Raw genomic sequence first — 45,359 nt, 5'->3', positions numbered from 1 at the left:
CCACCGGTCTGCTGGAGCCCGACGTCGACGGCTATCCATCACCACAGTTCGCGCGCGCTGCATGCAGCCTGTGCGGCGACTGCGCCACTGCGTGCGCACCGCGCGCGCTGGATCGCAGCGACGGGCGGGTCGCCTTCGCGCATGTGGCACAGATCGAAGCGGGCTGTCTTGCGCTGCAAGGCATCGAATGCCGGGTGTGTGGCGAGGCGTGCGAGACGAGCGCGATTACGTTCCGGCCACAGTTGCGCGTAGTGGCGCAGCCGGCGATCGATGCGTCGCGCTGCAGTGGTTGCGGCGCATGTGTAGCGATATGCCCAAGTCATGCGGTAGCCTTGCGCTCACCGTCCGAAACAGCAGTGGAGAGTGAATAGCATGCGAATCGTCGGACTCGTGGTACGCGCCAAGCCGGAACACCTCGATTCAGTCAGCGCCGCGCTGACTGCCCTGCCGGGCGTGGAGCTGCATGCACGCGATGATGACGCTGGAAAGCTCGTCGTCACCGTGGAGGATGTGCCCGGTGCAGCGACCACCGAAACCCTGACCCAAGTCCAGCTTGTCGAGCACATCGTCTGCCTCACGCTGGCCTACGAATATTCCGACCACGAACCGGACGGTGCTGCCGCCACGGCCACCCCCGCCCCGACGCAACCCGACACATGCGAGGCTGCAGCCCACGCGGGCTGAGGCTTCACAAGAACAAGACGAAACCCTTTCCGGAGGCAGCATGTCACTGAACAGACGCGATTTCATCAAGGCCAACGCCGCGGCTGCGGCCGCTGCATCCGCAGGCGTAAGCCTCGCGGCCCCCAAGGCTGCACCGGCTGCGGCCGAGCCGGTCGACAACACGCTGCGCTGGGACAAGGCGCCGTGCCGTTTCTGCGGTACCGGCTGCTCGGTGCTGGTCGGCGTGCAGGGCGGTCGCGTGGTCGCAACGCAGGGTGACCCGGACGCCGAAGTGAACCGGGGCCTGAACTGCATCAAGGGCTACTTCCTGTCGAAGATCATGTACGGCGCCGACCGCCTGACGACGCCGCTGCTGCGCAAGAAGAACGGCGCGTACGACAAGAACGGCGAGTTCGTGCCGGTGTCGTGGGACGAAGCATTCGACATCATGGCCGCCAAGTGGAAGGCAGCCCTGAAGGAAAAAGGCCCCACGTCGATCGCGATGTTCGGCTCCGGCCAGTGGACCATCTTCGAAGGCTACGCCGCCTCGAAGCTGATGAAGGCAGGCTTCCGCTCGAACAACCTCGACCCCAACGCGCGCCACTGCATGGCCAGCGCGGTGACCGGCTTCATGCGCACCTTCGGCATGGACGAGCCGATGGGCTGCTACGACGACATCGAGAACGCCGACGCCTTCGTGCTGTGGGGCTCGAACATGGCCGAGATGCACCCGATCCTGTGGACCCGCATCACCGACCGCCGCCTCTCGCACCCGAACTGCCAGGTGCATGTGCTCTCGACCTTCGAGCACCGCAGTTTCGAACTGTCGGACAACGGCATGATCTTCACGCCGCAGACCGATCTGGCGATCCTCAACTACATCTGCAACCACATCATCCAGTCGGGCAAGGTCAACAAGGCCTTCGTGCAGAAGAACGTGAACTTCAAGCGCGGTGAGACCGACATCGGTTACGGCCTGCGCCCGAACCACGCGCTGGAAAAGGATGCCAAGTTCAACGGCTACCCCGGTGCCGACGGCAAGCCGAAGAACAATCCGAACGACGCCACGCCGATCACGTACGACGAGTTCGCGAAGTTCGTTTCCGAGTACACGCTGGAGAAGGTCAGCAAGCTTTCCGGCGTGCCGGCCGAGCGCCTGAAGAAGCTCGCCGAGCTGTACGCCGATCCGAAGACCAAGGTCGTGTCGTTCTGGACCATGGGCTTCAACCAGCACACGCGCGGCACCTGGGTCAATAACATGATCTACAACGTGCATCTGCTGGTCGGCAAGATCTCGGAGCCGGGCAACGGCCCCTTCTCGCTGACCGGCCAGCCCTCGGCCTGCGGCACCGCACGGGAAGTCGGCACCTTCGCGCACCGCCTGCCGGCCGACATGCTGGTGACCAACCCGGATCACCGCAAGCACGCGGAAGAGATCTGGCAGCTGCCGGAAGGCACGATCCCCGACAAGATCGGCCTGCACGCCGTGGCACAAAGCCGCGCGCTGAAAGACAGCAAGATCAAGTGCTACTGGACCAGCACCACCAACAACATGCAGGCCGGCCCCAACGTCAACGGCGAGATCTATCCCGGCTGGCGCAACCCAGAGGCCTTCGTCGTCGTATCCGACGCCTACCCGACGGTGTCCGCGCTTGCGGCCGACCTGATCCTGCCTGCTGCGATGTGGACCGAGAAGGAAGGCGCCTTCGGCAACGCTGAGCGTCGCACGCAGTTCTGGCGCCAGCAAGTGCAGGCACCCGGTGATGCGCGCTCCGACCTGTGGCAGTACGTCGAGTTCTCGAAGCGCTTCAAGGTCGAAGAAGTGTGGCCGGCCGAGCTGATCGCGAAGAAGCCTGAGTACAAGGGCAAAACCCTGTACGACGTGCTGTACGCGAACAAGGTCGTCAACAAGTTCCCGGTCAGTGAGCTCGAGAAAGTAAACGGCCACGCGATCAAGGGCTACACCAACAACGAAGCGAAGGCCTTCGGCTTCTATCTGCAGAAGGGCTTGTTCGAGGAATACGCAGCCTTCGGCCGCGGCCATGGCCACGACTTGGCCCCGTTCGATGCCTATCACAAGGCCCGCGGCCTGCGCTGGCCGGTGGTGGACGGCAAGGAAACCTTGTGGCGCTATCGCGAGGGCTACGACCCCTACGTCAAGAAGGGCGAGGGCATCAAGTTCTACGGCCAGAAAGATGGCAAGGCGGTGGTGTTCGCGCTGCCCTACCAAGAGCCGCCCGAGAAGCCGGACGCCGAGTACGACATGTGGCTGTGCACCGGCCGCGTGCTGGAACACTGGCACACCGGCACGATGACGCGCCGCGTCGCCGAGCTGCACAAGGCGGTGCCGGAGGCGACGATCTTCATGCACCCGGATGATGCGAAGAAGCGTGGCCTGCAGCGCGGCATGCGCTGCAAGGTGATCTCGCGCCGCGGCGACATCGTCGCGCTGCTGGAGACGCGCGGCCGCAACAAGCCACCGATGGGGCTGATCTTCATTCCGTTCTTCGATGAAGGTCGGCTGGTCAACAAGCTCACGCTGGACGCCACCTGCCCGATCTCGAAACAAACGGACTTCAAGAAGTGCGCCGTGAAGGTGGTGAAAGCCTGAATCGGCACGAGCCGATGAAACGCACTGCTCGCCACTGAAACCATGACGGCCCGCCGCAACACAGCGCGGCGGCACCGCACGGACCGGTGCGAGCAAGGCGCCCATCACCCACCTGACTGATTGCCCGCATCGTGAGCCCTAGCCCGCGTACCGCCTTCGACCGCCGCCGCTTCCTGCAGACTGCTGCAGGTGCGGCCGGAGGCGCTTGTGTGCTCGGTCTGGGTCTCGGGCTGTACGCACGGCAGGCCCGCGCATTGCCTGCCACCGCGCTGCGGCCACCCGGCGCGCTGACAGAGGCCGATTTCCTTGCAAGCTGCGTGCGCTGCGGCCTGTGCGTGCGCGACTGCCCCTTCGACACGCTCAAGCTCGCCACGCCGGGCGACAGGGTTGCCAGCGGTACGCCCTACTTCGAAGCACGCAAGGTGCCCTGCGAGATGTGCGACGACATCCCGTGCGTAAAAGCCTGCCCCACCGGCGCGCTGGATCATGGGCTGAGTGACATCAGCAAGGCACAGATGGGGCTGGCGGTGCTGATTGATCAGGAGCACTGCCTCAACTTCCTCGGCCTGCGTTGCGACGTGTGCTATCGCGTGTGCCCCGCGATCGACAAGGCGATCACGCTGGAAACACGGCACAACCCGCGCAGCGACCGCCATGCGATGCTGCTGCCGACCGTGCATTCCGATGCCTGTACCGGTTGTGGCAAGTGCGAGAAATCCTGCGTGCTGCCTGAAGCGGCGATCAAGGTGCTGCCGCGCAAGCTGGCGCAGGGCGCGCCCGCAGCGCACTACCGCAAGGGTTGGGAAGAGCGCGAGAAGGCGGGCCACTCGCTGATCGGCGAACAACTCAAATTGCCGGTGCGCGGTCGCGACGACCTTGCCGCGCCGGCCGCGGGTAGCGATGCGGCTGCGGGCCAATCCCTGCCCGCGAGGTGGGCACCATGAACAACACGGCCACCCCGACAAGCAACAGACGCCTCGGCGCCGAAGCGATCGCCGACAAGGGCTGGTGGGCCGCGCACAAGTGGTTGCTGCTGCGTCGTGCTTCGCAGTTCGGCCTGCTCGCGCTGTTCCTGCTCGGCCCGCTGGCAGGCATCTGGATCGTCAAGGGCAACCTCGCGTCCAGCCTCACGCTGGGCGTGCTGCCACTCACCGACCCCCTGATCCTCGCGCAGTCGGCTGCGGCCGGCCATATGCCATTCCGCACGGCGTTGATCGGCGCGGCGATCGTGCTCGCCTTCTACCTCGCCGTCGGCGGACGCCTCTATTGCAGCTGGGTCTGCCCGGTCAACCTCGTTACCGACGCGGCCGCCGCGCTGCGCCGCCGTCTCGGGCTCAAGGGTGGGCGCGTGCCCCCGGAGGCAACACGCCGCTGGTTGCTGGCCGCCGTGCTCATCGTGTCGGCCCTGACCGGCACAATCGCCTGGGAATGGGTCAACCCGGTCACGATGCTGCACCGCGCGCTGGTTTTCGGCGGCGGGCTCGCCTGGGGCATCGTCGCCGCGGTGTTCGTGTACGACCTGCTGGTCGCGCCGCGCGGCTGGTGTGGGCATCTGTGCCCGGTCGGCGCCTTCTATGCCTTGCTGGGGCGCACGGCGCTGCTGCGCGTCAGCGCCCCGAAACGCCGCGCCTGCGACGACTGCATGGACTGCTTTGCCGTGTGCCCCGAACCCCAAGTAATCCGGCCTGCGCTCAAGGGCGAAGGCCAAACCCATCCACTCATCCTGGCGCCTGCCTGCACCAGCTGCGGCCGCTGCATCGACATCTGCAGCAAGGACGTTTTCGCGATGACGACCCGATTCAACAGGAGCGAATCATGACAATCAGAAAAGTAGCCTCTCTTTGCCTCGCGCTGGCCGCCACGCTCGCCTTCGCCCTGCCGATCCAGGCCGCCGATACGCCGGTTGCCGTAAAGAGCCTGCGCGGCACCGACGTGATCGGCCCGTCGCTGGAGCCCGATGTTCCCAAGGTGCCGAACGACCGCGGTGCGCTGCCGCGCGACTTCGTGCAGCAACCCCCGCTGATCCCGCACGACATCCGCGGCTACCAGATCACGAAGAACTTCAACAAGTGCCTCGACTGCCACGCATGGAACCGTGCGCAGGAGACCGGTGCAACGAAGATCTCCGTCACCCACTTCCGCGATCGCGATGGCCACGAATTGGCCGGCGTTTCGACGCGGCGCTACTTCTGCGTACAGTGCCATGTGGCGCAGACCGATGCGAAGCCGCTGGTGGCCAACACCTTCCAGAAATCGACTGGCCTGAAGTAAGCCCACCCACACCACAGGAGGACGCATGAGCGAACAACAACAAAGCGTGCCGCGTCGCGTCTGGACCCGCATGCGCGCGGCCGGGCTGGGCCTCGTCGCGATGATCTTCATCGCCGGTATCGTGTTCTGGGGCGGCTTCAACACCGCAATGGAGTGGACCAACCGCGAACAGTTCTGCATCTCATGCCACGAGATGCAGGAGAACGTGTATCAGGAGTACCGCAACACGATCCACTACCAGAACCGCACCGGCGTGCGGGCAACCTGCCCCGATTGCCATGTGCCGAAGGAATGGGTGCCGAAGATCATTCGCAAGATCCAGGCGTCCAACGAAGTGCTGCACAAGATCCTCGGCTCGATCGACACGCCGGAAAAGTTCAACGCCAAGCGCCTGACACTCGCGCAGCACGAATGGGCGCGGATGAAAAAGAACGACTCGCAGGAATGCCGCAACTGCCACAACTTCGCCTACATGGACTACGCCGAACAGGGTCGCCGCTCCTCACGCATGCACCAGGACGCGTTCAGCAAGGGCATGACCTGTATCGACTGCCACAAGGGCATCGCGCATACGCTGCCGCCGGTGGAACAGGCGATCGGCGCTGACAAGAACGGCGCGGCGCCAGAGGTGTTCCACCCGCCGGTCGAGGCGTCGTCCGTGAGCGCAGCGCCGGCGCAGGGAAGCGCGCCGGCAGCCGAAAGCGCGCCAACAAACTGAAGCAACCGTCAACTGCGGCCGGACACGGGGGTGCTTTCGCACCCCCGTTTTGTCTTTTGCAAACCGTCGCGCGGATCGAGCACGCCGCCGCCTGCCGCCACGCTCCGACGCCGGGAACACTTGGTCATCTCTGTAGCAGTGGGCATTAGTCGGTGCGGCGCGCAATCAGGCACACTACGCCGCTTCGCACCACGACGTCATAGCACCCCGACATGGCAACAACCCAGCCCGAGCGTTCGTCCGCCCATCATCAAGCAGCACCGGAGGGGCGACTCACGCTCAAGCGTGTGCTGAGCATGCTCAAGGCCGACGGCCACATCGGCGCTGAAGAGCTGGAGCAGATACCGGCCGAGCACAGCGGGCGGCATGGGCCGCAGCATCCGCTGGTGGTGGTGGCGGAGATGAACTGGAAGTCGCATCAGCCGCCGCACCGGACGCTGGATCTGGAGTCGCTGACCGAGTGGCTCGCGGGCGCGCTGGGCATGGCCTACATGCACATCGACCCGTTGAAGATCGACTTCTCGGCCATCACGAGCGTGATGTCGAACGCCTACGCGACGCGACGGCGGGTGCTGCCGGTGGCGGTAACCGCGCGCGAGGTGGTGATCGCTACCGCCGAACCCTTCCAGCGCGAGTGGGAAAAGGAGCTGCAGCCGATCCTGCGCAAGGAGATCCGCTGTGTGCTGGCGAACCCGCTCGACATCGAACGCTACCAGGTGGAGTTCTACAACCTCGCGCGCTCGGTGAAGAACGCGACCACCACAGGTGGTGCGGCGGGCATCGCGAACCTGGAGCAGCTGGTCGAGCTCGGGCGCACCAACCGCCAGTTCGATGCGAACGAGCAGCACATCGTGCACATCGTCGACTGGCTGTGGCAGTACGCCTTCGAGCAGCGCGCATCGGACATCCACATCGAACCGCGGCGGGAAGTGGGTACGGTGCGCTTCCGCATCGACGGCGTGCTGCATCAGGTTTACCAGCTGCCGATGTCGGTGCTCAGCGCGATGACGAGCCGCATCAAGCTGCTCGGCCGCATGGATGTGATCGAGAAGCGCCGGCCGCAGGATGGCCGCGTGAAGACGCGCACGCCGCAGGGCAGCGAGATCGAGCTGCGGCTATCGACACTGCCGACCGCTTTTGGCGAAAAGCTCGTGATGCGGGTCTTCGACCCGGAAGTGCTGGTGCGCAATTTCGCCGAACTGGGCTTCGGCGACGAGGACAACGCGCGCTGGAATGCGATGGTGCGGCAGCCGAACGGCATCATCCTCGTCACCGGCCCGACCGGATCGGGCAAGACCACGACGCTTTACTCGACGCTGAAACACCTCGCGACGCCGGAAGTGAACGTGTGCACGATCGAAGATCCGATCGAAATGGTCGAACCGGCGTTCAACCAGATGCAGGTGCAGCAGTCGATCGACCTAGGCTTTGCCGATGGCGTGCGGGCGCTGCTGCGGCAGGACCCGGACATCATCATGATCGGTGAGATCCGCGATCTGGAAACCGCCGAGATGGCGATCCAGGCCGCGCTGACCGGCCACCTAGTGCTTTCGACACTGCACACCAACGATGCGCCGGCCGCGATCACGCGCATGCTGGACCTCGGCGTACCGCCCTACCTGCTGAGCGCAACCCTGCTTGGCGTGATGGCACAGCGGCTCGCACGTACGCTGTGCCCGCACTGCAAACAACCGGCGCCGCCGCAGGACGACGAAGCCGCGCTGTGGGATGCGCTGGTCGCACCCTTCCGCGCCAATCGGCCGGCGCAAATCCATCGCCCGGTCGGCTGCCTCGAATGCCGCATGACCGGCTACTCCGGCCGTATCGGGCTGTACGAGATCCTGCTGATGAATCCGACGCTGCGCGCACTGGTCACGCGCGACGCCGACATCGCCGCACTGCGCACGCAGGCCTACCGCGACGGCATGAAACCGCTGCGAGTGTCAGGCGCGATGAAGGTGGCGAGCGGCATCACGACGCTCGATGAAGTGCTGAAGGTCGTGCCGCCAGCCACCGACGGCTAAGCGGCAACACGAAGACGGCCGGCGTTGTTGCGAGGGCTTGCCGTGCGACTTGTCGCGGCTGCGCAGCCCTCCCCGGCCAGCACCGCGGCGTGGCCCTTCACGAAACGTATCGCAGGCCCGCAGCGATACATGACGTGACAAAGCAGGCTGCGCACCGCGCCACGCGATCTAGATTGAGGGCAAGGACGCGGCACACACAGCCCGCGCCACCTTGCCGCCTGACTGTCAGCCCCCGACGGCGAAGCGGCTCACCCGATGCTGGAGACCCGCCATGTCACGACACGCCCGATTCCCACGGCGCCACGCCCGCCGCGCCGATCTGCCCGAGTGGCTGCTGAAACCAGGCAAGCTCGCCAGCGCATTGACGATGCTGCTGATCGCCGCATTCGGCCTCGGCCAGGTGGCGATACTCGGCGCGCTGTAACCCCGATAGCGGCTGCGCATCGTTGCATCAATCGCAGGCGACGTCGTCCTCTGCCGCGGGCAGTAGCGCGGCTGCGCTGTCGAAGTCGTAAGCCTGCAGGCGCTCCAGCAGCGTGTCGTAGCGCGGCCCAAGCGCTGGCCGCAGCAGATCACCGCTGCGCCGGCACACCATCAGCGCCTGAGCATCGCTCTCGTGCAGCAGTTGCCGCAGCTCGCTGAGTACGGCCGAAACGGCCGCAGGGTCGGCCACTGCAGCAACCGCATCGGTGCCCGCGGCGCTGTCCAGCGTTGCGCCGAATACCGCAGCGACGAGAGCCGCGAGGCGGCGCTCAAACTCGGGCACGGCCTGCCGCGTTGCGTCACCGATGCGCTCGCCATCCTGTTTCAGCGCGACTTCCACCGCGCGGGCGCTCTCGGCCAGGGCCGAAGCACCGAGCGTGGCCGCGAGCCCCTTGAGCGTGTGCACCACACGTCGCGCCTCGTCGCTCACGCCACGCGTGAGCATGTCGGTCAGCAGGCGGCCATCGTCGCGGTGGGCGGCGACGAATCGCTGCATCAGGTCGGCATAGCGTTCGGCGCGCCCGCGCATGGCCGCCACGCCCTGCGCAACATCAACGCCCGGCACGCCCCCCAGGCGCGCCAGCAACGCGGCCGTTTCCGCCGACAAGTCGCTCGTCGGCGTGGCGACGGGTGGCGGCGCGACCGCACCCGCAGGCAACCAGCGGCGCAGCGTGGCAATCAATGCCTCCGGGGCGACAGGCTTGGCGATGAAGTCGTTCATGCCGGCCTGCAGGCAGGCATGGCGGTCTTCGTCGAACGCGTTGGCGGTCATCGCGATGATCGGTAGCGACTGCCCGCCCGGCAGCGCACGGATGGCGGCGGTCGCCTCGATGCCGTCCATCTCGGGCATCTGTATATCCATCAGCACCAGGTCGAAACGCTGTGTGCGTACGCGCTCGAGCGCGACCCGCCCGTTCTCCGCCGTTTCCACCAGCACGCCAATCTCGTTGAGCATGTCGAGCGCGACTTCACGATTGAGCGCGCTGTCTTCGACCAGCAGCACCGTGCCCTGCAGTGCGACGTCGGGCAATACCACCACGGCAGTCGCATCGTTCGCCGCTTCGAACTGACCGACGCGACGCAGGCGAACCGAGAACCAGAAGGTACTGCCACGCCCAGGCTCGCTCTCGACACCGGACTCGCCCCCCATCAACGCGGCCAGCCGCCGTGTAATCGCAAGGCCAAGCCCGGTACCGCCGTGGCGCCGGGTAGTCGAGGCATCGGCCTGCTCGAAGGCGGTAAACAAACGGCGCTGCGTCGCAGGGTCGATGCCGATGCCGGTATCGCTCACTTCGAAACGCACCCTCACATGCTCAGCGTCCGCATCGAGCAGGCGCGCGCGCAACACCACACCGCCGTGCTCGGTGAACTTGATCGCGTTGCCGGCGTAGTTGAGCAGCGCCTGGCGCAAACGCATCGCATCACCGCGCAGGGCGGCCGGCATCGAGTGCAGCTCGGTCTCCAGCGTCAGGCCCTTGGCGGCGGCCGCTTCCGAGACCATCGTGCGCACCTGGTCGAGCAATTCGCCGGTGGAGAAGTCCTGCTCTTCCAGCACCATACGGCCCGCTTCGATCTTGGAGAGATCGAGGATGTCGTTGATGATCGCCAGCAAGTGCTTCGCCGCCCCGTTGACCTTGTCGAGGCGATCCGCCGCGCGGGGCGTGCTGGCCTCGTTGCGCATCAGGTAGGTCAGCCCGAGGATCGCGTTCATCGGCGTGCGGATCTCATGGCTCATGTTCGCGAGGAAGGCGCTCTTCGCGAGGCTCGCTGCCTCCGCTGCCGCACGGGCCTGCTCCAGTTCGGCGGTGCGGGTCGCGACGAGCGCTTCGAGGTGGTGGCGATAGGCGTCGAGCTCTTCACCCATACGCTTCTTCTGCGTCACGTCTTCCTGCACGCTGACGTAGTGGCTGATGTGGCCGTCGGCGCCGCGCAGCGGTGTGATGACGGCAAACTGCACCAACTCGCTGCCGTCCTTGCGCCGGTTGATCAGCTCGCCTTTCCAGCTCTGCCCGCTAGCCAGCGCTTTGCGTATCGCCTGATACACCGCCGGTGGCGTGCGGCCGGATCGCAGCAGCCGCGGGGTCTGCCCCAGCGCCTCTTCGCGCGCGTAGCCGGTGGTCGCAACGAAGGCATCGTTCACATACTCGATGCGCTGCGCGAGGTCCGTGATCAGGATGGATTCCGGGCTCTGATCAACGGCCAATGCCAACTGGCGCAACTGCGCCTGCACCGCCTCCCTGGCGCTGACATCCTGCATCGTGCCGACCGAACGCATGGGTTTCCCGCCCGCGGCATAGCGGGTCTCACAACGCACATGCAGATGCTTGACGCGGCCGTCGTCCATACGGATACGGTGGATCAGATCGTAGGGGCTACGGTCTGCCAGCGCACGCGCGTAAGCATCCTCGACCCGGGCGCGATCATCGGGGTGAATGCGGGCAAGGTAGTCCGCATGGGTGATCGGCCTTGCGCGATCAGCCTCGAAGATGCGGTAGGTCTCGTCGGACCACCACAGTTCGCCACTCAGCAGATCGAGTTCCCAGCCGCCGATGTGCGCCACCCGCTGCGCTTCGGAGAGGCGCGCCTCGCTCTCGCGCAGCGCCCCGGCAGCGCGCACGCGTTCGGTGATGTCTTCACTGAAGATCATGATGCCGCCGATCGCGCCATCGGGGCCGCGCCAGGGCCGCACCACCCACTTGAGCCACTGCACCGAACCGTCTTGATGCTCGTAGCGGTCTTCGTCGGCCTGCACCACTTCACCGGCCAGCGCGCGGCGGTGGATCTCGCGCCAGTGCTCGGGCATGTCCGGGAACAAGCTGTAGTGAGAGCGCCCGGCCAGGTCGGCGCCGTTGAGCTTGTAGTCGTTGATCCAACGGCGGCTCGCGGCGAGGTAGCGCATCTCGCGGTCGAACATCGCGAGCGCTGCCGGTGCGTGCTCGACGAACAGCAACAAGCGCGACTCGCTCTCGCGCAGCGCCGCTTCGGTCTGCTTGCGTTCGCTCACGTCAAGATTGATGCCGGCGAGCCGCACGGCGCGGCCGTTCTCGTCGAACTGCGCGCTGCCCTTGGTGAACATCCAGCGTTCGGCCCCGTCACCACGCCGGATGCGGAACTCCACCTCGTAGGGCGTGCCCTGCTCCAGATGTGCTTGCCGGCGTGCGTCGACCAGGGGCAGATCCTCCGCATGGACGTAGGTGCGCCATTCGGGTTCGCTGTGTTCGCTGCCCGGTGCCACGCCGTAAAGGCGCTCGAACTCGGGCGACCAGTACATGCGGTCGCTTGCGAGTTCCCATTCCCACAAGCCGACGTGTGCGCCCTCCTGCGCCAGCAGCAGCCGTTGCTCGCTGGCACGCAGGGCCGCCGCGGCGCCTTCGGCGCGCGCGCGCGCGGCGAGCGCATCTTCCATCAGGTTGAGCGCTGCAATCCGCGCATCCTGCTGCTCGACCAGCGTGGCCGCCTGCATGTCGCGCAGCGCGCGCGCAGCCTGCTCACGCTCGGTGATGTCATCGAAGGCCGCGAGTACGCCGTCGGCCAGCGACACGGCGTGTATCCGCACCACACGCTCGGACCCATCGGCGCAGGTGACGCGGTACTCGTCATCGTCCGGATCGCGCTGCCCGGCCATCACCGCCGTCCAGCGCGCGATCGCGTCGGCCCGGTAGACCGGATCGGGGTAAGCAAGGCGATACCAGTCATCAAGCGTCGGCAGCTGGTCGCGGGTGTAGCCGAAACTCCGGATGAAGGTGGTGTTGAGGGCGCGCATGGTGCCGCCGCTGTCGGCGAAACCAAGTGGCAAGGGCGCCTGATCGAACAGGCGGCGGAAGCGTGTTTCGCTGGCGATCTGCGCCGCTTCGGCCTGCTTGCGATCGGTGATGTCCTGCAGCGTGCCTTGCAGCGCGACAATGGTGCCAGCCTCGTCGCGCACGGGCTCGCCGCGCGCAATGACCCAGCCGCGGCGGCCATCAGCCCGCACGATTTCGGCGTCGAGTTCCCACGGCACCCCTTCGCTGGCGCCGCGGGCAATCGCCACCGATACGCGCGACCAGCTCTCCGGCGCAAACAGCGTCGCCAGTTCCTGCATGCTCGCCGGCGGTGCGTCGACAGGGCGCGCGAAGATGCGATTCATCTGCTCGCACCATTCAGCGCCCTCGGCAGCCAACTCGCGCCGCCAGCTCCCGATGCCGGCCACCCGCTTTGCATCCTTGAGCGCCTGCTCGCTGCGCTGCAGCGCCAACGCGGCCAGCTTGGCAGCGTGGATGTCCTCCACCACCGAGACGAAGTAGTCCGGCCTGGCGTCACGCCACACCAGCGCGACGCTCAAACGCACCCACACCACGCTGCCGTTCTTGCGCACGTAGCGCTTTTCGATGCTGTAGTGGTCGATCTCCTGCGCGAGCATCCGCTTCGCGGCCGCAAGATCGACGGCGAGATCATCCGGATGAGTGATGGCCTGAAAGTCCAGCGCCATCAGCTCGTGTTCGGTGTAGCCAACGATGTCGCACAGCTTGCGGTTAACCCGCAGCCAGCGGCCATCCGGCGCGACCAGCGCGAAACCCACCGCCGCCTGGAGGAAGCTGGCTTCAAAACGGGTGTCGGCGCCATCGCGCAGGCGCAGGATCCGCCCGCTCAGCGCCCCGATCAGCAGCGCAACCAGCAGGAAGCCTGCCGACGTTGCGAAGCTCATACCCGGAGGCAGGAAGGCCGCATGGACGATCGCAATGCTCAACACGGCCGCGACGACGGCACCGGCCATGCCGGCCACGCAGACACTGACGCATACCGCGGGGAAGAACAGGAACCAGCTGTGCGGCGCGAGCCACGGCCACAGCAAGGACTGCAGCCCGAAGGCAAGGGCCGGCGGCAGCGCGGCAAGCAGCAGGCGGCGGACGGGCGGCATCGTCAATCGACCTCCTGCCGCACGATCTCGACGAAGCGCACATCGAAGGGGGGCGCCTCGCCCAAGCGTGCCGACAGTGCGTTGATGCGTCGCTTGAGTTCGATCATGTCGAGCTCGCGGCCGATCATCACGCGGTTGAAGCGTTCGAGTTCCTCGTTGCGCGCACGCAGCGTCTCCGCTTGCTGGCGCAGCGCTTCGGCCTGCTGCTGAAGGACTCCTTCGCCACGTTTGCGTTCGGTGATGTCGGAGATGGTGCCCACCATCCGCAGTGGCGCGCCCCTGGCGTCGCGCGCCACGACGCGCCCCTTGCCATTCACCCAACGTATGCCGCCGGATTTAGTCACCATGCGGTAGTCGAAGTCGCTGCTGCCCCGCTCACCGCGCAAGTGGGCGCTCATCACTTCGTTGATCCGCACCCAGTCGTCCGGATGCACCAGGCGCTGAAAGAAGGCGAGATCCGGTGTCACTTCATCCGGTGCGTAACCGCACATCTCGTAATAGCGCGGTGACAGTGAGGCCACGCCGCTCACGAGATCCCAGTCCCACACGCCGTCGTGCGTGGCATCGAGCACCAGGCGCAGACGTTCGCTCGCTGCATGGGCGGCGTCCTCCGCCAGCTTGCGTGCCGTGATGTCGCGCGCGATGCCGCAGATGCCGACCACCGCGCCGGTCTCGTCGCGCAGCGGCGTCTTCACGGTGAGGAAGGTGCGCGTCTGCCCGCCGACCGGCACTGTTTCCTCGACCGATTCGCTGCGCCCGCTCTCCATCACGCGCCGGTTCTCCGCAATCTGGCGGGCGGCAATGTCGGGCGGGAAGATCGCATGCTCGTCGCGTTCGAGCACCTGCTCGGCTGGCTTGCCGAACAGGCGTGCCGCGGCGTGGTTGAAGAGCGTGAAGTGCCCGTTGCGATCGAGCGCAAAGATGCAGTCTTCGGAATGCTCGGCGATGGTGCCGAGCAAGCCCAGCGCGGCAAGCCGTTCATGCTGCGCCTGTTGTGCGGCTGCGGCCACCAGCAGTTGCTGACGCTGGCGCTGCAGCGCGAGGAATGCTGCCGCCACGGCCAGCGCGAACAGGCCGGTCAGCACGATCCACACGGCCTCTTTCATCGCATCGCGGTACAGCTCGCTTTTGTCGAGCTTGGCGAGGAGGAACCAGTCCGTGCCAGGCACCGGCCGCACCACGCCGACCGCCGCCATGCCGTTGTAGTCCAGCCCTTCCTGCACGGTGCCCGCGGCGCCGATCAAGGCCAGATCGGGCAGGCGCCCGGCACCGGCGGCAACACGCAGATTGCCGGCGCCGCCACTGCGGTGGCGCAGTTCGCTTAGGAATAGCACGTCCTTGCCTTCGCGGCGGAACAGCAAGGTTTCGCCGCTCTCGCTCGGCACCGGCCAGCTCTGCAACGTGGGCAGCAACCAGGTTTCGGGCTTGAGGTGCAACACGATCAGCGGCGTGTTGCGATCGGGCTGGCTCGATCCGGCCAGGGGCGCGACGAAGTCCAGCCGGAGCTTGCCGGCAACGCCGCGGTAGGGGCCGACGTGCTCGATCTTGCCACGCTCACGCACGCCGGCGACCGCGCGCGCGAGCACGTCGGCGATCTGGGTCGGCGCTTCGGCTGACCCCCACACGCGCCGCCCGTCTGCGTCGAGCAGCGTGACGGCCGCAAAGCCCCGACTATCGGCGAGCCAGCTCAGACGCCGCTTGAGCATGTCGCCAGCCTGCACGTCCTGCTTCTGTTGCCAGCGTTGGTAGAGCTCGGCGAAGAACTGGCTGCTCTGCACCAGCGCGGCGTCGCCGGTAACGCGTTCATGCACCCAGTCTGAGATCTGCCGTGTGCGGAAGTCGGCAATCGCCTGCAGGCGATCGAGTTCCCGCGCCTTGTGCTGCTGCACTGCAACCGTCACGGCGACGGCGGTGACGGCGAGGATGAAGGCGGCAATGAACAGCAGCGGGCGAATCGGCTTTGAGACACGCGCCTCGTCTTCGCGCACGGCCGGATCGGGCGCTGCCATCCAGCGCCGCAGCAGCGCCCACAGCATCAGCGAAGTGACGATGACGAACACCCAGCCCTTCACCGCACTGATCAGGGCGAGCGCGCCGGGGTCGCGCACCAGCAGCGCCAGCACGCCATCCGACAGCAGGATCCAGAGCCCCGCGACCACTGCATAGCTCAACACCACGCCAAGGATGTCGAACTGCGAGAGCGCGCGGGGGCCGGTCATGCGGTGCCTCAGTCGCTATCGTGGTGCTGCTCAGCGATAGCTACGAACTCGTCGAAGCCGGCGCTGAAGGCATCGACGACGTCCGGATCGAAATGCGCAGCGCGGCCACCGACGATGATCTCCCGCGCCTCCTCGAAGCTGAACGGCGGTTTGTACACCCGCCGCGTGATCAAGGCGTCAAACACGTCGGCCAGTGCCATCAGGCGCGCCGACACCGGAGTCGCGTCGCCGGCGAGGCCACCCGGGTAGCCGCTGCCGTCCCACTTTTCGTGGTGTCCGCCGGCAATTTCCTTCGCTACCGACAGGAAGGCGACCGGCTGATCGACATCGCGCTCGGCCAGTTCGATCGCTTCGACCCCTAGCCGCGCGTGGGTCTTCATGATCAACCACTCATCCGGCGACAGCGGCCCCGGTTTGCGCAGGATCGCATCGGGAATGCCGACCTTGCCGATGTCGTGCAACGGCGCCGAGCGAGTCAGCAGATCGATGTAGCGGGCGTCCAGCGTGTCGCAGAAACGCGGGTGATCCCGCAGCCGCGTCGCGAGCGAATGCACATAGGCCTGCGTGCGCAGGATGTGGTTGCCGGTTTCCGGGTCGCGGGTTTCCGCCAGATGCGCAAGCGCGCGGATGCTGACGAGCTGGGTCAGATCGTTCTCGTGCATGCGGCGCGCCACTTCCGCTTCCAGCCAGGCGTTCTGGCCTGCGAGGCGATCACGCGCCTGCTTGAGTTCGAGCTGCGTGCGCACCCGCGCCAGCAGCAGCGGCGGCACGATGGGTTTGGCGATGTAATCGACGGCGCCGGCCTCGAAACCACGCAGTTCGTCTTCCACCTCGCCCATCGCGGTCACGAAGATCACCGGGATGGCCGCCGTCGCCGGATCAGCGCGCAGGCGTGCGAACACCTCGTGGCCATCCATGCCGGGCATCATCACATCGAGCAAGACCAGGTCGGGCCGGGGCGCACTCGCCGCCACCGCCAGCGCACGCGCGCCCGACGTCGCAGCACGCACCCGGTAATGGGGCTGCAGCAGCTCGGCGAGCAGGTCGAGGTTCTCGGCTGCGTCGTCGACGATCAGGATGGTTGCACCGGGTGGTTTCAGCATCGCAGCCACGGAGAAGTTGCCACTGCGGCGCTGCCGCGCCGCGGTCCATCATTCGATTACGGCCGCGGCTTGGATTCCTTGACCGCGGGCAGGCCAACTTCGGTATAGCCCGCGCAGCAACGCCCCGATAGCAGGACGTCACCGCCACGAGGCGCCCCGGCCGATCGACAGACGGCAAGCGGGCCTGCGGTTCGTGCAACGAACCAACGTATTGAACCCTGTTCAGCGGGTGATGCGTTCCTATACTCCAAGCGCCCCATAAGGACGACCCAGGCGGCCCCCGCGGCCCCCCATCCGGCATGCCCTTGCCCGCGCTGCCTGCTTCATTTCTGGTACAGGAGGATCACCCACACTCAACCTGAGGCTTGAGCGGCGGTCACTTTGCCGCCGCGCTTCGGCCCCGAATCGGAGGTAAGCGACATGGATACGCTAAACCTGGTTCAACACGAACTCGCGCGCTCGGATCTCCCTGCCTGGATGCTAAAGCCAGGTAAGGCCGAAACCTGGGTCACGGCGCTGCTCGTCGCGGGCTGGAGCCTGACCGCGGCGGGCATGCTTCTCGCCGCACTGATCCCGTGAAAGAACAAGGGCCGCGCCCGGCATCACAGCCGGGCGCGGCCCTTGTCGCTGCGTACGTCGACGCAGCGCTTGCTGCAGGGGCGCCATGCTTGCAGCCCTTTATACCGGCCCGAGGTTGCGACGAGCGCTCGATACTGCCTGGCGCGCGCGTGCCGCAAAATGAACCGCACACACTCAGCTCAATCTCACCCTCGAGTCCAAGCCGCAAATCCGTTTCACTTCATCGGCGGTCGTCTGCGCACTGATGTGAGTGGTATCCACGACCTGCGCGAAGTGCGGCCGCGCCATGCCCTCCGCGTGCATCCAGCGGATCCGCTCGCGCTCCCAGTCCGACAAGACCCGCGAGCCGCGGAACTCGGCGTTCACGTCGGGCGCACACCACAAGGCAACACTGACAATGTCTTGCTCGGGTGCGAAGCGCGGCCGGATGAACGCATAGTCGGCATCGGACAGCGGATACACGAACAGCACGTCCAGCCCGTGTGCCAGAAAGTTGTTCGAGATGTCGCACGCGTTGATCAGGTTGAGCGGTACCGCTTCGGCAAGCGGCATCCATGCAATGCAGTCGCGCAGGTCATCGACCTCGATGACCGCGAGCCGCTCACATTGCGCCTTCAGCAGGACTGCTACGGTCGTCTTGCCGGCATTCGGCGCGCCGGTCAGGATGATCAGGCGCGCCATGGCGGTCAGTTCATGCTGCTCGGCTTCACCTTCGGCGCGATCGCACTGCCCTTGCGGGCGCGCTTGCCGAGGCAGGCCTGCAGCGCCACGCCCTTCACTTCCACCGCGATCTCCTTGCCACCACGGCCGATGCCACTGACGGTGACAACCGGCTCGCCCGGGCAGGCCACTGCGTTGAGCGTTTCCTTGTCGTCCAGCCCCATGACGATCACGCCGCGGCCGCGCGGCATCACCTTCATCTCGGCGCGCGGGAACCACAGCAGGCGGCCATTGGCAGACGCCGCGGCAATCCACTCGCCTTCGCAAGGCATCGGGCGCAGCACTTCTTCGCCGGCTTCCAGCGTCATGAAGGCCTTGCCGGCACGGTTGCGGCCCGCGAGCTCAGACAGCGTGGTGATGAAGCCGTAGCTGCCGGAGTTGGCAAAGAGGTATTCCTTCGCCGGGTCGCCCGAGAGCGCCTGCGCCACGCGAGCGCCGTTCTGCAGCTCGATCAGTGTGGTGAGCGGTACGCCGTCGCCACGCCCGCCGGGCAGATCCTGGATGCGCACCGAGTAGGCGCGGCCCTGGGTGTCGATGATCAGCAGCGGCCAGGGCGTGCGGGTTTCGATCACCGCAAACTCGCCGTCGCCGGATTTGTAGGTCAGTGCTGCGCGGTCGACGCCGTGGCCCTGGCGCGCGCGCACCCAGCCGTTGCGCGACAGGATCACCGTGACTGGCTCGTCGAGCACCGGCGCTTCGCCTGCCACGATGGCCTGCGCGGCTTCGATCAGCGTACGGCGGTCGTCGCCGAACTTCTTCGTATCCTCGACGATTTCCTTGAGGATCAGGCGCGTCATCGCGCCGCGGTCTTCCAGCAGCTCGACCAGCTTGGCGCGTTCGACGCGCAGCTCGGCCAGCTCGGATTCGATCTTGATGTACTCCAGCCGCGCCAACTGGCGCAGGCGGATCTCGAGGATGTCCTCGGCCTGGATCTCGCTGAGCTTGAAGCGCGCCATCAGCTCAGCCTTGGGCTCCTCGGCCTCGCGGATCACGCGGATCACTTCGTCGATGTGCAGCCAGACGATGGCGCGGCCTTCGAGGATGTGGATGCGGCGGTCGACTTCACCAAGGCGGTAGCGTGTGCGGCGCTCGACGGTGTCGAAGCGGAACGCGATCCACTCGTGCAGCACGGCGAGCAAGCCCTTCTGCGCCGGGCGGCCATCGCGGCCGATGACGGTGAGGTTCACCGACACCGAGGATTCGAGCGAGGTGTGCACCAGCAGCACCCGCATCAGTTCTTCGGGGTCTTGCGTGCGGCTCTTGGGTTCGAGCACCAGGCGCACCGCTTCCTTGTCGGAGGACTCGTCGCGCGCGGTGTCGAGCACGCCCAGCACCAGCGCCTTGGTCGCCTTCTCCTCGGCGGAGACTTCCTTCTTGCCGGTCTTCGGCTGCGGGTTGGTCAGCGCCTCGATTTCGGAGAGCACCTTAGAGACCGACACGCCATGCGGCATCTCGTTGACGATGATGCGCCAGGCGCCGCGCGCGAGCGGTTCGACACGCCAGCGCGCGCGCATCCGCAGGCTGCCGCGACCACCGGCGTAGGCATCGCGCAACGCCTGCGGCGGCGAGATCAGCTGGCCGCCGCCGGGGAAGTCCGGCCCCGGCAGCAGCGCCATCACTTCGTCCAGCGTCGATTCCGGCTTCTTGATCAGCAACTGCGCGGCGGCCGAGACCTCGCGCAGGTTGTGCGGCGGGCACTCGGTGGCCATGCCGACCGCGATGCCGGAGGCGCCGTTCAGCAACAGCATCGGCAAGCGCGCCGGGAAGAGCTTGGGCTCCTGCCAGGCACCGTCGTAGTTCGGCACGAAATCCACCGTGCCGCGATCGATCTCGCCCAGCAGCAGTTCGGCCAGCGGCGTGAGGCGCATTTCGGTGTAGCGCATCGCTGCGGCACCGTCGCCGTCGCGTGAGCCGAAGTTGCCCTGGCCGTCGATCAACGGGTAGCGCAGCGTGAAGTCCTGCGCCAGGCGCACCGCCGCGTCGTACACCGCAGTGTCGCCGTGCGGGTGCAGCTTGCCGATCACGTCGCCGACCACGCGCGCGCTCTTCACCGGCTTGGCGCCGGGGGCTAGGCGCATCTCGTGCATCGAATACAGGATGCGGCGCTGCACCGGCTTCATGCCGTCTTCCACCTGCGGCAGCGCACGGCCACGCACCACGCTCATCGCGTAGGCAAGGTAGGCGCGCTCGGCAAAGGCGGCGATCGGCAGATGATCGTCGGGCAGTTCGGTCAGCGTAGGCGGAGCGGGCGGCGCCGGCGGCTCAGCCGGCGTTTCGGCTTCTGGCTCGGTCAGGGGCGCGGCGTCTTCGCCAAAAAGGTCGAGCTCAGGACTGGATTCGGTGCCGGATTCGGGCTCGTTGTGCATGGGATAAGGCATCAGCTTCGGAAACAGCCGCGATTATCGCAGGTTGGTGCCGCCGGCCGGCGGCGGATGTGACGTGGCTCAGCTTCGGCCAGTAATGCGAGGCGCTATGATTGATTTGCCTACGCGCCGGCACTCGCCCCGCGACCATCCTTACGGAGAACCGATCGTGAACACACGCCTGAGCGTCGTTTCCATCGCCCTGCTGTGCCTGGCAGGCCCTGCGCTGGCCCAGCAGTACGTCTACCCTGCCAAGGGGCAATCGGCGGAGCAACAGAAACAGGACGAAGCCGAGTGCTACACCTGGGCCGTCGGCCAGACCGGCTTCGACCCGGCCAAGCCGCCCGCGCAGGCCGCGGCGGCACCGGCCCCGGCACCCGCGCCTGCGCCGAGTGGCGGCCGCGTTCGTGGGGCTGCGGCCGCGGCAACGGTGGCCGCAATCACGGATAACGATGTCGGCGATGCGGCCGTCGCCGGCGCGGTAGCGGGCGGTGCCGCTCAGCGCGGGCAGCGCCGCCAACAACAGCGCGCTAGCCAGCAACAGGCGGCACAACAGCAGCAGGCGGCCCAGCAGCACACGGCGGATCAGACTGCTGGGTTCAACAAAGCGCGCGCAGCCTGCCTGGAAGGGCGCGGCTATACGATCAAGTAAGCCCGAACTGGCATACTCCAGCGGCCGTTTTCGTTCACATGCACCCGCACGGAGACTCTTTAGATGGAATGGCTCGCCGACCCCAACGCCTGGATAGCCCTCGCCACACTGACTGCGCTGGAGATCGTGCTGGGCGTGGACAACATCATCTTCATCTCGATCCTCGTCGGCCGCCTGCCTGAAGCCCAGCGCAACGTCGCGCGGCGCTTGGGCCTGCTGCTGGCGATGGGTACCCGTATCGCACTGCTGGCATCGCTGGCGTGGATCATGCGGCTGACCGATCCGGTGTTCGTTGCCCCAATCGTCGAACAGGGCATATCGGGGCGCGACATGATCCTGATCGGCGGCGGCCTCTTCTTGCTTTGGAAGAGCGTGCACGAGATCCACAATTCGCTGGAAGGCGAGGACGAGGTCCAGCACGCAGGCGCTGCACGCGCGGCGTTTGCTTCGGTGCTGGTGCAGATCGCGATCATCGACATCGTGTTCTCGCTCGACTCGGTGATCACTGCCGTCGGTCTGGTAAGCAACCTGTCGGTAATGGTGACGGCGATCGTGATATCGGTGGGCGTGATGATGTTCGCCGCGAAACCGATCGGCGATTTCGTCGACCGCCATCCGACGGTCAAGATGCTCGCGCTGTCCTTCCTCGTGCTGGTCGGTGTCACGCTGATCGCCGAGGGTTTCGACACGCATGTGCCGAAGGGCTATATCTACTTCGCGATGGCTTTCTCGGTGTGCGTCGAGATGATCAATATTCGTTTGCGCAAACGGATCACCGCACCAGTGCATCTGCGCAAGGATCTGCCGGATTGATCGCCGCAATAAGGCTGAAAAAAGGCCCCGCAGTGCGGGGCCTTTTCATTCGTGCGCGGGCGATTTGATCACTGTTGCTGCACACGGACCACATAGTTGCGGCCGTAGTTGTTGTCCCAGTAGGTCTGGCCATTTACGGTGTAGCCCACCGCGTATTCGATGCGGGTGGCGCCTGCCGGTACGTTGAGGCCATACGCCCATTCTTCCACGCCGTACTGGTTCGGGTTCGTCGTGCTGCTGTAGTAGCTGCGCCAGAAATCACCGTTCCATACCGCCCAGGCGGATTGCGTCGTCTGCCAGCCATCGGTGGTGTAACGAATCTCCACTTGGCGGTTGGCACCGATGTTCTTCACGCTCGCGCTGCCATAGTAGCGATTGCCATACACGGTGACCGGATTGCCGGTATCAACGAAGCGCGCCAGCACCGGTGCGGAAGGGATCAGGCTGCCCGAATCCTTGGCCTGGCGGTAGTTCTGCCCGCCGTTGTTGTCCCAGTACTCGACGCCGTTGACCTTGTAGCGCAGCGCAAACTCCAGATCCCAACTCGCGTACGTAAGCCCGGTTTCGTTGCTGTCGGCGAAGTTGCCCGCCCACACTTCGCGGCCCGCGTCGGCGGGGCGGCTGTAGGCAAGCGGCACATCGATCCAACTGCCGTCCGGTTTTTTAAGGTGCACATAGACCTGCTTGGCGTAGGCGAGATTCTTCACCAGCGCTTCGAAACGCACCGACTGCAACCCTACCTGGTAGTAAGCCGAAACCGTGCTCTGCGAACGCAGCAGCTTGATCTCATCGGCCGCAAAGGCCGCACTGCAAGCGATGAGCGCTGCAAGTGCAATAAGGATTCGTTTCATGATTGCCTCCTGGCAGGGGCGTGAGCGCGCCTCGCCGGGCGGGCGCTTACGTCACGTATTTGATGGGGGTGGGCGCGCGGATCGCGCGCCCGGCATCGCACGCGGCACGGCGAACCGTGCCGCGAGGATCGGCAGGATCAGTACTGCTTAAGCGGCTGCAGGTAATTGCGACCGTAGTTGTTGTCCCAGTAGGTCGTGCCGTTCACGATGTAGCCGATCGCGTACTCGACCTTGGTCGCGGTGGTCCCGACGTCGAGCTCGTAGTTCCACTCTTCCGAGCCGTACTGGTTCGGATTCGGCGCGCTGCTGTAGCCACCGAACCAGAAGCTGCTGCTGAAAGTACCCCAGGCCGTTTTGCTGGTCTGCCAGCCATCGGTCGAATACACCACCTTGACCTGCTTGTTCGGCGACAGGTTCTTCAGCGTCACGCTGCCGTACAGGCGACCGCCATAGACATAAGCGGCGTTGTTGAGGTCATAGACACGCGCCAGCACGTGGGTGCCGAACAGCATGCTGCCGGTGTCGCGGCCCTGCTTGTAGTTCTGGCCGCCGTTGTTGTCCCAGTACTCTGCGCCATTCACCAGATAGCGCAGCGCGAACTCGAGGTCGAAGGTCTTGAAGCTGGGGCCGGTGTTGGTGTCGTTCGGGTCGGTATAGCTGCCGGCCCATACTTCACGGCCAGCGTCCGCAGCGCGTTGGTAGGAAAGCGGGACATCGGTCCAGCTGCCATCGGGGCGCTTGAGGTGCACATATACCTGCTTGGCGTAGGCCAGGTTCTTCAGGATCGCTTCGAAGCGGATGCTCTGGCTGCTGATGCCGTACTTCGATGACACGGTGCTCTGCGAGCGCAGTAGCTTGATTTCGTCGGCAGCAAATGCCTGCGCGGCAAGCAGAAGCGCTGCCGCGGCAATGATCAGTTTCCTCATGATGACCTCTGTATTTTTGATTGGGGGGGAAAGCGTTCTTCGACGCCTGCAAGCGACAGGGTGACGTGTCGTTTGCAGGCAGCAGTGTGCCGTTCGCCTTCGCGGCGCCTTGTCGAAAACTGCGCTTTTCGCGCAAACCCCACTAGAAGATTTTTATGACCCGAACGGGATATTCAATTTGATTTGTGCGACGCAACAACTCCGTTGCTGCGCTGTCACTTGTCATGCGGGTGAAATCAGGTCGATGCAGCGGAACCCGCGCCAGCGCTTGCGCTACGCCTTGTCGTTGGCGTCGGGGGCGACGAGCGGCAAGGTCACAACGAAGCAGGCCCCTTCGCCGGGCGCGCTATCGACATCAATGCGCCCGCCCAGCACACCGCTGACCAGGTTGTAGACGATGCTGAGCCCGAGGCCACTGCCACCACGCCCGAGCTTGGTGGTGAAGAAGGGGTCAAAAATCCGCTTGAGTTGCTCTTGCGGAATCCCGACACCGTCGTCCCGGCACGACAGCGTGCAGCTCGTCGCGCCCGAGCGTGCAGCAGTGATGCGCAGATGGCCGTCGGTGCGCCCCTCGAAGGCATGGATCAGCGCGTTGTTGATGAAGTTGGTGATGATCTGGCCGAGCGGACCGGGGTAGCTGTCGAGCAGCACCCCCTCTTCCAGATCCAGTTCGATCTCGACGCCCTGGTGTCGCATCATCGGCGCCATCGTTGCGACAATCTCTCGCACCGTCGTCGCGAGATCGAATTCGCGCCGCTTTTCGCTGACGCGGTCGACCGACACCTGCTTGAAGCTCGCCACCAGATCGTGCGCGCGCTCCAGATTGCGCGTCAGCAGACTCGCCGCATCGCTCACAGTACCGGCATAGTCGATCAACGCAGAGCGGCGCAACTGCCCGGCTTCCACATCGCGCTGCAACTGGCGTGACTGCGCCATCAAGGTACTCGCCACCGTCACGCTGTTGCCGATCGGCGTATTGAGTTCGTGCGCAATACCCGCGACGAGCCCACCCAGCGCGATGAACTTTTCCGAACGGATCAACTCGTCCTGCGCCAGCTGCAGGCGCTCCAGCGCCTGGCTCAATTCTGCGGTACGCGCTTGAACCCGCGCTTCCAGCGTGGCATTCAGCGCTTCAAGCGCAGCGCGCGATTCGCGCAAACGTAAGTCACCGTGCGCAAAGGCGCGAGCGAGCTGTCCAATCTCACCGGTTGCGCCAGTCGGCAGAATCGCCTGTTCGCCCGTGCCGATCCGCTCCGCCGCGTCAGTAAGTTGCATGATTGGCTTCGCGATGCGCGCGGACACCAGCCAAGCGGCGCCGACAATCAGCAAGGTCACCATCAAGCCAAGCGCAGACACCGCGGTGGTAACTCGTGCGTAGGGGGCAAGGTAGGCAGAGGCCGGCTCCGCAAGCGCAAGTCGCCACGGCGCGGTGGTCAGGGCTACTACGGCAACGCGCTCTTTCACGCCGTCGCCATTGAGATCAGCCCAGTTCACGCCGTCGAGCAAGGAATCCGGAACGCGGCGAACCGAAGCCACATCCGCATCGATGCGCCGTTCGGCCTTGAGTCGCAGCAGGCTGCCCGGGTCGCCCCCGTACACGACACGCCCCTGCAGCCGGCCATCCTCGCCATGCGCAATCGCCACACCCGCACTGTCGAACAACACGCTGAAGCTGCCGCCGGTGTCGCGCACCTGATCACGCCGCACGAATTCCTGCAGGCGGGCCGCGGAGATGCGCAAGCGCAGCACGCCCACCACGCGACCACCGCCATCGTGGATCGGCACCGATGCCCACAAGGTTGCGCCGTCCGCATCGAAGAAGGGGCCCGCCAGGCTGGGCAGGCCGGAATCCACCGTCTGGCGGAACCACAGGTTATCCGCCTCGCTGGCACCCACGCGACCGAGTTCGGTATCCACCATGACGTGGCCATCGCGATCGAGCAGCGCCGCGGAACCGACATGGATCGGATCCTTGATCACGGTGTTGCGCAGCGTTTCGACGAGCTCGGAAATCAGCAGCGCACGGCGCTCATCGTCGGCAGCAAGGTAGCGGCGCAGGGCGGGCAGATGGCTGTCGGCGCGCAAGCCATCCAGCGTGGCCGCAGCGAAGGTATCCACCGCGGCCGCCACTTCGCCGGCGCGCACCAGCAGCGCACGGTCTTCCTGTTCGGTACGGGTGTACTCGTTCGCGCGTAGCGCGATCCAGCCTGCCACATAGAGCGGCACCAGCGCGACGAGCGCGAGCGTCACGAGGAGCTGGCCGCGGATCTTCATGGCAGCATGCGCGGGTCGATCAATGCGCCGGGCTCCGGGCGCCGCAGCAGGTAGCCACGTGCTACAAAGTGCTCGATGTACTGGTCCGCCACATGCAGGATCGAGCTGTCGGTATCGCCATGACGGAACTTCGCACGGTTTTCGGCGAGCCCAAGCAAGCGGATCCCATTGCGGCTGACGTCATCGGTGCGCCCCTTCAACAGCACCAGCAGGCGTTGATCGCCTTCGGCCGGGTGGCTGTTCCACCACTCCTGCGCGCGGAACCAGGCCGCTACCACCGCCCGCACCGCGTCGGGCCGTTGTTGCAACACGGTGTTGTGGAAGATCAGCCCGTCGATGATCAGCCCCGGCGTGTCGGACGTCGAGAAGACCGCCTCGAACCCCTTCTTGCGCGCCATCGAGACGTAGGGCTCCCAGCTGTGCCCGAGGTCGATCTCGTTACGCTCAAGCAGCTCCGGCACCGACGAGGCATCCGCGTTGACGAGCTTCACGTCGTCGAAGGTCAGCCCGTAGCGCGCGAGGAAGCGCAGCACCAGCAGCTCGCCGAACCCACCCAGCGAGGTGCCGACGCGCTTGCCACGCAGCCAGGCGGCGTCCGGCGAGGCGTGCCGCGCCAGCAATACGTCGCCGCCGGCGGATTCGTCCGAGGCCAGCACCATGCGTACGTCGGGCGAGGTGCGGGTCAGTGTCACGACATCGGCCAGCGACACGCACACACCGTCGTAACGGCCGGACGAGAAGTCGCTGAGCAGGCGGCGGGTATTCTCAGGCAGCGTGATCTCGACCTCGACACCGGCCGCTTTCAGGTAACCCAGTTCGCGCGCGAGCAGCAAAGGGTAATAGCCCGCCCACAGGTCGATCGCGATCCGCAAGGGCGGAAGACGGGCGGGCGGCGCGGGGCTACGCTCGCAGCCCGCCAGCAGCGAGGCCGCAGCGCAAAGCGCCGCCTGCAGCACACGGCGGCGCGGCACCGATATCGAAGCTCCCCCTTCCATGCCCCAGCCTTTTCTCCCTGACATCCAGTCAGACTACGGCATACACACGGCTGCGCTTTAATTCCGGCTCATTCAGCCGCAGGCGCGACTCGCGGTATCACGATGCGGAACAACGTGCCCTCGCCCGGCCGGCTCTCGACATGGATGCGGCCACCCAGCACGCGGGTGACGAGGTTGTAGACGATGTGCATGCCGAGACCGCTGCCGCCGCGCCCGAATTTGGTGGTGAAGAAGGGGTCGAATATCTTGCGCAGCGTTTCGGCGTCCATGCCGCAGCCATCGTCGCGGCAGCACAGCTCGGCGGCGCCGTCGGGCAAGGCCGCCGAGCTGATCACCACTTGGCCCGCCTCTCGCCCCTCGAAGGCATGCAGCATCGCGTTGTTCACCAGGTTCGTGACGATCTGCCCGATCGCGCCGGGGTAACTGTCCATCGGCACGCTGGAAAGGTCGAGCTCAAGCCGGCCAACCTGCCCACGCAAGCTTGGCGCCAGCGTCTGGGCGACTTCGGCCACCACGTCGGCCAGATCGAAGCCGCGGCGCGCTTCGCTGACGCGGTCCACCGAAACCTGCTTGAAGCTGGTCACCAGGGTGCGCGCGCGCGCCAGATTGCGTTCGATCAGGCTGGTGGCGTCTTGCATCGCCTGAATATAGGTCTCCAGTTGCGATCGCCGCAACTGGCCAGCGCCCATGTCGGAAACCAGGCGTGCGGTCAGTTCGCTGATCGTGCTGGCCACAGTGACGCTGTTGCCGATTGGCGTATTGAGTTCGTGCGCGACGCCCGCGACGAGGCCGCCCAGCGCCACGAGCTTTTCCGAGCGGACCAGTTCGTCTTGCGCCAGCTGCAGCCGCGCGAGGGTCTCGCGCAACTCGGTGGTGCGTTGCTCGACGCGGGTTTCGAGCGAGGCGTTGAGTGCTTCGAGCGCCTGCCGCGCACGCTCGGTCTCGGTCACGTCCACGCAGGTCCAGATCGCCAACTGGCGTTCGCCCGCCTCGAAGGCGCGCGCAAAGATCCGCAAACACAGCGGCCCCGAGGCGGCATCGAGTGTTGCCAGCGCATCGACATTGCGGGCGGTGTTCAGCACGCCTGCGAGATGCACGAAGTCGGGATAGCGGGTGTCGCCGTGCAGCGCGGCAAGGCGCTGTCCCGGCAGCGTATGCGCCTCGTCGCCAAACTGCGTGATGAAGGCCGCGTTGAGGTCCACGATCTCGCCGCTTGCGCGGTCGGATAACAGCAGCGGCAGCGGTGACAGATTGAACAGCGCAGCAAAGCGCGATTCGCTGATCTGCAGGCGGCTCGCCGTGGCGCGCTGCTCTTCCACCTGCGCGGCGAGGCGCGCGAGCGTGTCTTCGAGCCGCTCGGTCATGGCCTGGATCGCGCGAGCCAAGCGCCCCACTTCACCACCGGCCTGTACCGGCAAGCGCGGCGCCGACCCGGCCAGCCCCACCTGGTCTGCGAGGGCAGTAAGACTGACAATCGGGGCCGCGATGCGCCCGGCAGCAAACCAGGCCGCAAGCAGCAACAGCACCGTCAGCACCGCACCGAGCAAAAGCATGGTCGCGATCTCGGTACGCGCCCCGGCGAGCCAGACCGCCTCCGGCACCAGCACGACCAGCCGCCATGCGGTATCGCGCACAGCGACGACCGCCACGCGCAGCCGATCGGCGCCGGTATCCACCCACGCAAGCTGCGCGCTCTGGCTGACCGTCGGCAGCTGGCCGGCGAGCCGCTCGATCGCGCCGTCGGGCGCGAGCAAGCCGGCACGCCGCAGTCGCTGGTCGGACGCGGCATCGCCGCCGACACGCGCGCGCAGCACCCATTCCGGCCGCCCGCTGTGCGCCACGACAACGCCATCCTGCCCCAGCACCAGAACGCGCCGCAGCGTGACTTCGTTAAGCGTGCCGCGCCACACGATGGCCTGCAGGCGGGCCGCCGAGACCCGCAGGCGCAGCAGGCCGATGATGCGCCCGCGCGCATTGCGCACCGGCTGGCAGAAGTGAATGAAGGGCGTGCGTGCGCCGGCCGCAATACGCGGCCCGCTCAAGGTACCGAGCCCGCTGTCCAGCGCCAGCGCAGCACACGGGCTGGCCTGCGCCGGATCACGCTGAGCCTGAGCGAGCGCGGTGTCGCCCAGCACCTGCCCGTCGGCATCGAGCAGCGCTGCGGACATGACATGGATCGGGTCCTTCACCGCTACGCTGCGCAGCGCGCCGCGCAACTCAATCTGCATCGAAACGCGGGTATTCGGGTCGGCTGCGAGGTAGCGCTCGAAGATCGGTTGCCCGGCGTCCGCGCGCAGCGCTTCGAGCGAACCGCGCGCAAAGGCCTCGACATCGGCGCCCAGTTCGTTGGCGCGCGACATCAGCGCCGCATCTTCGCGCTCGGCATGCGCCGCAGCGTTGTTGCGCAACGCCATCCAGCCTGCAAGATAGAGCGGCACCAGAGCCGCCACGATCAGCACCAGCAGCAGACGGGTGCGGATGTTCATGCAAGAAAATCCGCGTCGAGCAGTTCCGCGGATGCGGGGCGTCGCCCGATCAGGCCGCGGGCGATGAAGTGGTCGGCATAGAGTTCGGCCACCCGATGAAGTGAATCCTCCGTCGTGCCAGGGCGGAACTTCGCGCGGTTGTCCTCGCGCGTCAGCAGGCGGATGGCGACTCTCACCACCTCGCTGGTACGGCCGGCGAGCGCGCGTCGCAGCATCGGCTCCGCATCCAGTTCAAAGCGGTTCCACCAGTCCACCGCTTCGAACCACGCAGCGATCAGCGCCCGGATCTCCGCCCCGCGTCGCCGCAGCACCGAGCCGTGACAGATCAAACCGTTGACCACCAGCCCCGGCGTGTCGCGGCTGGAGAAGACTTCAACGAAGCCCTGCTCGCGCGCCTGGGCGACGTAGGGTTCCCAGGTGTGGCCATAATCGATCGCGCCGCTCGCAAGCTGTGCCGGCACCTCCGAGGCATCCACCTGCACCAGTTCGATGTCGCCCAGCGACAACCCGTAGCGGCGCGCGAAGCGCAGCACCAGCAGTTCACCGAAGCCGCCCAGCGAAGTACCAATGCGGGCGCCGCGCACATCGTCGACGCGCGATGGCGACCCCTTGCCGAGGATACGGTCGGCGCCGATCGATTCGCCCGAGGCCAGCACCATGTGGATATCGGGCGTCGCGCGGGTCAGCGTGATTATGTCGCCGAGCGACACGCAGACGCCGTCGTAGGAGCACGCCGCAAAGTCCGACAGCAACTGGCGGGTGTTTTCGGGGATCACCACCTCAACGTCGACGCCATGCGCCTTGAGCAGCCCCCGTTCGCGGGCGAGCAGCAAGGGATAGTGTCCGGCCCACAGATCGATGGCGATGCGCAGCGGCCGCTTTGCGGCCTGCGCAACCAGATCGGGCTGGCACGCGGGGAGCGTTGCCAGCGCGAGCCCGCCCAGCCCTGCGGAAACCAGGCGGCGACGTGTCAGGCTAGGCAGTGTTCCGGGCGCGCACGGATGCATGCCCGGGAGTACGGCATCCGCCGTGTCGGACTTGAGGGCGACGGGCGATGACGGCGTGGCCGCCCCCGCCGCGCAGCCGTCCGGGCTAAGGCCTTACAGGTCGGCTTCGACCAGATTGCCCTTGGCTTCCATCCAGGCGCGACGGCCGGACGCCTCGCCCTTGCCCATCAGCAGGTCGAACAGCTCGGTGGTCTCGCCCAGCGCGATATCGTCCATCGTTACCGGCAGCACGCGGCGGGTCGCCGGGTCCATTGCGGTTTCCTTCAGCTGCTCGGGGTTCATCTCGCCGAGGCCCTTGAAGCGGCCGATTTCCAGTTGTTCAGGCTTGACGCCCTCCTTCGCGAGGCGATCGCGTACCGCGGCCAGTTCGCGCTCGTCAAGGCAGTACAGCCGCCGCGCCGGGCGCTTCTTGCCGGAAGCCGGCACGTCCACCCGGTACAGCGGCGGCAGCGCGATCCACACATGCCCGCTGGCGACCAGACGCGGGAAGTGGCGCAGGAACAACGTCAGCAGCAGAGTCTGGATATGAGAACCGTCGACGTCCGCGTCGGCCATGATCACGACCTTGCCGTAGCGCAGGTTGGCGAGCACGGTGTCCGGCGCTTCCGGCGTATGCGGATCCACGCCCAGGGCCACCGCGATGTCGTGGATTTCGTTGTTCGCGAACAGCCGGTTGGGGTCGATCTCCCACGAGTTCTGCACCTTGCCGCGCAGCGGCAGGATCGCCTGCGTCTCGCGGCTGCGCGCAAGCTTGGCGGAGCCGCCGGCTGAGTCGCCCTCGACGAGGTACAGCTCGTTGTCGTTGATGTCCTCGCTCTCGCAGTCGGAGAGCTTGCCCGGCAGCACCGCGACGCCGGAGGTCTTCTTCTTCTCGACCTTCTGCGCGTCCTTCAGGCGGCTCTGCGCCTGCTTGATCGCGAGTTCGGCAATCGCCTTGCCCTGCTCCACGTTCTGGTTCAGCCAGGCTTCGAACAGCGGCATCACCATCGTGGACACCAGCTTCACCGCTTCGCGCGAGTTGAGCTTCTCCTTCACCTGGCCCTGGAACTGCGGGTCGAGCAGGCGAGCGGAGAGCAGGAAGCTCATCTTGCCGCACACGTCATCCTGCTGCAGCTTCACGCCGCGCGGCAGCAATGCATGGTGATCGACGAAGGACTTCACCGCCTCGAACACGCCGCCACGCAGGCCGGATTCATGCGTACCGCCATTCACCGTGGGGATCAGGTTCACATAGCTTTCACTGCCGACGAAGCCGTCGAACCACGCGAAGGCCCAAGCTGCGCCTTCGCCCGGCGCGAAATCCTCGTCCTGGCCGGCGTACTTCTCGGTCGCGAACACCGGCACCAGCGGATCGACGCCGCCGGCCATCTCGCGCAGGTAACCGGTGAGGCCGTCGGCGTAACGCCATTCGGTCTTCACGAAGCTGCCGTCGGCCTGCTCCACTTCCAGCGTCACCGTCACGCCGGGCAGCAGCACGGCCTTCGAGCGCAGCAGGCGCTCGATTTCGGCCAGTGACGCGCGCGGCGCGTCGAAGTACTTCGGGTCCGGCCACACATGCACCCGCGTGCCGGTCTGCTTGCCGCAGGGGCCAGTCTCGACCAGTTCGCTGATCGCGCGGCCGCCATCGGCGAACTCGACGTGCCAGGCCTTGCCCTCACGCCGCACATCCACCGCCACCTTCAGCGACAGCGCAGTCGTCACCGCCACGCCCACGCCGTGCAGGCCACCCGAGAAAGCGTAGGCCGAGGCGCCGGAGGTCTTGTCGAACTTGCCGCCGGCGTGCAGCACCGTATAGGCCAGCACCACCACCGGCACGCCCTCGACCGGGTGCAGGCCAACCGGAATGCCGCGGCCGTCGTCGGTCACCGCCACCGAGCCGTCGCGGAACATCGCGACATGGATGCGCTTGGCGAAGCCCGCCAGCGCTTCGTCCGCGGCGTTGTCGATCACCTCCTGGATGATGTGCGCCGGCGAATCGGTGCGGGTGTACATGCCGGGGCGCGAGCGAACCGGCTCAAGCCCTTTGAGGACGCGGAAGGAGGATTCGTTGTAGGTCATGCGGGAACGGCCTGATGCGGAAACTGGCGTGGATGGTAGCAAATGCGCGACACCAAACCGCCCCTTCAGCTGCCGACCGCGCCCGCCGGCGCAAAACCGATCGCGGCGTCGGTGAGCCTTGCGCGTACGCCAACCAGGCCGGCCGACAGCAAACGCTGCTGCGCCGCCAGATCCTGCGCTTCGGCCCAAACCAGGGCCGCCTCGTCGCCAAGCGTTGCCGCCCGATCCGACGGCCGCCAGAAGATGTGCCGCAGCGAGCCATCGGCCTGCACACCAAGCCAGATGAGCGCAAAGCCGCGCTCGACCACCGCCTGGCGTGACGCATGGTTCGCCGGCGCAGCGCGCACCAGCAGATCGGGTTTGCCCAGTGCCGCTGCGCGCGCGATGCGAGCTTCGATCAAGGTGCCGTGCAATCCAAGGCGACGGTGTTCGGGCAAGACCATTGCCGCCGAAAGCAGCGCCACGCTCGCAGCGCGGCCAGGCGGCCAACCGAGGTCGTTCGCGTAGTTACCGACATCGCCTTCGCGCGGCAGTGTCAGCGCGCCGTAGGCCACCAGTGTGTCGCCAAGAAAAACGCCCAGGCTCTCGCCACGCTCGCCAAAGTGTTTATTGAAGAACGTATCGGCACCACCCGCCAAGCGGAACATTGAGGCGTCGGGCATTGCCGCCATCACCGCTGCGTATAGCTGCATCAACGCTGGCAGATCGGCCGGACAAAGGCTTCGCTGGTGGCAGTCATCGGCGGGCGCAGTGCGGTTCATCGTGTCGGTTCCGCGGCGGGTTTGGCTGGCGCGGAAAAGTCCGCATCCAGCATTTCAGCGTAGTTGAACATCGCCAGGGGTGGCAGCAGACCGAGCCGGCGCGCGACTGGCAGCCGGATCTGCAGCGAGAAGCGCGTCAGCGTCTCGACCGGAATGCGGCTCGGCGGCTGCTTGTTGACCAGGATCTGCTCGGCCTTGTAGCCGGCGAACTGGCCCACGGTGTAGTAGCGGCTCACCAGCCCGGCCAGCGCCCCCGCCGCCATCAACGGTTCGGTCGACGCGAAGGCCGGCAGGCCCGCCTGCAGAGCCGCCGGCACCACGAGACCTTTCGCCTGCGTGCTGAGGAAAGAGTCGGGCGGCAGATACAGCCATTCGGCACCGGCGCGCCGGAGTTCGCGGATCAAGCCGGCGACACCCTCGGGCGTGGGCTTGCCCGCCGCGTCGGTCGCGAACGCGCGTGCTTGCACCGTAAAGCCGCGCCGTCGCCCCTCGGCCCGCAAGTCGTCGAGCACCGCAAGCGCATTCGGTTCGTTGGATGAGTACAGCACGCCAACGCAGCGGAATGCCTTGTAGGCCGACATCACCTGCATCTGCGTGGCGACGCTGGCAACATGACTGACGCCAGTAACGTTGCGCCGCGATGACGGCATGCTCGGCACGATGCGCGCGCTCACCGGCGCAGCAACAAGGCTGAACACCACGGGGATGTCGGTGATGTAACGCGCCGGATCGGCCTGATCCCACGGGCCCGCGATACCGAGCGTGACGCCCGAACCCCAGGTGTAGACGAGGTCTGGCCGCACGCGGCGGATCTCCTCGACCACCGCGGGTAGGCGAGCAGTGTCGAGCGCGATGTCGCGATAGGTGATCTCAACCGGAATGCCGCGTTCGGCAAAGTAGTCGGCGAAGCCGCGTTCCACCTCGGTTACGCCGCGGTAAGTCACCGCGTAAATGCGAAAAGGGCGAGCCGCCAGCGCCGGCGACAGCCACGCCACAAGGCATATCAACACCACCATCGAGCGCGCCTTCATGCGCGCACCGCCACAACTTGCGCGCCGCGCAGGGTGCCAGCCAGCAGCAGGAACAGAAAGCCGCAAGCGAGCACCAGCGCGGCGATCAGCGCAAAAGCGCCGGCATGACCGAAGCTCGCCACCAGCATCCCCGCAAGGAGCGGGCCGCTGGCATTGCCCAGGCGCTCGATCAGACGGTACGCACCGAACAGTGCGGCGCTGCCGTGCTCACGAATCTCTTCGGCGCAAGCCAGCGACAGCAGGCTGCTCTGCGCCGCAATCGATAGCCCCTGGCCCAAGCCCAGTAATGCCATCGCCACGAAAACAGGCGCCACGCCGCTCCACAGCAACAGCCCGAAGCCGCCGAGCGCCGAGACACACAGCCCGCCCCCAACCAACAGGGCTTGCGGCACACCACGTTCGGCCAGATGCGCGGCCCACGGCAGGACCAACACCAGCACCGCTGCGTAGACCATCAACGCCCGACCGGCCGCGGCGGTCGGTGCGCCGAGCGACACGACGTAGATCGGCACCAGGTAGAAACAGAAGCTGGCGAGGATCAGCTTGGCCGGCACTGCGGCCAACACGGTGATGTGCAAAAAACGCCGCTCGCCGAGCACACGCACAACGTCACGCCAGCTCAAACGCGGGCTCGCGATGACCGCCCCGCTCGCATCGCGCGGCAGCAAGCGCACCGCCAGCGCCGCGGCAAGCGCCACCGCCGCAGCCGCTGCGAAGCCTGCCCGCGCGCCGACATGGTCCGCGAGAATGCCGCCAAGCGGCGGGCCGCACACGGCCGCGACCATGATGGCGCCAACGAACAACGCAAAACCACGCGTACGCTCGGCCTGCGTGGTGTGTGCGATCACAAAGCCCTGCGCCGCGACGAAGACCGTGGCATAGCCCAGGCCACACAGCGCGCGCCAGGCAATGAACGCATGAAAGCCCTGCGCGAGCGCGGCGCCAGCAAGGCCCACCACACCGATCAGCGCCCCCCACTGCATCGCACGGCGCAGGCCAACGCGTTCACCCCAGCTCGCCAGCGGCGCCTGACCAAGCGCAACGACGAGCATGAACACTGTGATCGGCACGCCCACCGCCACCTCGGTCGACGTGTTGGCGCCGACACCCAGCAAAGCCCGCGCAAAGCCCGGCACGAAGGCGCGCGTCAATTCCTCGGCGAGCATGAAAAGGAATAGCGGCACCCGCATGCGCGCAAGCACGGCGCCGCCGGCGGGGGCGGCGCCGAGGCGCGGATCGGTCGCCGTGATGAACTGCAACAGTTCGCGCGTGAGGAACACCGCAACGACGAAAACCACCGCCAGATCGAGCAGGACTTCGAACAGGATGCTGCGCAGATAGGCTGCACTGACACCCACTTCGACGCTGCCGAGCGGGTGCGCTGCATCGCCGATCGGCACACGTACCCCCGCCTCCGGCGTGCGCTCACCTACGGCAAAGCGCGGCACACCGTGCGCATCGAGAATCGCAAGCCTTGCCAGCTCGGGGTGCTGCCGCCGCACATCGGCCAGATGGGCTTCCACGCCAACGAGCTCCGGCATCTCAACGCCGTAGCGGATTGCGGTACCGACCAGCTCGCCAACCGAGCGTGCAACTACCGCCGCCTTGCGCGCGAGTTCCGGCTGCAGGTTGGCGTCGAACGCTCGCTGGGTCGCCCACGAAACGCCACCCAGCCCCACGACCGCCACGAGCAGGATCGCGCCCGCCAGACGGGCCTGCAGCGGCGCGGCGTGTCCTTGCGTGCCGTCGTCGCGCGCCAGTGCGCCATGCCTTGCGCTCGACGTGCGCAGCACACCCCACACCGCCAGCATCGCGAGCAAGGCGGACCCCGCACCGCCGACGAGCGCGATCCACAGCAGCGCAGTGCGCATGCGCAGCAGCGCTTGTTGCTGATCGGCAATCGTATAGCTGACGGCAACGCTGCCCTGCGGCACATCGAAACTGTTGCGCAAGCTGAGGCCTTGCACCGCAAAGCCCGTTGCCGCGAGGTGCCAGACCTCGCGCGCGTCGCCGGCCGCAGCCAGCCAGGTCGACGGCACGGTCGTACCGACCGCCCTCGCATCAGTGCTGAAACGCACGCGACCCGCGGTATCGAAGATGGAGATTGCCTGGATTGCAGCGTCGGCCTGCCGTTCGCGCGCCAGCAGATCGGGCACTGCCGCGGCGCTGGCCAGCGGCAGGCCGAGGGCGAGCGAGGCCTGGACCCCCTCCCGCACCGCCGACGCTGGCACGGCCATGCGCGAGCGTGCGGCCGACTCCAATGCGGACTGGAACTTGAAGTAGTTGAGGAAGGCGCTCATGCCCACGCCAAACAGCACCACCAGCACCACCAGCACCGCAACCGCAAACAGGCGGGCCAGCGGTGCAGCGGCAGACTCGGCGATTTCGGTGGGCGACCGCTTCGCGTGCATCGAACGCACTCCCGGCGCAGGTTTGAACTATCGTAGCACCCGTGCCGCCAACCACCGGAAGCCGCAACGCGCGATGGACGACCAGAAAACCGTGCTGCTCACGCCCGCAGCCCTCGCCGCCGAACGCAACCGTGCGGCCGCGAGGCTGAACGCCGCGTCGGACGACTCGACCGTCGTGCTGCCAGCCAATGCAGCCGCCGCGGCAATGCAGGCGGTGGCAGGGCCTGTGCCGATCGCGTTGCCGGCGGGTTACCGGCTGCACGAGTACCGCATCGACGCAGTGCTCGGCCAAGGTGGCTTCGGCATTACCTACCTCGCGACCGATGTAAATCTGCATGCATCGGTGGCGATCAAGGAATACCTGCCAGCCCAGTTCGCGCAGCGCGCGCGCGACAGCACGGTGCGGCCGCGCCGCATCGACAATGTGCGCACGCTGCTCGACGGCCTCGACCAATTCCTCGTCGAAGCCCGCACGCTGGCAACCTTTCGCCACCCGAACATCGTGCGCGTAGCGCGCTTCTTCGAAGCCAACCGCACCGCCTACATGGTGCTCGACTACGAGCGCGGCAAATCCCTCACCGATTGGTGGCAGGGCCGCGGCCGCGCGGCACCCGCGCTGAGCCGCCTGCTCGGTGCGCGCAAAGGCGGCCACGGCGGCGAGGCCGGTGCGCCGCCGGTGTCGGAACCCGATCTGCTGCTGCTGCTCGCACCGCTGCTCGATGGCCTCGCGCTGGTGCACCGAACCGGCGTGCTGCACCGTGACATCAAGCCGGACAACATCAGCGTGCGCGACGAAGATGGCAGCCTCGTGCTGCTGGACTTCGGCGCTGCGCGCCCCGCCAATGGTGGTGCCGCCGATGCCCCGGCGATCCTGACGCCGGGCTATGCGCCGATCGAGCAATACCTCGGCGATCACCAGGGGCCGTGGACCGACCTCTACGCCCTCGCCGCAACGCTGTACTGGATGGTGAGTGGCCAGCGTCCGCGCGAGGCGCCGGATCGCCAGGCCGCGCCGCAGGCTGACGTGAGCGCCGAGGCCGCAGGCACAGGCCGCTACAGCGCGGCCTTCCTGCGCGCGATCGACTGGGCACTGCAGCCGCGACCCGAAGACCGCCCGCAGAGTGTCGAGGAATTCCGCCGCGCGCTGTTCGCCGCCCACGCAGCGAGCCTCGGCCTGCAAGAAGCACTCGCCGCTGGCGGCGATGCCACGCGCCCGCAAGACCGCAAACGCGAGCGCATCGGTCGTCGCCTGTGGCATCCAGGTGCTTGGCCGCTGGCGCTGAAGATGAGCCTCGCGCTGGTGTTTGCCGCGCTGGTGCCAATGAGCATCACCGGCTACCACAACTACACCGGCAGCATGGATGCCCTCGCCCAGGCCGAGCGCCGCAGCCTCGAACACCTCGCGCTGAGCACCGCCGGCCGCTTGTCGCAACTGATCGAAGACAGCCGCCGCGTGACCGCCTTCATCGCCAATGACGACGACGTCATCGCGACCCTGCAGAACCCCGGTCCCGCCGCACTGGAGCGTATCCGCACCCGGCTCGCCGCACTCGTCGCCACCAACCCCGACGTGCATCTGCTAACGCTGATGGATGCGCGCGGCACCGCGCTGATTTCCACCGCGCCCGAAGTCGTCGGCGGCAACTATGCCTTCCGCGAGTATTTCAAGACGGCGATGTCGGGGCGGCCGAACGTGACGAGCCTGATCGTCGGCGCGGTCGCCGGGCGCTCCGGCGCCTACCTTGCACATCCGGTACGCGATGGCGGCGGCCGCGTAATCGGCGTGATCGTGCTGCGCATCCGCGCCGAGACGATCGGTGCGATCGTGGACACCGCGCACAGTGCCAGCCGTAACGCCTTCCTGATCGACGGCGACGGCGTGCTGATCCATCACCGTGATCCGGGCCTGATCTTCCGTAGCCTCGATGCGCTATCGCCGACCACCCAGAAGGCCATCGCCGCCGACCAGCGTTTCCGCCGCCAGCACGTCGACAGCCTCGGCATGCCCGCGCTCGCTCGCGCGATGGTCGGCGCCCAGCGTGAGGGCAACATCGACTACGCATCCAGCATCTCGAAGACGGCGGAGGTCGCGGGCTACGCGCCGGTGGCGGGGCACAATTGGGTTGTCGGGGTAACCGAAACGCATGACAGTTTCGAGGCCCCGTTGCGGCGCATGTTCGACCAGGTGCTCTACAGCCTGGCGCTCGTCGGCGTCGTGTTCGTGCTGCTGGCGCTGCTCTTCGCGCGCAGCATCGTGCGCCCGCTGCATCGCCTGATCGAAGCAACCGACGCGCTGAAACGCGGTGACTATGACGGCGCCCATGTGCGCGTTAGCTCATGCGACGAAATCGGCTCGCTCGGCCGCACCTTCAACGTGATGATCGACGTACTGCGCCAGCGCGAACGCGAGCGCGGCCTGCGTCGCGCGGCAGCTGGCAACGGCGACTGACAAGGGCGAAACACGCCAGCACACCGCGGCGGGCGGGCCTATGCTGAGAGCAGCGATTCACTCATGGGAGTCATCATGTCTGCTCGATCGATCTGCCTGCTTGCGCTGTGTGCCACATCGGCCCTCCCCGCCATTGCCGCCGACATGCCGCAACGCAAGGAGGGGCTGTGGGAAATCAAGGCTGAAAGCGATGCCCGTAATCGCGACATGCCACCGATGAAGCAATGCATCGACGCAAAGACCGACGCGGAACTGCAAAAGCACGCGATGCGCGGCGAAGGGGGCCCGGGGCGCCAGGAATGCGCGAAGCAGTCATTCAAGAAAACCGCCACCGGCTGGGAAGCCGATTCAGTATGCAAACACGGTGGTACAACGGCCACCACGCATGCGGTGATGAGCGGCGACTTCAGCAACGCCTACACGATCGACTCGCAGACCCACTTCGAGCCGCCGATGAACGGCACTGCCGACGCACGGCATAAGGTCAGCGTGCGCTGGCTCGGCGCCTGCCCGGCCGGCTGGAAAGGCGGTGACATCGAAGTCAACGGCCACCGTTTCAACACCCTCGAAATGCAGAAGATGCAGGCGGGCATGCCGCAAGGCGGCAAGATGACACCCGAGCAGATGAAACAGATGATGGAAGCGATGAAGAAACAGCAAACGAAGTGAATGCTGCGAAGCCCGGTCGCTCGGGCTACCAGCCATGAGCGGCCTCACGACCGCGCGGCTGTCGCTTCGGGCGCAGTGGCCGTAGCCGCCATCGTACGGACGCATGTAGATCGACCATTGCGGTGATCAGTGTCGGCGCTGCTTACAGGCAATCAGAATCTGCTGGAGGCGATTCAGGCAAGTCACTGATTTGCAAACGTCATTTGCTGATGGCCCGATTTTTGCTGCGGTGACAACGTGCAACACAGCACGACCATCATCCACCTGGCATTTTCGACCATGACCATCCGATCCTTCTCCGCAGCAATTGCCGCTGGCGCCTGCCTGTTCGGCCTTAGCCAGGCTGCCTCCGCGGCCATCATCACCGTTCCGCAGTCATCGCTGATTGCTTCGACCAACTATTACACCGACACCATCGGCGGTGGCATCGGCAACATCTCGGTAACGACAGGTGGCGGCAACGCCGCAAACGCCGGAAACGTTACGGGCCGCAATGACGACGGCTTCCGTGGCCCGATCAGCCTTGGTTTCTCGATCACCTTCTTTGGTCAGACCTACGATTCGCTGTACATCAACAACAACGGGAACGTGAGCTTCGGTCACGGCATCTCGGCCTATGTGCCGGAAGGCCCCACCGGGGCAAACGCCCCTGTGATCTCGCCGTTCTTTGGTGACGTCGATACGCGCGGCGCAGCCAGCGGCGTAGTGCACTACCGTCAAGACATCGCCAACGAGTTCATCGTTACGTGGGACAACGTCGGCTACTACTCGTCGCACACCGACCAGCTGAACAGCTTCCAGCTCGTTCTGCGCGGCAGCGACTACGACCTGCCAGTTGGTGAGGGCACGATCGGCTTCTTCTACAAGGGCATGGGTTGGGAGCGCACCGACACGAGCACGGTCGCGGCAATCGGCTTTGGCGACGGCCTCGGCAACGCTGTTGTGCTGGAGGGTTCGACCCAGGCAGGCCTCAAGTCTGTCGTCCAGAACCACCACATCTGGTTCGACCCGCTGCTGCGTCCGGTAGATCCGCATGATGTGCCGGAACCCGCGTCGCTGGCCCTGGTTGGCGTCGGCCTCGCCGCGCTGGGCGCAGCAAGACGTCGCCGCGCCTGAAGCAAAGCAGGTCGACGCGAAAACGGCGGGAGAAATCCCGCCGTTTTTTGTTGGCTAGAGCCCCAACAGGCGACGGTGCAACTTGACCACCGCCTTGCGCACCGGCGCCGGACTGCCTGCTGCGACGCACGGGCGGTGCAGATCGCCGGGGTAGAAGATCGCGAACTGCCCCGGTGCGAGATCGACGAACCACTCGTGGCGCGGTGTCGGGTAGAAGCCGATGTCGCGCGCCTCGAACATCTCCTGCACCGGCACGAGCGCCGGGTCGGGCGGCGCAATGCCGAAACGTTCCCGGCCACTCAACACCAGCTGAATATCCGCATGATCCCGGTGCGCTTCGGGCCGGGTGCCGGCCTCGGCTTGTGTCGTGATCTGCTGGATCAGCAGGAACATCCCCTCCTCGTCGAGCGGATAGCGGCCAGGCTCCAACGCGTCGAGATCCCGCCTCTCCAGGGCCTCAAGCGCGCGAACAATGGCTGGAGGTAGCACGGCGGCGCGCTTGCGCCAGGATGAGAGATCGGAGAGGAACATCGCAGCAGCCATCATCAGGGGGAGCGCACATTGTGCCGCGCCAGCCGGTGCGAAGCGAGCACAGCCGCCCTGCCATGAATCATGGGGCAGGTCCACGCGCGCTGCGACATATTTGCGCTAGCGTCGCGTGTTCGCCACGCCACGCTCGCGAGGCCAGCGGTTTCGCGATAATGCTGAAAAATCCGGATTGCATTGAACCCTGAATCACGGTTGGAACAGTATGACGAACGCGGCGCAAGGCCCTGGTTCGCCCCGGCGCAAACGCAGGGGCCTCATCCTCAAAGGGATCGCAGGCGTTGTGGTTTTGGGTGCTGCCGCCGTCGGCGGCCTCGCCTGGTATGAGGCGAGCACCTCGTATTTCCAGTCTCGCTACCTCACCGAGTGGGGGCAGCGCATGTCGTTCAAGGTGGCACCAGGCAAGAGCGACGCGATCCGCTTCCCTGCCAACGGGCCCTTCGACCAACGCCTCGGCTACAGCGCACTGCCACAGCTGGTGCCGCGCCTGACCGCGCGCGGCTACGTGGTCACCGAGCAGGCGCGGATTTCGGCCGACATGGCGCGCGCAGTGGATGCCGGCCTGTTCGCGCCCTACCGCGAGAAGTCGCAGGGCGGCCTCTCGATCGCAGATTGCAACGATCAGGCGCTCTTCACCTCTCGCTTCCCGGAACGTGTCTATGACCGTTTCGAGTCGGTGCCGGATCTGCTGGTGCGCAGTCTGCTGTACATCGAGAACCGCGAGCTGCTGAGCCCCGAGCACGTTACGAAGAACCCCGCGATCGAGTGGGATCGCTTCCTGAAAGCCGCCGCCGACCAGCTGATCCGCAAGATCGACGCGGATCACGATGCACACGGCGGCAGCACCCTTGCGACACAGATCGAGAAGTACCGCCATTCGCCCGAAGGGCGCACGAGCTCTCCGCGCGAGAAGCTGCAGCAGATGGCGTCGGCGTCGCTGCGCGCCTACCTGCAGGGCGAGGACACCACGGCAGTGCGGCGCCAGCTCGCGCTCGACTACCTCAACACCGTGCCGCTGGCTGCGAAGCCGGGCTACGGCGAGGTGATCGGCATCGGTGACGGCCTAGCTGCGTGGTACGGGCGCGATTTCGGCGAAGTCAACACGCTGCTGCGCGACCCGAGCGCGAATCCTGCGCAACGCGGGCTGGCCTACAAGCAGGCCTTGTCGCTGATGATTTCGCAACGCCGCCCGAGCGGTTTCCTCGCTGACCAGAAGGCGCTCGAATCGCTGACCAACGCGCACCTGCGGCTGCTGACGAGCGAGGGCATCATCCCCGCCGCACTGCGCGACGCGGCACTGGCGCAGCCATTGCGCCTGCAACGCAGCGCGCAAAGCGTCGCAACCCATTCGCTGGGCGGGCGCAAGGCGGCCGTGGTGACACGCACGCAACTTTCCGGCCTGCTCGGCGTGCCGCGGCTTTACGACCTCGATCACATGGACATGAGCGCCACCAGTTCGCTCGACACCGGCTTGCAGCGCAAGGTGACCGAGACGCTGCGAGCGATCTCGAACCCGGACGCTGCCAAAGAGGTCGGGCTCGTCGGCGAGCGCATGCTGGGCGGCGGTGATCCGTCCAAGGTGATATACAGCTTCACGCTGTTCGAGCGCGCCAACGGCGCCAACCTCGTGCGCGTTCAGACCGACAACTTCGATCAGCCCTTCGACATCAACGAAGGCACCAAGCTCGACCTCGGCTCAACCGCCAAGCTGCGCACGCTGGTGAGCTATCTGGAGATCATCGCGCGGCTGCACGACCGACTGGAACCACTTGAACGCGAAGCACTGCTGAAGACGCCGGTTGCGCAGCAGGACCACCTGACCCAATGGGCCGTCAGCTACCTCGCCGACGCCAAGGACCGCAGTCTCGAAGCGATGCTGCAGGCCGCGATGGAGCGCAAGTATTCGGCCAGCCCGGCCGAGAGCTTTTTCACCGGTGGCGGCCTGCTGACCTTCGAGAACTTCGACAAGCGCGACAACGACCGCATCGTGACGGTGCGCGAATCGCTGCAGCGCTCGATCAACCTCGCCTTCATCCGGATCATGCGCGACATCGTGCGGCACACGATGTTCAACATGCCCAGTTCCAGCGCGACGCTGCTCGACGACCACAAGGATCCGAAACGGCAGGAATACCTCGCGCGCTTCGCCGACCGCGAAGGCAAGGAATTCATCCTGCGCTTCTACAAGAAGTACCAGGGCAAGAGCGGCAGCGAGGCGCTGGAAAGCCTGATCGAAGGCATTCACCCGACGCCGAAGCGGCTGACGACGATCTTCCGCTCACTCGATCCGGCTGCCGATGCCTCGCAGCTCGGCGCCTTCCTTGAACAGAACCTGCCCAATGCATCGGTCGAGTCGTCGAGCATCGAACGGCTTTACGAGGCCTACTCGCCCGATCGCTACGACCTCGCCGATCGCGGCTACCTCGCCGGGGTGCACCCGCTTGAACTGTGGCTGGTCGGCTACCTGCGTACGCATCCGAAGGCAACGCTGTCGCAGGTGATCGCCGACAGCGCCGACGAGCGCCAGAACGTCTATCGCTGGCTGTTCAAGACGCGCTTCAAGAGCGCACAGGATGTGCGCATCAAGCAGCTCGTTGAAGTCGAAGCCTTCCTCGAAATCCACAAGATGTGGAAGCGGCTCGGCTACCCGTTCGACACGCTGGTGCCCTCTTACGCCACCGCGCTTGGCAGCTCGGCCGACCGCCCCGCCGCGCTGGCCGAACTGGTTGGCGTGCTGCTCAACGATGGCATACGGCTACCCACCGTGCGCCTCGATCAGATGCAGTTCGCCAAGGGCACGCCCTACGAAACCCGGCTGGCCTATGTGCCGCCCAAGGGCGAGCGGGTGTTGCCGAGCGAAGTCGCGCGCGTGGCACGTGAAACGATGGCGCTGGTAGTCGAGAACGGCACGGCGAAGCGGCTCAGCGGCGTGTTCAAGCGCCCAGACGGCACGCCGATCACGGTGGGTGGCAAGACCGGCACCGGCGACCACCGTTTCGAGGTGTATGGCAAGGGTGGCGTGCTGATCTCGGAGCGCGTCGTAAGCCGCTCCGGCACGCTGGTGTTCTACATCGGTGAGCGCCATTTCGGCACCGTCACCGCCTACGTCAAAGGGCCGGAGGCCGCCAACTACAGCTTCACCAGCTCGCTCCCCGCGCAACTGTTGAAGGTACTGGCGCCGCAATTGATCGGCGAAATCAACCGCAGCGAGAACATCGGCACCAGCAGCTGCAAGCCGGCGCCCGTAGCGGCACCGGTGAGCACTGACGCGGCGCCCGCGGAAACAAAAACGGCCGGTTGAACCGGCCGTTTTTCGCTGCGTGGCGCGATCGATTGATCGCCCTCAGTCGATCGCTCTCAGTTGATCGCAATCGATTGCAGGTTCAATCCCCCGCTGACGACTTCGAGCCTCACCAGCACCAGGCCAGCGGGAACCGCCAGCGTCAGCGGCGTGCTCTGCGCCAGCGTGCCGCCGGTCGCCAACACGACCTGCCCTTTCTTCACACCGTTGATCCACACATTGATCGTCGCGCCGGTGTAGGACACGCCGAAGACGCTGAGCGTGCCGCTGAACGCCTTCGCCGTGTGTGCCGGCAAGGCGACCCATTCACCCTCATCGTTGCCGCCGAGGCATGGCATGGCGTCACAGGTGGTCACATAGTC

The 45,359-nt window shown here is 66.2% G+C and carries 32 protein-coding genes and 1 pseudogene; 16 read left to right on the top strand and 17 right to left on the bottom strand.

The annotated features are described in order from the left end of the window. Positions 1–143 precede the first annotated feature (143 nt). The 9 genes from ACE3P0_RS17320 to ACE3P0_RS17280 all read left to right on the top strand — a co-directional run bounded on the left by ACE3P0_RS17320 (position 144) and on the right by ACE3P0_RS17280 (position 8,711). Positions 144–371 carry a 4Fe-4S dicluster domain-containing protein gene (locus ACE3P0_RS17320; protein WP_374403991.1) on the top strand — a complete coding sequence of 76 codons (228 nt, stop codon included), beginning with the start codon at positions 144–146 and terminating at the stop codon, positions 369–371. 1 nt (position 372) lies between these two features. Then, complete coding sequence (locus tag ACE3P0_RS17315) at positions 373–684, top strand: chaperone NapD (protein WP_374403988.1); 312 nt, start codon at positions 373–375, stop codon at positions 682–684. Between the two features lie 40 nt (positions 685–724). After that, positions 725–3,274, top strand: a complete 2,550-nt coding sequence (gene napA / locus ACE3P0_RS17310; RefSeq protein ID WP_374403987.1) for a nitrate reductase catalytic subunit NapA — start codon at positions 725–727, stop codon at positions 3,272–3,274. Between the two features lie 128 nt (positions 3,275–3,402). Next, positions 3,403–4,218 (top strand): ferredoxin-type protein NapG, encoded by an 816-nt coding sequence (gene napG, locus ACE3P0_RS17305; RefSeq protein WP_374403990.1) that lies wholly within the window; start codon positions 3,403–3,405, stop codon positions 4,216–4,218. Then, positions 4,215–5,093, top strand: coding sequence for a quinol dehydrogenase ferredoxin subunit NapH (napH, locus tag ACE3P0_RS17300; protein WP_374403985.1), 879 nt, complete (start codon positions 4,215–4,217; stop codon positions 5,091–5,093). The genes napG and napH overlap by 4 nt, the downstream gene beginning before the upstream one ends. Then, a complete protein-coding gene (locus ACE3P0_RS17295) occupies positions 5,090–5,545 on the top strand; it encodes a nitrate reductase cytochrome c-type subunit (protein ID WP_374403984.1) in 456 nt (151 codons plus the stop codon). Before napH ends, ACE3P0_RS17295 begins: the two co-directional genes overlap by 4 nt. A 25-nt stretch (positions 5,546–5,570) precedes the next feature. After that, positions 5,571–6,263 (top strand): NapC/NirT family cytochrome c, encoded by a 693-nt coding sequence (locus tag ACE3P0_RS17290; RefSeq protein WP_374403983.1) that lies wholly within the window; start codon positions 5,571–5,573, stop codon positions 6,261–6,263. 212 nt (positions 6,264–6,475) lie between these two features. Next, entirely contained in the window at positions 6,476–8,287 is a 1,812-nt protein-coding gene (locus ACE3P0_RS17285; protein WP_374403982.1) for a GspE/PulE family protein, read from the top strand. 271 nt (positions 8,288–8,558) lie between these two features. Beyond that, positions 8,559–8,711 (top strand): hypothetical protein, encoded by a 153-nt coding sequence (locus ACE3P0_RS17280; RefSeq protein ID WP_374403981.1) that lies wholly within the window; start codon positions 8,559–8,561, stop codon positions 8,709–8,711. Between the two features lie 27 nt (positions 8,712–8,738). Here the strand turns inward: ACE3P0_RS17280 and ACE3P0_RS17275 are convergent, their stop codons facing one another. Genes ACE3P0_RS17275 through ACE3P0_RS17265 form a run of 3 tightly spaced genes read right to left on the bottom strand, consistent with a single transcriptional unit; the run spans position 8,739 to position 16,989 of the window. Continuing rightward, complete coding sequence (locus ACE3P0_RS17275; protein WP_374403980.1) at positions 8,739–13,667, bottom strand: PAS domain S-box protein; 4,929 nt, start codon at positions 13,665–13,667, stop codon at positions 8,739–8,741. Positions 13,668–13,669: 2 nt separating this feature from the next. Continuing rightward, complete coding sequence (locus ACE3P0_RS17270; protein WP_374403979.1) at positions 13,670–15,886, bottom strand: PAS domain S-box protein; 2,217 nt, start codon at positions 15,884–15,886, stop codon at positions 13,670–13,672. 8 nt (positions 15,887–15,894) lie between these two features. After that, positions 15,895–16,989 (bottom strand): two-component system response regulator, encoded by a 1,095-nt coding sequence (locus ACE3P0_RS17265; RefSeq protein WP_374403989.1) that lies wholly within the window; start codon positions 16,987–16,989, stop codon positions 15,895–15,897. A gap of 420 nt (positions 16,990–17,409) precedes the next feature. On the opposite strand from ACE3P0_RS17265, the gene ACE3P0_RS17260 reads away from it, so the two are divergent. Beyond that, a complete protein-coding gene (locus tag ACE3P0_RS17260) occupies positions 17,410–17,568 on the top strand; it encodes a hypothetical protein (RefSeq protein ID WP_374403978.1) in 159 nt (52 codons plus the stop codon). 174 nt (positions 17,569–17,742) lie between these two features. Here ACE3P0_RS17260 and ACE3P0_RS17255 read toward each other — a convergent pair whose 3' ends face one another. Beyond that, entirely contained in the window at positions 17,743–18,249 is a 507-nt protein-coding gene (locus tag ACE3P0_RS17255; RefSeq protein WP_374403977.1) for a hypothetical protein, read from the bottom strand. Positions 18,250–18,254: 5 nt separating this feature from the next. Beyond that, the gene (gene parC, locus ACE3P0_RS17250) at positions 18,255–20,654 is read right to left on the bottom strand and encodes a DNA topoisomerase IV subunit A (RefSeq protein WP_374403976.1); all 2,400 of its coding nucleotides are present in this window, start codon (positions 20,652–20,654) and stop codon (positions 18,255–18,257) included. 166 nt (positions 20,655–20,820) lie between these two features. Between parC and ACE3P0_RS17245 the strand changes: the two genes are divergently transcribed. Both ACE3P0_RS17245 and ACE3P0_RS17240 read left to right on the top strand, forming a co-directional pair. Further along, entirely contained in the window at positions 20,821–21,303 is a 483-nt protein-coding gene (locus ACE3P0_RS17245) for a hypothetical protein (protein ID WP_374403975.1), read from the top strand. A 63-nt stretch (positions 21,304–21,366) separates the two neighbouring features. Beyond that, positions 21,367–22,116 (top strand): TerC family protein, encoded by a 750-nt coding sequence (locus ACE3P0_RS17240; protein ID WP_374403974.1) that lies wholly within the window; start codon positions 21,367–21,369, stop codon positions 22,114–22,116. A 68-nt stretch (positions 22,117–22,184) separates the two neighbouring features. On the opposite strand, the gene ACE3P0_RS17235 is transcribed toward ACE3P0_RS17240, so the two are convergent. The 10 genes from ACE3P0_RS17235 to ACE3P0_RS17190 all read right to left on the bottom strand — a co-directional run bounded on the left by ACE3P0_RS17235 (position 22,185) and on the right by ACE3P0_RS17190 (position 36,916). Further along, positions 22,185–22,967 carry a hypothetical protein gene (locus ACE3P0_RS17235; RefSeq protein WP_374403973.1) on the bottom strand — a complete coding sequence of 261 codons (783 nt, stop codon included), beginning with the start codon at positions 22,965–22,967 and terminating at the stop codon, positions 22,185–22,187. A gap of 137 nt (positions 22,968–23,104) precedes the next feature. After that, positions 23,105–23,893, bottom strand: coding sequence for a hypothetical protein (locus ACE3P0_RS17230; RefSeq protein WP_374403972.1), 789 nt, complete (start codon positions 23,891–23,893; stop codon positions 23,105–23,107). Between the two features lie 273 nt (positions 23,894–24,166). Next, positions 24,167–26,167 carry an ATP-binding protein gene (locus ACE3P0_RS17225; protein WP_374403970.1) on the bottom strand — a complete coding sequence of 667 codons (2,001 nt, stop codon included), beginning with the start codon at positions 26,165–26,167 and terminating at the stop codon, positions 24,167–24,169. After that, positions 26,164–27,162 carry an ABC transporter substrate-binding protein gene (locus tag ACE3P0_RS17220; protein WP_374403968.1) on the bottom strand — a complete coding sequence of 333 codons (999 nt, stop codon included), beginning with the start codon at positions 27,160–27,162 and terminating at the stop codon, positions 26,164–26,166. Before ACE3P0_RS17220 ends, ACE3P0_RS17225 begins: the two co-directional genes overlap by 4 nt. 68 nt (positions 27,163–27,230) lie before the next feature. Further along, complete coding sequence (locus tag ACE3P0_RS17215) at positions 27,231–29,648, bottom strand: ATP-binding protein (RefSeq protein WP_374403967.1); 2,418 nt, start codon at positions 29,646–29,648, stop codon at positions 27,231–27,233. Continuing rightward, positions 29,645–30,655 (bottom strand): ABC transporter substrate-binding protein, encoded by a 1,011-nt coding sequence (locus ACE3P0_RS17210; protein WP_374403966.1) that lies wholly within the window; start codon positions 30,653–30,655, stop codon positions 29,645–29,647. Before ACE3P0_RS17210 ends, ACE3P0_RS17215 begins: the two co-directional genes overlap by 4 nt. Before the next feature lie 93 nt (positions 30,656–30,748). Continuing rightward, positions 30,749–32,713: a DNA topoisomerase IV subunit B gene (locus tag ACE3P0_RS17205; protein WP_374403965.1), complete on the bottom strand. Its 1,965-nt coding sequence runs from the start codon at positions 32,711–32,713 to the stop codon at positions 30,749–30,751. Positions 32,714–32,778: 65 nt separating this feature from the next. After that, complete coding sequence (locus ACE3P0_RS17200) at positions 32,779–33,474, bottom strand: hypothetical protein (protein WP_374403964.1); 696 nt, start codon at positions 33,472–33,474, stop codon at positions 32,779–32,781. Then, the gene (locus ACE3P0_RS17195) at positions 33,471–34,505 is read right to left on the bottom strand and encodes an ABC transporter substrate-binding protein (RefSeq protein WP_374403963.1); all 1,035 of its coding nucleotides are present in this window, start codon (positions 34,503–34,505) and stop codon (positions 33,471–33,473) included. The genes ACE3P0_RS17200 and ACE3P0_RS17195 overlap by 4 nt, the downstream gene beginning before the upstream one ends. Next, positions 34,502–36,916: an MFS transporter gene (locus tag ACE3P0_RS17190; RefSeq protein WP_374403962.1), complete on the bottom strand. Its 2,415-nt coding sequence runs from the start codon at positions 36,914–36,916 to the stop codon at positions 34,502–34,504. The genes ACE3P0_RS17195 and ACE3P0_RS17190 overlap by 4 nt, the downstream gene beginning before the upstream one ends. A 22-nt stretch (positions 36,917–36,938) precedes the next feature. Here ACE3P0_RS17190 and ACE3P0_RS17185 point away from each other — a divergent pair, with 22 nt between their 5' ends. The 3 genes from ACE3P0_RS17185 to ACE3P0_RS17175 all read left to right on the top strand — a co-directional run bounded on the left by ACE3P0_RS17185 (position 36,939) and on the right by ACE3P0_RS17175 (position 41,150). Continuing rightward, the gene (locus ACE3P0_RS17185) at positions 36,939–39,365 is read left to right on the top strand and encodes a cache domain-containing protein (protein ID WP_374403961.1); all 2,427 of its coding nucleotides are present in this window, start codon (positions 36,939–36,941) and stop codon (positions 39,363–39,365) included. 75 nt (positions 39,366–39,440) lie between these two features. Further along, positions 39,441–40,034, top strand: a complete 594-nt coding sequence (locus tag ACE3P0_RS17180; protein WP_374403959.1) for a DUF3617 domain-containing protein — start codon at positions 39,441–39,443, stop codon at positions 40,032–40,034. A 279-nt stretch (positions 40,035–40,313) separates the two neighbouring features. After that, entirely contained in the window at positions 40,314–41,150 is an 837-nt protein-coding gene (locus ACE3P0_RS17175) for a nidogen-like domain-containing protein (RefSeq protein WP_374403958.1), read from the top strand. A 54-nt stretch (positions 41,151–41,204) separates the two neighbouring features. Here the strand turns inward: ACE3P0_RS17175 and ACE3P0_RS17170 are convergent, their stop codons facing one another. Next, on the bottom strand, positions 41,205–41,681 hold the full coding sequence (locus tag ACE3P0_RS17170) for a YhcH/YjgK/YiaL family protein (RefSeq protein ID WP_374403957.1): 477 nt from the start codon (positions 41,679–41,681) through the stop codon (positions 41,205–41,207). A 298-nt stretch (positions 41,682–41,979) separates the two neighbouring features. Between ACE3P0_RS17170 and ACE3P0_RS17165 the strand changes: the two genes are divergently transcribed. Next, on the top strand, positions 41,980–44,997 hold the full coding sequence (locus tag ACE3P0_RS17165; RefSeq protein WP_374403955.1) for a transglycosylase domain-containing protein: 3,018 nt from the start codon (positions 41,980–41,982) through the stop codon (positions 44,995–44,997). Positions 44,998–45,053: 56 nt separating this feature from the next. On the opposite strand, the pseudogene ACE3P0_RS17160 reads toward ACE3P0_RS17165, so the two are convergent. Next, positions 45,054–45,359: pseudogene (locus ACE3P0_RS17160) on the bottom strand (hypothetical protein); the annotation flags it as partial.

Source organism: Niveibacterium sp., assembly GCF_041909475.1.
In the GTDB taxonomy this organism is placed as follows: domain Bacteria; phylum Pseudomonadota; class Gammaproteobacteria; order Burkholderiales; family Rhodocyclaceae; genus Niveibacterium.
This window is presented reverse-complemented; position numbering and strand designations above follow the sequence as displayed.

What these genes read in the sequence shown, in the direction of transcription:
- ACE3P0_RS17315 (WP_374403988.1), top strand. Translation starts at nt 373, where the DNA reads ATGCGAATCGTCGGACTCGTGGTACGCGCCAAGCCGGAACACCTCGAT.
- napA (WP_374403987.1), top strand. Translation starts at nt 725, where the DNA reads ATGTCACTGAACAGACGCGATTTCATCAAGGCCAACGCCGCGGCTGCG.
- napH (WP_374403985.1), top strand. Translation starts at nt 4,215, where the DNA reads ATGAACAACACGGCCACCCCGACAAGCAACAGACGCCTCGGCGCCGAA.
- ACE3P0_RS17295 (WP_374403984.1), top strand. Translation starts at nt 5,090, where the DNA reads ATGACAATCAGAAAAGTAGCCTCTCTTTGCCTCGCGCTGGCCGCCACG.
- ACE3P0_RS17290 (WP_374403983.1), top strand. Translation starts at nt 5,571, where the DNA reads ATGAGCGAACAACAACAAAGCGTGCCGCGTCGCGTCTGGACCCGCATG.
- ACE3P0_RS17285 (WP_374403982.1), top strand. Translation starts at nt 6,476, where the DNA reads ATGGCAACAACCCAGCCCGAGCGTTCGTCCGCCCATCATCAAGCAGCA.
- ACE3P0_RS17280 (WP_374403981.1), top strand. Translation starts at nt 8,559, where the DNA reads ATGTCACGACACGCCCGATTCCCACGGCGCCACGCCCGCCGCGCCGAT.
- ACE3P0_RS17275 (WP_374403980.1), bottom strand. Translation starts at nt 13,667, where the DNA reads ATGCCGCCCGTCCGCCGCCTGCTGCTTGCCGCGCTGCCGCCGGCCCTT.
- ACE3P0_RS17270 (WP_374403979.1), bottom strand. Translation starts at nt 15,886, where the DNA reads ATGACCGGCCCCCGCGCGCTCTCGCAGTTCGACATCCTTGGCGTGGTG.
- ACE3P0_RS17265 (WP_374403989.1), bottom strand. Translation starts at nt 16,989, where the DNA reads ATGCTGAAACCACCCGGTGCAACCATCCTGATCGTCGACGACGCAGCC.
- ACE3P0_RS17260 (WP_374403978.1), top strand. Translation starts at nt 17,410, where the DNA reads ATGGATACGCTAAACCTGGTTCAACACGAACTCGCGCGCTCGGATCTC.
- ACE3P0_RS17255 (WP_374403977.1), bottom strand. Translation starts at nt 18,249, where the DNA reads ATGGCGCGCCTGATCATCCTGACCGGCGCGCCGAATGCCGGCAAGACG.
- parC (WP_374403976.1), bottom strand. Translation starts at nt 20,654, where the DNA reads ATGCACAACGAGCCCGAATCCGGCACCGAATCCAGTCCTGAGCTCGAC.
- ACE3P0_RS17240 (WP_374403974.1), top strand. Translation starts at nt 21,367, where the DNA reads ATGGAATGGCTCGCCGACCCCAACGCCTGGATAGCCCTCGCCACACTG.
- ACE3P0_RS17235 (WP_374403973.1), bottom strand. Translation starts at nt 22,967, where the DNA reads ATGAAACGAATCCTTATTGCACTTGCAGCGCTCATCGCTTGCAGTGCG.
- ACE3P0_RS17230 (WP_374403972.1), bottom strand. Translation starts at nt 23,893, where the DNA reads ATGAGGAAACTGATCATTGCCGCGGCAGCGCTTCTGCTTGCCGCGCAG.
- ACE3P0_RS17225 (WP_374403970.1), bottom strand. Translation starts at nt 26,167, where the DNA reads ATGAAGATCCGCGGCCAGCTCCTCGTGACGCTCGCGCTCGTCGCGCTG.
- ACE3P0_RS17220 (WP_374403968.1), bottom strand. Translation starts at nt 27,162, where the DNA reads ATGGAAGGGGGAGCTTCGATATCGGTGCCGCGCCGCCGTGTGCTGCAG.
- ACE3P0_RS17215 (WP_374403967.1), bottom strand. Translation starts at nt 29,648, where the DNA reads ATGAACATCCGCACCCGTCTGCTGCTGGTGCTGATCGTGGCGGCTCTG.
- ACE3P0_RS17210 (WP_374403966.1), bottom strand. Translation starts at nt 30,655, where the DNA reads ATGCATCCGTGCGCGCCCGGAACACTGCCTAGCCTGACACGTCGCCGC.
- ACE3P0_RS17205 (WP_374403965.1), bottom strand. Translation starts at nt 32,713, where the DNA reads ATGACCTACAACGAATCCTCCTTCCGCGTCCTCAAAGGGCTTGAGCCG.
- ACE3P0_RS17200 (WP_374403964.1), bottom strand. Translation starts at nt 33,474, where the DNA reads ATGAACCGCACTGCGCCCGCCGATGACTGCCACCAGCGAAGCCTTTGT.
- ACE3P0_RS17195 (WP_374403963.1), bottom strand. Translation starts at nt 34,505, where the DNA reads ATGAAGGCGCGCTCGATGGTGGTGTTGATATGCCTTGTGGCGTGGCTG.
- ACE3P0_RS17190 (WP_374403962.1), bottom strand. Translation starts at nt 36,916, where the DNA reads ATGCACGCGAAGCGGTCGCCCACCGAAATCGCCGAGTCTGCCGCTGCA.
- ACE3P0_RS17180 (WP_374403959.1), top strand. Translation starts at nt 39,441, where the DNA reads ATGTCTGCTCGATCGATCTGCCTGCTTGCGCTGTGTGCCACATCGGCC.
- ACE3P0_RS17175 (WP_374403958.1), top strand. Translation starts at nt 40,314, where the DNA reads ATGACCATCCGATCCTTCTCCGCAGCAATTGCCGCTGGCGCCTGCCTG.
- ACE3P0_RS17170 (WP_374403957.1), bottom strand. Translation starts at nt 41,681, where the DNA reads ATGTTCCTCTCCGATCTCTCATCCTGGCGCAAGCGCGCCGCCGTGCTA.